51 protein-coding genes, 1 tRNA gene, 1 pseudogene, 1 riboswitch and 3 other annotated features (2 of these 57 cut by a window edge) are annotated in these 57,671 nt (G+C 36.7%); of the genes and pseudogenes, 16 read left to right on the top strand and 37 right to left on the bottom strand.

All coding sequences use genetic code 11. From position 1 onward, the window contains the following. Positions 1 to 732, bottom strand: partial view of a 16S rRNA pseudouridine(516) synthase gene (locus IGK70_RS02785; RefSeq protein WP_002358774.1) — the 5' portion only. The gene continues 51 nt to the left of window position 1, outside the view; the window shows 732 of its 783 coding nt (coding positions 1–732); the start codon lies at positions 730 to 732; the stop codon falls past the left edge of the window. Positions 733 to 1,062: 330 nt separating this feature from the next. On the opposite strand from IGK70_RS02785, the gene IGK70_RS02780 reads away from it, so the two are divergent. Together IGK70_RS02780 and IGK70_RS02775 are read left to right on the top strand one after the other, a co-directional pair. Further along, positions 1,063 to 1,671, top strand: coding sequence for a 50S ribosomal protein L25/general stress protein Ctc (locus IGK70_RS02780; protein WP_104855579.1), 609 nt, complete (start codon positions 1,063 to 1,065; stop codon positions 1,669 to 1,671). 251 nt (positions 1,672 to 1,922) lie between these two features. Further along, the gene (locus tag IGK70_RS02775; RefSeq protein ID WP_002355697.1) at positions 1,923 to 2,246 is read left to right on the top strand and encodes a DUF960 domain-containing protein; all 324 of its coding nucleotides are present in this window, start codon (positions 1,923 to 1,925) and stop codon (positions 2,244 to 2,246) included. A 69-nt stretch (positions 2,247 to 2,315) separates the two neighbouring features. On the opposite strand, the pseudogene IGK70_RS02770 reads toward IGK70_RS02775, so the two are convergent. The 4 genes and pseudogenes from IGK70_RS02770 to IGK70_RS02755 all read right to left on the bottom strand — a co-directional run. Beyond that, a pseudogene (locus IGK70_RS02770) lies at positions 2,316 to 3,920 on the bottom strand (polysaccharide lyase 8 family protein); the annotation flags it as partial. Between the two features lie 156 nt (positions 3,921 to 4,076). Next, positions 4,077 to 5,816: a DUF2264 domain-containing protein gene (locus IGK70_RS02765; protein ID WP_438775161.1), complete on the bottom strand. Its 1,740-nt coding sequence runs from the start codon at positions 5,814 to 5,816 to the stop codon at positions 4,077 to 4,079. Between the two features lie 377 nt (positions 5,817 to 6,193). Next, positions 6,194 to 6,442, bottom strand: a complete 249-nt coding sequence (locus tag IGK70_RS02760; protein WP_002355684.1) for a GlsB/YeaQ/YmgE family stress response membrane protein — start codon at positions 6,440 to 6,442, stop codon at positions 6,194 to 6,196. A 106-nt stretch (positions 6,443 to 6,548) separates the two neighbouring features. Next, positions 6,549 to 8,180, bottom strand: a complete 1,632-nt coding sequence (locus tag IGK70_RS02755; RefSeq protein WP_002383058.1) for a peptide ABC transporter substrate-binding protein — start codon at positions 8,178 to 8,180, stop codon at positions 6,549 to 6,551. Positions 8,181 to 8,327: 147 nt separating this feature from the next. Beyond that, positions 8,328 to 8,560: a binding site (T-box leader), on the top strand. A 155-nt stretch (positions 8,561 to 8,715) separates the two neighbouring features. Further along, positions 8,716 to 8,958, top strand: a binding site (T-box leader). Between the two features lie 53 nt (positions 8,959 to 9,011). Here IGK70_RS02755 and IGK70_RS02750 point away from each other — a divergent pair. Genes IGK70_RS02750 through IGK70_RS02740 form a run of 3 tightly spaced genes read left to right on the top strand, consistent with a single transcriptional unit; the run spans position 9,012 to position 11,136 of the window. Further along, a complete protein-coding gene (locus IGK70_RS02750; RefSeq protein ID WP_002383057.1) occupies positions 9,012 to 9,656 on the top strand; it encodes an amino acid ABC transporter permease in 645 nt (214 codons plus the stop codon). A gap of 12 nt (positions 9,657 to 9,668) precedes the next feature. Further along, positions 9,669 to 10,304, top strand: coding sequence for an amino acid ABC transporter ATP-binding protein (locus IGK70_RS02745; RefSeq protein WP_002358764.1), 636 nt, complete (start codon positions 9,669 to 9,671; stop codon positions 10,302 to 10,304). A gap of 10 nt (positions 10,305 to 10,314) precedes the next feature. After that, positions 10,315 to 11,136, top strand: coding sequence for an amino acid ABC transporter substrate-binding protein (locus tag IGK70_RS02740; RefSeq protein ID WP_002368082.1), 822 nt, complete (start codon positions 10,315 to 10,317; stop codon positions 11,134 to 11,136). 55 nt (positions 11,137 to 11,191) lie between these two features. On the opposite strand, the gene IGK70_RS02735 is transcribed toward IGK70_RS02740, so the two are convergent. Beyond that, the gene (locus tag IGK70_RS02735) at positions 11,192 to 12,412 is read right to left on the bottom strand and encodes a Fic family protein (RefSeq protein ID WP_146101194.1); all 1,221 of its coding nucleotides are present in this window, start codon (positions 12,410 to 12,412) and stop codon (positions 11,192 to 11,194) included. A 248-nt stretch (positions 12,413 to 12,660) separates the two neighbouring features. Between IGK70_RS02735 and IGK70_RS02730 the strand changes: the two genes are divergently transcribed. Together IGK70_RS02730 and IGK70_RS02725 are read left to right on the top strand one after the other, a co-directional pair. Then, entirely contained in the window at positions 12,661 to 13,104 is a 444-nt protein-coding gene (locus tag IGK70_RS02730; RefSeq protein WP_002355676.1) for a hypothetical protein, read from the top strand. A gap of 96 nt (positions 13,105 to 13,200) precedes the next feature. Beyond that, entirely contained in the window at positions 13,201 to 13,425 is a 225-nt protein-coding gene (locus IGK70_RS02725; protein ID WP_002383054.1) for a DUF3955 domain-containing protein, read from the top strand. Positions 13,426 to 13,480: 55 nt separating this feature from the next. Here the strand turns inward: IGK70_RS02725 and leuS are convergent, their stop codons facing one another. Together leuS and IGK70_RS02715 are read right to left on the bottom strand one after the other, a co-directional pair. After that, entirely contained in the window at positions 13,481 to 15,895 is a 2,415-nt protein-coding gene (gene leuS, locus IGK70_RS02720) for a leucine--tRNA ligase (RefSeq protein ID WP_010713856.1), read from the bottom strand. A 120-nt stretch (positions 15,896 to 16,015) separates the two neighbouring features. After that, positions 16,016 to 16,248, bottom strand: a binding site (T-box leader). Positions 16,249 to 16,298: 50 nt separating this feature from the next. Then, the gene (locus IGK70_RS02715) at positions 16,299 to 18,512 is read right to left on the bottom strand and encodes an autolysin (RefSeq protein ID WP_010717777.1); all 2,214 of its coding nucleotides are present in this window, start codon (positions 18,510 to 18,512) and stop codon (positions 16,299 to 16,301) included. Between the two features lie 316 nt (positions 18,513 to 18,828). On the opposite strand from IGK70_RS02715, the gene IGK70_RS02710 reads away from it, so the two are divergent. The 5 genes from IGK70_RS02710 (at position 18,829) to IGK70_RS02690 (ending at position 22,881) form a co-directional block, all read left to right on the top strand. Then, positions 18,829 to 19,488: a DUF1700 domain-containing protein gene (locus IGK70_RS02710; RefSeq protein WP_010710778.1), complete on the top strand. Its 660-nt coding sequence runs from the start codon at positions 18,829 to 18,831 to the stop codon at positions 19,486 to 19,488. Further along, the gene (locus IGK70_RS02705) at positions 19,488 to 20,513 is read left to right on the top strand and encodes a DUF4097 family beta strand repeat-containing protein (protein ID WP_438775160.1); all 1,026 of its coding nucleotides are present in this window, start codon (positions 19,488 to 19,490) and stop codon (positions 20,511 to 20,513) included. The genes IGK70_RS02710 and IGK70_RS02705 overlap by 1 nt, the downstream gene beginning before the upstream one ends. A 170-nt stretch (positions 20,514 to 20,683) precedes the next feature. Beyond that, positions 20,684 to 21,334: a phosphatase PAP2 family protein gene (locus IGK70_RS02700; protein WP_002394236.1), complete on the top strand. Its 651-nt coding sequence runs from the start codon at positions 20,684 to 20,686 to the stop codon at positions 21,332 to 21,334. A 15-nt stretch (positions 21,335 to 21,349) separates the two neighbouring features. Continuing rightward, positions 21,350 to 22,318 carry a TIGR01212 family radical SAM protein gene (locus tag IGK70_RS02695; RefSeq protein WP_002355668.1) on the top strand — a complete coding sequence of 323 codons (969 nt, stop codon included), beginning with the start codon at positions 21,350 to 21,352 and terminating at the stop codon, positions 22,316 to 22,318. Next, positions 22,318 to 22,881, top strand: a complete 564-nt coding sequence (locus IGK70_RS02690) for a class I SAM-dependent methyltransferase (RefSeq protein ID WP_002368069.1) — start codon at positions 22,318 to 22,320, stop codon at positions 22,879 to 22,881. Before IGK70_RS02695 ends, IGK70_RS02690 begins: the two co-directional genes overlap by 1 nt. A 56-nt stretch (positions 22,882 to 22,937) precedes the next feature. On the opposite strand, the gene IGK70_RS02685 is transcribed toward IGK70_RS02690, so the two are convergent. The 6 genes from IGK70_RS02685 to erfC form a co-directional block, all read right to left on the bottom strand. Next, positions 22,938 to 23,606 carry an ABC transporter ATP-binding protein gene (locus IGK70_RS02685; RefSeq protein WP_104855995.1) on the bottom strand — a complete coding sequence of 223 codons (669 nt, stop codon included), beginning with the start codon at positions 23,604 to 23,606 and terminating at the stop codon, positions 22,938 to 22,940. 4 nt (positions 23,607 to 23,610) lie between these two features. Beyond that, positions 23,611 to 24,690 (bottom strand): ABC transporter permease, encoded by a 1,080-nt coding sequence (locus IGK70_RS02680; protein ID WP_002355665.1) that lies wholly within the window; start codon positions 24,688 to 24,690, stop codon positions 23,611 to 23,613. A 138-nt stretch (positions 24,691 to 24,828) separates the two neighbouring features. Then, entirely contained in the window at positions 24,829 to 25,434 is a 606-nt protein-coding gene (locus tag IGK70_RS02675) for a TetR/AcrR family transcriptional regulator (RefSeq protein WP_002355664.1), read from the bottom strand. Between the two features lie 62 nt (positions 25,435 to 25,496). After that, positions 25,497 to 25,676: a hypothetical protein gene (locus IGK70_RS02670; protein ID WP_224798916.1), complete on the bottom strand. Its 180-nt coding sequence runs from the start codon at positions 25,674 to 25,676 to the stop codon at positions 25,497 to 25,499. A gap of 165 nt (positions 25,677 to 25,841) precedes the next feature. After that, positions 25,842 to 27,611, bottom strand: coding sequence for a multidrug ABC transporter ATP-binding protein/permease ErfD (gene erfD, locus IGK70_RS02665; protein ID WP_002358756.1), 1,770 nt, complete (start codon positions 27,609 to 27,611; stop codon positions 25,842 to 25,844). After that, positions 27,611 to 29,326, bottom strand: a complete 1,716-nt coding sequence (gene erfC, locus IGK70_RS02660; protein ID WP_002355662.1) for a multidrug ABC transporter ATP-binding protein/permease ErfC — start codon at positions 29,324 to 29,326, stop codon at positions 27,611 to 27,613. Before erfC ends, erfD begins: the two co-directional genes overlap by 1 nt. A gap of 253 nt (positions 29,327 to 29,579) precedes the next feature. Here erfC and IGK70_RS02655 point away from each other — a divergent pair, with 253 nt between their 5' ends. Beyond that, a complete protein-coding gene (locus IGK70_RS02655; RefSeq protein ID WP_010712038.1) occupies positions 29,580 to 30,242 on the top strand; it encodes a TetR/AcrR family transcriptional regulator in 663 nt (220 codons plus the stop codon). A gap of 80 nt (positions 30,243 to 30,322) precedes the next feature. On the opposite strand, the gene IGK70_RS02650 is transcribed toward IGK70_RS02655, so the two are convergent. The 8 genes from IGK70_RS02650 to rpoN form a co-directional block, all read right to left on the bottom strand. Further along, on the bottom strand, positions 30,323 to 31,114 hold the full coding sequence (locus IGK70_RS02650; RefSeq protein WP_104855824.1) for an alpha/beta hydrolase: 792 nt from the start codon (positions 31,112 to 31,114) through the stop codon (positions 30,323 to 30,325). 38 nt (positions 31,115 to 31,152) lie between these two features. Next, entirely contained in the window at positions 31,153 to 32,619 is a 1,467-nt protein-coding gene (locus IGK70_RS02645) for an MDR family MFS transporter (RefSeq protein WP_002407996.1), read from the bottom strand. Between the two features lie 170 nt (positions 32,620 to 32,789). Next, positions 32,790 to 33,974 (bottom strand): methionine adenosyltransferase, encoded by a 1,185-nt coding sequence (metK, locus tag IGK70_RS02640; RefSeq protein ID WP_002376004.1) that lies wholly within the window; start codon positions 33,972 to 33,974, stop codon positions 32,790 to 32,792. Further along, positions 33,972 to 34,067, bottom strand: a riboswitch (SMK box riboswitch). (Overlaps the previous gene by 3 nt.) A gap of 75 nt (positions 34,068 to 34,142) precedes the next feature. Then, positions 34,143 to 34,835 (bottom strand): hypothetical protein, encoded by a 693-nt coding sequence (locus tag IGK70_RS02635; protein ID WP_104855825.1) that lies wholly within the window; start codon positions 34,833 to 34,835, stop codon positions 34,143 to 34,145. Further along, positions 34,828 to 35,100, bottom strand: a complete 273-nt coding sequence (locus tag IGK70_RS02630; RefSeq protein ID WP_010827191.1) for a hypothetical protein — start codon at positions 35,098 to 35,100, stop codon at positions 34,828 to 34,830. The genes IGK70_RS02635 and IGK70_RS02630 overlap by 8 nt, the downstream gene beginning before the upstream one ends. Beyond that, on the bottom strand, positions 35,078 to 35,347 hold the full coding sequence (locus IGK70_RS02625; RefSeq protein WP_259276317.1) for an ATP-binding cassette domain-containing protein: 270 nt from the start codon (positions 35,345 to 35,347) through the stop codon (positions 35,078 to 35,080). The genes IGK70_RS02630 and IGK70_RS02625 overlap by 23 nt, the downstream gene beginning before the upstream one ends. Before the next feature lie 302 nt (positions 35,348 to 35,649). Continuing rightward, positions 35,650 to 37,527, bottom strand: coding sequence for an acyltransferase family protein (locus IGK70_RS02620; RefSeq protein ID WP_104855826.1), 1,878 nt, complete (start codon positions 37,525 to 37,527; stop codon positions 35,650 to 35,652). A gap of 200 nt (positions 37,528 to 37,727) precedes the next feature. Continuing rightward, positions 37,728 to 39,059, bottom strand: a complete 1,332-nt coding sequence (gene rpoN, locus IGK70_RS02615) for an RNA polymerase factor sigma-54 (protein ID WP_002363213.1) — start codon at positions 39,057 to 39,059, stop codon at positions 37,728 to 37,730. 58 nt (positions 39,060 to 39,117) lie between these two features. On the opposite strand from rpoN, the gene IGK70_RS02610 reads away from it, so the two are divergent. Then, positions 39,118 to 39,189, top strand: a tRNA-Arg gene (locus IGK70_RS02610). Between the two features lie 321 nt (positions 39,190 to 39,510). Here IGK70_RS02610 and IGK70_RS02605 read toward each other — a convergent pair. The 7 genes from IGK70_RS02605 to IGK70_RS02575 form a co-directional block, all read right to left on the bottom strand. Continuing rightward, positions 39,511 to 40,560: a hypothetical protein gene (locus IGK70_RS02605; RefSeq protein ID WP_104855827.1), complete on the bottom strand. Its 1,050-nt coding sequence runs from the start codon at positions 40,558 to 40,560 to the stop codon at positions 39,511 to 39,513. Between the two features lie 450 nt (positions 40,561 to 41,010). Beyond that, positions 41,011 to 41,211, bottom strand: coding sequence for a cold-shock protein (locus IGK70_RS02600; RefSeq protein ID WP_002355647.1), 201 nt, complete (start codon positions 41,209 to 41,211; stop codon positions 41,011 to 41,013). 233 nt (positions 41,212 to 41,444) lie between these two features. Beyond that, complete coding sequence (locus IGK70_RS02595) at positions 41,445 to 41,852, bottom strand: NUDIX hydrolase (RefSeq protein ID WP_104855828.1); 408 nt, start codon at positions 41,850 to 41,852, stop codon at positions 41,445 to 41,447. Between the two features lie 25 nt (positions 41,853 to 41,877). After that, positions 41,878 to 43,665 (bottom strand): glycerophosphoryl diester phosphodiesterase membrane domain-containing protein, encoded by a 1,788-nt coding sequence (locus IGK70_RS02590; protein WP_104855829.1) that lies wholly within the window; start codon positions 43,663 to 43,665, stop codon positions 41,878 to 41,880. Positions 43,666 to 43,694: 29 nt separating this feature from the next. Further along, positions 43,695 to 44,204 (bottom strand): SA1002 family membrane protein, encoded by a 510-nt coding sequence (locus tag IGK70_RS02585; protein WP_104855830.1) that lies wholly within the window; start codon positions 44,202 to 44,204, stop codon positions 43,695 to 43,697. A gap of 173 nt (positions 44,205 to 44,377) precedes the next feature. Beyond that, complete coding sequence (locus tag IGK70_RS02580; protein WP_002358745.1) at positions 44,378 to 44,761, bottom strand: bacteriocin; 384 nt, start codon at positions 44,759 to 44,761, stop codon at positions 44,378 to 44,380. A 24-nt stretch (positions 44,762 to 44,785) separates the two neighbouring features. Beyond that, a complete protein-coding gene (locus IGK70_RS02575) occupies positions 44,786 to 48,139 on the bottom strand; it encodes an isopeptide-forming domain-containing fimbrial protein (RefSeq protein WP_438775158.1) in 3,354 nt (1,117 codons plus the stop codon). A gap of 464 nt (positions 48,140 to 48,603) precedes the next feature. Between IGK70_RS02575 and IGK70_RS02570 the strand changes: the two genes are divergently transcribed. Further along, positions 48,604 to 49,008 (top strand): DUF1622 domain-containing protein, encoded by a 405-nt coding sequence (locus tag IGK70_RS02570; protein ID WP_002383026.1) that lies wholly within the window; start codon positions 48,604 to 48,606, stop codon positions 49,006 to 49,008. A gap of 19 nt (positions 49,009 to 49,027) precedes the next feature. Here the strand turns inward: IGK70_RS02570 and IGK70_RS02565 are convergent, their stop codons facing one another. Further along, complete coding sequence (locus tag IGK70_RS02565; RefSeq protein ID WP_002355635.1) at positions 49,028 to 49,546, bottom strand: hypothetical protein; 519 nt, start codon at positions 49,544 to 49,546, stop codon at positions 49,028 to 49,030. Positions 49,547 to 49,741: 195 nt separating this feature from the next. Between IGK70_RS02565 and clpP the strand changes: the two genes are divergently transcribed. Then, a complete protein-coding gene (clpP, locus tag IGK70_RS02560) occupies positions 49,742 to 50,335 on the top strand; it encodes an ATP-dependent Clp endopeptidase proteolytic subunit ClpP (protein WP_002355633.1) in 594 nt (197 codons plus the stop codon). A gap of 44 nt (positions 50,336 to 50,379) precedes the next feature. Here the strand turns inward: clpP and IGK70_RS02555 are convergent, their stop codons facing one another. The 7 genes from IGK70_RS02555 to uvrA all read right to left on the bottom strand — a co-directional run. Continuing rightward, positions 50,380 to 50,898 carry a DsbA family protein gene (locus IGK70_RS02555; protein WP_002413649.1) on the bottom strand — a complete coding sequence of 173 codons (519 nt, stop codon included), beginning with the start codon at positions 50,896 to 50,898 and terminating at the stop codon, positions 50,380 to 50,382. Positions 50,899 to 51,011: 113 nt separating this feature from the next. After that, positions 51,012 to 51,935 carry a DUF7916 family protein gene (locus IGK70_RS02550; RefSeq protein WP_002358737.1) on the bottom strand — a complete coding sequence of 308 codons (924 nt, stop codon included), beginning with the start codon at positions 51,933 to 51,935 and terminating at the stop codon, positions 51,012 to 51,014. Positions 51,936 to 52,168: 233 nt separating this feature from the next. Further along, on the bottom strand, positions 52,169 to 53,104 hold the full coding sequence (gene whiA / locus IGK70_RS02545; protein ID WP_002358736.1) for a DNA-binding protein WhiA: 936 nt from the start codon (positions 53,102 to 53,104) through the stop codon (positions 52,169 to 52,171). Positions 53,105 to 53,137: 33 nt separating this feature from the next. After that, entirely contained in the window at positions 53,138 to 54,133 is a 996-nt protein-coding gene (locus IGK70_RS02540) for a gluconeogenesis factor YvcK family protein (RefSeq protein WP_002355627.1), read from the bottom strand. Then, complete coding sequence (gene rapZ, locus IGK70_RS02535; protein WP_002355625.1) at positions 54,133 to 55,020, bottom strand: RNase adapter RapZ; 888 nt, start codon at positions 55,018 to 55,020, stop codon at positions 54,133 to 54,135. Before rapZ ends, IGK70_RS02540 begins: the two co-directional genes overlap by 1 nt. 165 nt (positions 55,021 to 55,185) lie before the next feature. Then, on the bottom strand, positions 55,186 to 55,980 hold the full coding sequence (locus IGK70_RS02530; RefSeq protein ID WP_002355621.1) for a YusW family protein: 795 nt from the start codon (positions 55,978 to 55,980) through the stop codon (positions 55,186 to 55,188). Between the two features lie 171 nt (positions 55,981 to 56,151). Beyond that, positions 56,152 to 57,671, bottom strand: partial view of an excinuclease ABC subunit UvrA gene (gene uvrA / locus IGK70_RS02525; RefSeq protein WP_220421686.1) — the 3' portion only. The gene runs 1,300 nt beyond the window's last position; the window shows 1,520 of its 2,820 coding nt (coding positions 1,301–2,820); the start codon falls outside the window, past its right edge — the gene reads right to left on this strand; the stop codon is at positions 56,152 to 56,154.

Raw genomic sequence — 57,671 nt, 5'->3', positions numbered from 1 at the left:
TTGTTGTTTTTCAATAAAAAAATAAGGCAATAGCAATTGTAACTCTTCTCTGGTTAATGAACGATAAGCACCTAAAGGTAATTGCGGATCTAGCCGCAACGGCCCCATAGTTTGGCGTTTTAAAGCAGTCACTTTTTTCCCCACAGATAAAAACATTTTTTTCACTTGGTGAAATTTTCCTTCTTGAATAGTCAGGAAAACATGACTCTCCGTTTCAGTCGCTGCAAGAACAGTTATTTTTGCTGGCTTACATTGAATGCCTCCTTGCAAAACAATCCCATCTTTAAATTTAGCACAATCTTCTGCAGAGACCAAACCATTGACTTTCACTTCATAACATTTCGCTACTTCTTTATTTGGCCGAATTAATTGATACCCTAATTGTCCATTATCTGTTAATAGAAGTAACCCTTCCGTATCGCCATCGAGTCTTCCCACTGGATAAAGACCAGGGCGTCTGTCTTGTGGCGCAATCAAATCAATGACTGTTTTTTTAGATGCATCTGAGACAGCGCTAACCACACCTTTTGGCTTATTCAACATGTAGTACACATGGGTCTTATGCGAAATTAATTGTCCTTTTACTTTAATCATTTGTAATTGCGCATCGACGTTTTGGCTTTCATTTAATGTCACGATGCCATCCACAGTGACCTGCTTGCCTCTGATTATTCGTTTCACCGTTTTGCGTGATCCAAACTGAAGTTCTTCTAGTAATTTATCTAATCGCATTGTTCCGCTCCATTCTGGTATTAGTATAGTGGAATCCGTTAAAGATGAAAAGTAGAAAAAGGTAATTCCTTGACGTATAAAAATATAAGTGTTACGGTTAATAAGTAAAGTAAATAAAGGTTTCTCAAAAACAGCGTAATGACCTGGGAGAGAACAACGATAACAATGAACCATTCCCATGAGTGTTGCCTGGCAATATTTGTGGGGATTTTTTGATTATTGTTAGCATTTTTCTAGACAAGAACAACTGAAAAAAGAGTTTCTTTTTTCCATTATGTTTTGTTTCTGAGTTTAACCAAATCACTCATTATTTCAAGGAGGAATTAGGTTATGTCAGTACAATTAGAAGTTAAAGAAAGAGCTATCCGTCCACGTTCACTAAGAAATCAGCTACGTCACGAAGGGAAAGTACCTGCCATTGTTTACGGTTACCAAATTGAAAGTACACCAATCTATTTTGAAGAAAAAGACTTATCAAAAATTTTACGCGAACATGGTGCTAACACCGTTATTAAAATGACAGTTGATGGCAAAAACATCAACACATTAATGACGAAAGCACAATTAGATACCTTTACTGGTCAAATGCTTCATGTTGAATTCTTATCTGTAAATATGAAAGAAACAACAGAAGTCGAAGCAGAAGTTCAATTAATTGGTGAATCTGCAGGTGTGAAAGCTGGGGGTACCTTAGCTCAAAACTTGTACACTGTTTTAGTGGCAGCCACACCAGATAAATTGCCAGAATCAATTGAAGTAGATATTACAAACTTAGAAATTGGTGATGCTCTTACAATCGCTGATTTACCTGAACACAAAGACTATGAAATTTTAACTGATCCAGAAGAACAACTAGTTGCTATTGTTGAAGCACAAACTGCTCCTGAAGAAGAAGAAGGAACAGCTGCTGAAACGACTGAACCAGAATTAGCCGAATAAAGAGTACACTTTTGTTCAGCTGATTCTCTTAAGTTTTAGAAATGGGATGTACGTTGAAACAACGTACGTCCCATTTTCTTTTTACTGCATGTCTTGATTTCTTCACATAAATGATGACACCTGCAAAGCTAGGAAGCTACAGAGGAATATTAAATTTTTGCTAATCTACGCAATATTTTCAAACGAAACAATTTCTTTTTTTAAAATTTGCAGTATACTAAAAGTAAGTAAACAAAAAGGAGGTCATCCATATGTTTGAACGTTTTGATAGTGACCGTAGCCGCTATGCTTCATTAGGTGTTGTTTCTAGCTTACCTAGTGGCTTAATTGATAGTATTTGGTTGATTATTGACTTAAATCTAAAAGGGGTTATCCCTTTAAACGACTTACTTCACTTTGATTTGTTGAACAATAATGGCAAAGTGACTGTCCATTTTTCTCAAGAAAATAGTTCAGTAGAAATGGCAATCGACTTACCATTTAGTTATTCTACGGCATATCCGTCGCGAATTTTTGCTTTTGATGATGGCCATCGTGAAACGATTTTATTACCTGCAGAAATGTTAGAATCTTAAATAATTTCAACAAAGTAGCCTCAAATTCCAGTTTAAACTGGAATTTGAGGCTACTTTAATTTCTTTTAGTTATTCTACAATAATTTGTTTACTACTTCCTGCAGCATTTTCAAAATTAATAGTAAAGGTTTCTGTTGCATCATCATAAGTGATTCCGTCACTTTGACTAATTACTGTGCTGTAATCTTTTGGTATTTTTAAAGTCAGTGTCTTAGTTGTTTGTGTAGGATCAGAGAAAGTATACGTTTTTTGGTGTTGTTGTGTCTTTCTCATTAAAGAAATAGCTTTATTTGAGGTAATCCCTGCTATTGTACCGCCAGTTTCTGACCAAATGTTAACCCCAAGATAGCCTTCTTCTTCTTGCTTAACTGCTTGAATTTCTTCTGTATTTGAGAGAACTTCTACTGTTTTTTTGGCAGCATATGTTTTTAAATCAGTTTCATCGATTCCTGGTAAAACTACATAAGCATAATGCTCGTTCGTTGGGTGTTGACCATGTTGAATCGTAAATGTTCGATAATCACCTACATATTCTTTATCACTTGGAAATGCTTCATTAATTGCTTTATAGGTTCCTTTTCTAGTTTCACTTTTAACATTTACCGTTGTTTCTTCTGGAAAATAATAACCCATATTAGCATTGGAATGATCCGACTTTAGTAATAACCATTGTTTTTTACTCGTTTCATTTTTCTCATGAATCTCCCCAATATTTGATAGCACTTGATACTGATACGCATCATTTAACAAACGATTATCAACAACTGTCTCAATCGAAGCTTCTGTATCCCCTTTAATTCCTGCGCCTAATGCGATAATTTGCCCATTTAATAAAAACCAAGATTTTTTAGCTTGTAGGTTCATAGTTAAAAGTTTCCCATTATTTTTGGTCCCGTCTTTATTAAGAGCCATCCCTACTACTGCCTGATTGTCTGACGTTACTCCACCAACCCATTGCTCTTTCGATGTGATTGTTGTAAATGCTGAAACTTCATCTGCCAAAGAAATGGTATCTACCGTTGTTCCTGGTAGTCGATAGGGATCTACAGTTGGCCAATAGCTGGAATTAAATTGAACCTCGTCATCATTATATACGTACATCATTCCGTCACCAGTGTGCCAGCCACGTTTATTTTCTTTATTCCCTGCTTCAAAAGATGCAGTGCGCTTTGAATACAAGCCTAGCCCAAACATATAACTAGATGTGCGTTGGACAAATCGATCCATCGAAGCATAAAGTTTCGTGCCTGTAAAAGGAAGTTGCCCTCCCGTAATTTCTGGATTAGTTAAAAGTTGCATAGTCATCTGTAAATCATTAAAATCACGAGCATTTGTCAAATAATAATCTGGGTTCTCCTTCATCCAATATTTAACGGCTTCTTGAAATTTCTTTTGATAATTATTAGGAGCAAATTTAGCCACAATTAATAAATTATACATGGTAGTTGAGCCGTAGCCTGTTTTTCCAACTGCTGGGGCTCTTGAGATGGAACGGCCATTCACAGTTGGTAGCATTTCACCTTTATAAATCAAAGGAAGAAAGGCACGATCAACATTTTCAACAAATTCTGTCACAAGAGTTGCATCCATTTGAAAAGATGAATCTGCTGTAATGGCCAAAATTTGTCCAACCCCTTTCACCAAAACATTGCCATACGAACCTGTATAAGTCACTACAATTTTATCGCCAACTTGATAAAGGTACTGTTTAATTGCTAATACCGCTAACGTGTCTCCCTCCGCCATGAATGGCGCTTCTGGCTTTTCGTGATCGATTCGGCCAGTAATAATCTGATTGTCTTTATTTTTCAATTCGATTTTTATCATTTTTTATTCCTCCCTTGTCACACCACCTACCAAACAAATCAGGCGATGCGTTCCTATTGGTAGCTCTTTTTGCAAATAAGGTAAACTTGTTCTTGGGAAAAACAACGATGTATTGGGTTCAGGGTGAAGAATACCTGCGTGGTCATACCCTTCAATTGCAACTATTTGCGAACCCAATTCTCCTGAATCGACTCTAGCCCACTCTTTACCAAGTTCTTTTTCTGAAAATTTTCCAAGTAACGGTAGACTAAATCCTCCTTCGCGCACTTTTAATGGAACCGATGTCACTATTTCATGTACTCTAACATGCCATTCTCCAAAAGGATAAATGGTTGTTTCAATTTCTACTTCTTGAAAAGGTAGCCATTTATAATAAACTTGCTCCTCTGTTAAATAAAAATCATGAACTTTCCCTTTAACACGAAAATATTCACCATCACGAGAAACAGCCAATACGTTATCAAAAGCCCCCTCCTCATAACGCGCACCAGCTTTGGGAACGCTAAAACCAAAGCGGCTAGAATAGACAAATTTACTATATTTAGCCGCAGCATGTGCTTGATTTTCAAGCCATAGTCCTGCAGGATAGCCGAGGACATGCGTTTTCATTTTAGGATGGATTAATAACATGTTTCCCTTTTCTATCAAACGCTTTTCTTCTCGTTTTATCGCCAGCGGTTCAGCACGCCAAAACGGATGGTCTTGATCCACTGCGAGCAACAAAAATGTTTTAAAAGCCCAATACGGAGAGCCTGGTGCGTTATAACCTTCTGCCATTACTAAATTTTCGTAATGATAGCCAATGGACAACCGACCATCATAAGTGAAAATAGTCTGTTGCATCCAACAGTGTAAATGTTTTGCTAACAGCGTTTTTATTTGTCCCCAAGGTAACGCCTCTACTTCTGCAAATATCAAAGCTGCGAAAAACGCTCCTTGAGCAAACCGATACGTTTGACTACGTCCGTAAGGTAACGCTTCGCCCTCCTCATCAAAATAGTACAGATAGTCCTGCGCGAACATAACGGCTCGTTCTGTAAAACGTTTCGCACGAACAGGATCTCTTTCTCGCATAAATTTGACATAAATCAAACTATAATAATGAAAAGCAAACGAAATATAATAATCTCTTTGCGTAGTTTTACCATCCATATACCAACCATCACCTAAATACATGCGTTCAATCAACGCCAATTCTTCCTCTAGTTCCGCTTGGTTAATCACTTGTTTACATCCCTCGAGTGCCAAACGAATGAGCACTTTGAAAAACGTCCAATTATTTTTAGGAATTTTACAACCAAGTGCCTTATTTAACCAAACCATGATATTTTCTTGCTGTTTCTCAGAAAAACAGGACCAAAAATATGTCTTATGAAGCAATAAAGTTAAAGATAATGCTGCTGCTTCCACAATATATTGATCATAATCAACAATATCGCCCCAATAATCTGGGGATGACGGATCAGTTCCTGCGATTAATTTTTCCACATAAGCATCTCTTAAAACATCATCTTTACAAGCAACCCAATACGGTCCAATTCCCCATAATGGTCGAATGAGCGCTTCCATTTCAGCATGTTGCTGATCATAGACAGCACCACTGGACCCAAAATTCACGCCAGGTTTTTCTGATGTTAAAATAGCCGTTTTTAAAGGTGTCATGATTGTTTCAAAAGCTTCCAAATATGCTTCTCTGGTCAAAAAAAGATTACTTTTTAACGATTCCATGCTTTTCGCCCCCATTAGTTTAATTCAAAGAATAACAAGGGCACTTATTTTTTTCAACTATCGTTTAATGAATAAAACGGCATATTATGAGAGCAGCATTTCCCCTTTCCTAAACTTAACATATTAATTTTTTCTTTATTTTTGTTGAGCCTTGAGCTATTCACTTTATCCAACAAAACTTCCTTTATCAAAAATGAATAATAAATGAAAAATAAGCAGTCTAACGCAGGAAATTCTCATAATAAATATTTAAAAAAAAAGAGTCTATGACAAAAATCCAAAGAGATTTTTGTCATAGACTTAAAATATGAGAGAAAAGACATCAAAAGTAATGGTTTGATCAACCTTCACAAGTTTTATGATGCTTTTCAAGATATCATTTTGATACAATTTTACGCCTTGCGGTTTACAATAAAAGAGTAAATAGCGATACAGATAATCGCTCCTAGCAACGCTGAGATAATTGGAAACCCGCCGATGACTGGTCCTAAAGAAGGCAACAAGAGTGATGCTACCCAACTTCCTAAAAAGCCCACGATAATATTTCCAATAATGCCACCTGGCACGTCTTTTCCTAAAATTGCGCCAGCAATTGCGCCAATAATTCCTCCGACAATTAATGCCCATAGAAAGCTAAACATTTGAAAAACCTACCTTTCATAGTTGATTTTTTTAGTTAATTTTCCTACTTTAAGGATAAAACAGAAAGCAGACTTTTTCAAAAGATAGGACTTTTCAGAAGTCAATTTATTCTTCTACATAAGCTAAACGATAGGATACTGTGCGACCAAAAGAAAATACTTGCAAACCTTGTAAGCGATCTGATTTCAAGTAACCAATGGCTCCTTGGAATAGTGGTAAAACACCGGCATCTTTTTCAATTAATGTTTTTTCTAAACTTAGTAATTCATTCCAGCGTTTTTCAGGTTCATTGGCGTAATCTTTTCTAACTTTTTGGAGACCCGCATCATACGCTGAATCGTTATAACCAGAAGTATTTAAGCCACTTTTCGAGTCATAAAATTCTAAAAAATTAATGGGATCAGCATAGTCAGGTGTCCATGTTCCAAAGGCTAAATCGTAATTACCTGCTGTTTGTAAATCCAAACGATTTTGCAAAGGCAATGATTTTAATTTGATTGTTAAACCTGGTAAATTTTGTTGCAATTGCCCTTGAACAAATTCAATGGTTTTCTTGGCAATCGCTGAGTCCGCTGAGATTAGTTCCAATTCAATTTTATCTTTGCCCAACTCTTCTTTCGCTTTGGTCCAGTTAGCTTGGGCTTCTTTAATATTATATGGCAATAAATCACCATTTTCTTTACGGAAATCTTCACCTGTATCTGGATTTTTTGCAAAATTAGCTGGTACAAAACCATTTAAAGCTGTCGAGCCATCTCCTAAAATTTCTTTTGCAAAAGTTTCTTTATCAATCGCTTGTAAAAAAGCTTTTCGAACATGTTCGTTGCCGGTGATTTCACGGCGATGATTAGGGCTTAAATAACCTACCATAGCTTTAGGTACAAAATGCGCTTGTTTTGACTCTTTATACTGAAGTGCATAAGTATCTGCTAAAACAGTGTAATCTAAGTCGCCATTATCAAAAAGATTGGCTCCTGTGCCAATTTCTTTCACTACTTGAACATCAATTTCATTCAATTTTACGTGTTCTTTATCCCAATAATGATCATTCTTCTTCAATTTCCAAGTTTCGGAATTGCCATCCCAACCTGAAATTACAAATGGTCCATTGCCGACAAAATTATCTGCAGAAGTCCCATAGGCAGTACCTTTTTCTTTGGCAAAGGCTTCATTTTTAGGCATAAAAGGTGTTCCAACTAAGACTTGGGCTAAATAAGGAATTGGATTTTCCAATGTTAGTTCTAGTGTCTGGTCATCGATTGCTTTGACACCAAATTCTTCCATCGTAGCTTGTCCTTCCCGCACCGCACGCCCATTTTTAAAAATATCCATTTGATTACTGCTACTTGAACCATACGCTGGATCGACCACGTTTCTAAACGCAACTACAAAATCCCCTGCTTTAACTGGATCCCCGTTTGTCCATTTTGCTTCTCGTAACTTGAATGTATAGACTAACCCGTCTTCACTAACTTGTGGCTCTGCTTTCGCCATAGCTAGCTCAGGATCTCCGTTTTTATCTTGTCGATACAAGCCTTCAACTACTTGACCAATCATATCGGAACTATAGACATCTGTATAATGAGCGCTGTCTAATGTCGAGAGTTCACCACCAGATGCGACGTTAATTTTCTGTGTAGCTGGTTCGTTTGAGGTCGTTTTCGAACCGCCACTTCCACATGCTGCTAAAACCAAGCCCAGTGCAACAAGTCCGATTAACCACTTTTTCTGTTTCATACCAAAACTCCTCCTTCTGTTCAAACAACTTACCTACATTTTACATGATTTTCCATACATTTGTCCTTTTTCAGCACTTACTTTTTGAAAGAAAAATATTTTTTTAAGAATAAGAGTTGACAGATATTTTTTCTGGTGGTACAGTATTGAAAAACAGAGAACAGAAGAGTAACTGTTTCCTTTAGTGAAGAGAGTCTTTGGTTGGTGGAAAAAGACGTAAAGAAACAGCGAACCACATCTGGGAGTTGACTTTTTGAACCCTTAGTAGGAAAGTCCGGGACCACTCGTTAACAGGCGAAGTTATGAACTTCATAAGGTTCGTGTTGCGAAACACGAATAAACTAAGGTGGAACCACGATAATTGATTATTCGTCCTTTGGCTATTCAGCCAAAGGACTTTTTTGTTTTTTTAGATGCGCTTTTCAACCTGAGAGAGTGCCTCAACTGCTCAAGTCTGTTGTCCTCTTTTCCATATGCTTAATGGGATACGCTAGAAAAGCAACAGGTTTTCTGTTCCGTTCGAACAATTTCATACTTGCAATCAAGGCTTAGGACATAGTAATTTAGCTCTTCCTTTACAGAGACTTTTTCATTGGCTGAAAGAAAAAGATGGATTCTTCTTTACTCACACCTAAAAGATGTTTTTCTGAATCCTTTAGTAAGAAAAACCGGTGACTCTATCGTTAACAGAGAGTAGTTGTCAACGCAACTACATAAGGCTTATCTTGTGAAAGATAAGTAAATTGAGGTGGCACCACGAACGCGATTCGTCCTCTTGGCTCACAGCCAAGAGGCTTTTTTGTTTTTTAATAAAAATTGTTGGAGGAAAAAATGATGGATTATATTTTAGAAATTTTACCTGCTTTAGTTAGCGGAGCTGGCATGACACTGAAAGTCTTTTTCTTTACGCTCCTTGGCTCGATTCCACTGGGGATCATCATTGCCTTTATTTTACAAAGTTCGTTTAAACCTTTACGTTACTTAATTAACCTCTACATTTGGTTAATGCGCGGCACTCCGCTATTGTTACAATTAATTTTTGTTTTTTACGGCTTACCATTAATTGGTATTGTCTTTGAACGTTATGATGCGGCCTTATTCGCATTTATTTTAAATTATGCTGCGTACTTTGCTGAAATTTTCCGCGGGGGGATTCAAGCAATTCCCCAAGGTCAATATGAAGCTGCTAAGGTTTTACGTTTAACACGTTTTCAAACAGTCACGCGGATTATTTTGCCACAAGTTGTTAAAATCGTGCTGCCTTCCGTAGGAAATGAAATTATCAATTTGGTCAAGGATACTTCTCTTATTTATGTACTTGGCTTAGGCGATCTTTTACGTGCTGGTAAAATTGCGATGAGCCGCGATGTTACATTAGTACCATTAGCTTTAGTGGGAGTGATTTATTTACTCTTTACGGCAATTTTGACTGTTGCTTCTAAGAAAATTGAAAAATTCTATCAATATTATAAATAGGAGGACTCTACCATGTTAACTATTAAAAATTTAACCAAACATTTTGATAACCGGACCATTATTGATCACTTAAATTTAGAAATTCCAGATGGTAAAATTTTAACGATTGTTGGTCCTTCAGGCGGCGGAAAAACCACTTTACTTCGTTGTTTGGCTGGTTTAGAAACCATTGATTCTGGCGAGCTTTTGTTGGATGGTGTTCCTTTCAATCCTGCTGAAATGGACAATGCCGATCAAGTGGTTGGGGTCGTTTTCCAGGACTTCCAACTTTTCCCTCACTTATCAGTTTTAGAAAATATTACCTTAGCACCTACATTAGTACTAAAAGAAGAAAAAGCAAAAAGTCAGCAAGAAGCTTTAGAATTACTGGAAAAATTGGGCTTGGCTGGTAAAGAAAAACTCTATCCATATCAACTTTCTGGTGGACAAAAACAACGAGTTGCACTTGCTCGTGCCTTAGCAATGAAGCCAAAAGTTCTTGGGTACGATGAACCAACGAGCGCGCTAGATCCAGCTTTACGCCAACAAGTGGAAGAAGTTATTTTAGATTTACGGAAACAAGGCATGACACAGATTGTCGTGACCCACGATATGGCTTTCGCTGAAAAAATTGCAGACAACCTTTTGACGGTTGCCCCCGTCCAATAGAAAGGAGTTTATGATGAAAAAGAAATATTCTTTAGCCTTGCTGGTTATCTGTTGTAGTTTACTCCTATTTGCAGGTTGTGGTAAAAGAAAAAGCAACGAAGATCAATGGACACGGATTAACGAAGAAAAACGGATTATTATTGGCTTAGATGACTCCTTTGTGCCCATGGGTTTTCAAGATAAATCAGGCAAAATTGTCGGCTTTGATGTCGACTTAGCCAAAGCGGTTTTTAAACTTTATGGCATTTCCGTTGACTTCCAACCGATTGATTGGTCTATGAAAGAAACAGAATTACAAAATCAAACCATTGATCTTATTTGGAACGGCTACACTAAAACGAGCGAGCGGGCCGAAAAAGTTCAATTCACACAACCTTACATGACGAACGACCAAGTACTTGTTTCTTTAAAAGAAAAAAACATTGCAACAGCGAGCGACATGCAAGGCAAAATTTTAGGGGTTCAAAACGGCTCTTCTGGCTATGATGGCTTCGAAAGTCAGCCTGACGTTTTGAAAAAATTTGTTAAAGACCAAACGCCTATTTTATATGACGGCTTTAATGAAGCTTTCTTAGATTTAAAATCTGGCCGAATTGATGGGCTCCTAATTGATCGCGTCTACGCCAACTACTATCTTTCCCACGAAGATAATTTAAAAAACTATACTATTTCTCATGTCGGCTATGACAATGAAGATTTTGCTGTGGGCGTCCGCAAATCAGACAATCAATTAGTCCAAAAAATCAATACTGCCTTTGAAACGTTACGAAAAGATGGCACCCTTAGTAAAATTTCTCAAAAATGGTTTGGAGAGGACGTTACAAATCATTAAAAGTTGACCAATAAAAAATCCTGAAGCTCTCAAAATCGAGAGTTTCAGGATTTTTTTATCCAATTGTTTCTTCAAATTGTTGAGTGATTCGATACGTTTTCGGTTTCTTTCCTTGAACTTGAATATACGCTTGTTTTTCTAATGTTTCCGTTATTCGCTTAACTTTTCCGTAGGACCAGTTTTGATTTTCTTGAATCTCTTTAATCGACACACTTTCGGTGCCATTTCTAAACATATGTGCTTGAATTAATAAAAATAGAACACTACATTCATCTTCAGGTAACTCTGAATGTTGTAACCATTGCGTGGCTCTTTTCAACTGATTAGTCCATGTTCTCAGCTCTTCTAAAATTTCCGTTTGTCCTAATAAGATAAATTCATACATCGTCTGAACAAAAAGAGTTACTTCTCCTCTATTTCTTGGATTTGTGACTTCGGAAAAAGCTTTTTCATATTTTCTCTTATTATGGATTACGGCATTGGAAACAGTCAATCCTGTCAGTGGATCCAATTTTCTAGAGAGATAGTTAGACATCAAAAAACGGCCCATTCGTCCATTCCCATCATAGAAGGGATGAATATACTCAAAATAGTAATGACTGATACAACATTTAAGTAAGCTTGGTAGTGCTGATTGATTCATAAAAAGGATAAGTTTTTCTAGATCAGCTATAATACTTTCTTCGTTGGAACTACCTTGATGAACAACTTTGTCTTTATCACTGATATACACAACAGATTTCCTAAATAATAAACCATCTGGATAGTCTTCTTCTTGGATATCAGCTTTAAAGAGTTCATCATAGATTTCTCTAAATTGACCTAATGTTTCTATTTTTAGCATTTTATCAGTCACAATACCTTTATACATGTTTACAATGCCCTGAAATCTTTCAGTTGAATTAGCATTTAATTTGTGTAAAACTTTGCTAATATCTTTTCTTGAACTTTTAACCCCTTCAATTTCATTCGTACTTTGTATCTCTTCAATCAATTGATAAAAAAAGATATTTTTTTGTACAATTTTTGGTAATTTATGTATATATCTCATTATTTCTTGAGAATTTTTCATAATTTTTTCTTGTAATACGCTGTGTTGAAGTAAAGGAACGTAGAATAACTCATAGGTTTCTTTTGTTTTCCGTTCTTCTTTGTCAAATGGGTGGATAAATAACTTAGTTTGTAAAGTAGAATCAAAATTTAAACGTTCTTGATATTTCTTTTCAAAAGAATCTCTATTTTTATAAAAATCTACTTTTAGTAATTTATATGTCATTATACCCCTCTTTTCTTATTCTAAATTACAAAAAAACGTTTTTTTGTAATTTAGAATACCTTTCACTTAAATTTAACATTCAAAATTACAAAATTCAACTATTTTATAATTTTAAATTTACATAGAAAATTTAGCAAATTCTAACTTATGAAGAACTTTTATTTTTGCTACACTAGTAAAAGTCGAGAGAATTTGTCCTTTTTCTGCCTAGAACAATCATTACTCTCAATAAATGAAAGGAGAAAAAAATGCCTACTAATAAAAAAGAAGGAATGCTTTTTACTACGTTAATGTGCTTTCTGATGGTTTTCGGAATGAGCACCTATAATTTATTATTGCATGGAGAATTTTCATTGTACGCCTTATCAAAAGGTTTGCTTCCTGGATTTATCGTTGCTTTTATTTTAGACGTTTTCATCGTTGGTGTCTTAGCTAAGAAAATCGCTTTTTCTTTACCCTTTAATAAAGAAAAACGGCTATTACTTATTCTGACCATTTCGAGTCTCATGATTATCGGCATGGTGACTTGTATGTCTTTATTTGGCTTATTAATGGAAGGCCAGACGTTGTCACTAAGTGCGTATTTCCAAGCTTGGGGCCTGAACTTTATTGTTGCCCTTCCTTATCAATTGCTGATTGTCGGTCCCTTTTCACGTATGATCTTAACCAATTACCAACAACGACAAACTTAGAAAATAGATTTCTTATCTAAGTTTTAACAGTTGCCTAAAAAAAAGTTAACCTTTTTGATTTATCTTAGTGATAGTTCATTAAAGGAGGAACTGAAGTTGAAAAAATATCGTATTAGCTTATTTCTTGGCTTGATTAGTCTTTTATTATTTATGATCTCTATTTTAGTTGGATCAACATTATCTAGCGATGGACTTTTAAAAGAACCCGCCTTTTTCTGTACGCCGCTCGGTTACTTTTTTCTCTTCATCGCCTTGCTTTCAGTTATAACAATCACATGTAAAGAACATATGAATCAAAAAGGTAAAACAAAACAACCTTAAAAAGAGCCAGACGTTTTGATACGTCCGGCTCTTTTTTTAATAAAAACATGTAAACTTAATTTGCAACAATATTTACTAATTTATCTGGAACAGCAATCACTTTGCGCACTGTTTTTCCTTCAATAAATTCTTTAACAGCTTCATGGTTCATTGCAATTTGTTCTAATTCTTCTTTACTTAACCCACGAGCGACATTTTGTTTGCCACGTAATTTTCCGTTCACTTGGAAAACTACTTCCACTTCATCTTCTACTAAGGCCGCTTCATCATAGGTTGGCCAAGGGACATAAGTTAAACTTTCCTCGTTACCTAAAATTTGCCATAGTTCTTCACCAATATGTGGCGCGATTGGTGCAAGTAATTGGACAAATCCTTCCACATATTCATAAGGTAAGGCATCCACTTTATTGGCTTCATTCACAAAAACCATTAATTGAGAAATCGCTGTATTAAAGTGCAAGTTTGCCATATCTTCTGTCACTTTTTTAACCGTTTGATGATAAATTTTCGTTAAACGGCCATCATTAATTGTGGTAATTCGGTCACGCATTTTGCCTTCTTCATCAACAATCAGACGCCAAACGCGATCTAAGAATTTACGACTTCCTTCTAAGCCATTTTCATTCCAAGCAATGGAAGCATCTAATGGGCCCATGAACATTTCATAAAGACGTAATGTATCCGCACCATATTTAGCCACCACATCATCGGGATTTACAACATTGCCACGTGATTTAGACATTTTTTCATTGTTTTCTCCTAAAATCATACCTTGGTTGTATAATTTTTGGAAAGGTTCTTTGGTAGGAACCACGCCAATATCATATAAGAATTTATGCCAAAAACGAGCATAAAGTAAATGCAGCACCGCATGTTCGGCACCACCAATATAGATATCAACTGGTAACCAACGTTTTAATTTTTCAAAATCAGCAATTTCATTTTTATTATGAGGATCAATGAATCGTAAGTAATACCAAGAGCTTCCAGCCCATTGTGGCATAGTATTCGTTTCACGTTTTCCCTTCATGCCAGTTTCAGGGTCGACGACATTGACCCATTCATCAATGTTTGCTAATGGCGATTCCCCAGTTCCACTTGGGCGAATATCCGATGTTACTGGTAAACGTAGAGGTAACTCAGATTCAGGAACCGTTGTGGTTGTTCCATCTTCCCAATGGATCACAGGAATTGGTTCACCCCAGTAGCGTTGACGAGAGAATAACCAGTCACGTAAACGATAAGATACTTCTTTTTTCCCTACGTGATTTTCTTCTAGCCACTCATTCATTTTAGCGATGGCTTCTGCTTTGTTTAATCCATTTAAGAAATCAGAATTGATATGCGGTCCATCCCCTGTATAGGCTTCTGTTGTAATGTCGCCACCTGCGATTACTGGTAGGATATCAATGCCAAATGTTTTCGCAAATTCGTAATCCCGTTCATCATGCGCTGGGACCGCCATGATTGCGCCTGTGCCATAGCTTGCTAAAACATAATCGCCAATCCAAATTGGAATTTCTTGGCCATTGACTGGATTTATAGCATACGCACCTGTGAAAACACCTGTTTTTTCTTTTGCTAAATCCGTTCTATTTAAATCAGATTTTTTTGAGGTTTCTTCAATATATGCTTCTACAGCTGCTGTTTGTTCAGGTGTCGTAATTTTTTTCACTAGTTCTAGTTCAGGAGCTAGAACAGTATAGGTTGCACCAAACAAGGTATCAGGACGGGTTGTAAACACCGTGAAACTTTCTTCTGTGCCAGCGACTTTAAAGGTCACATTGGCTCCTTCAGAACGTCCAATCCAATTTCGTTGCATATCTTTAATACTTTCTGGCCAATCAACAAGCTCTAAATCTTCTAATAAGCGATCTGCATAAGCAGTAATTTTCAGCATCCATTGACGCATTGGTCGGCGAACCACATCATAACCGCCACGTTCACTTTTTCCATCAATGACTTCTTCATTTGAAATAACAGTTCCTAGTTCAGGTACCCAGTTAACCGCAACTTCTGCTTCATAAGCTAACCCTTTTTCATATAATTTTGTAAATATCCATTGTGTCCATTTATAATATTCGGGATCAGTGGTATTAATTTCGCGATTCCAATCATAGCTGAATCCTAATGAATTAATTTGGCGACGGAATGTTTCGATATTTTTCTTAGTAAATTCAGCTGGGTCATTTCCTGTATCTAACGCATATTGCTCTGCTGGCAAACCAAACGCATCCCAGCCCATTGGATGCAACACATTATAGCCTTGCGCACGTTTCATACGTGAAAGAATATCGGTTGCTGTATAGCCTTCCGGGTGACCTACGTGTAAGCCTTGTCCAGATGGATAGGGAAACATATCTAGTGCATAAAATTTTTCTTTATTTGGGTCGTCCAATGTATTGAAACAATTGTTCTTAGCCCAATATTTTTGCCATTTTTTCTCAATCTCTTTGTGATTGTAGCTCATGTTATTCCTCCTAGTAATATAAAATTTTTCATTCTTAAAATTTGCCACCTGCAGCCATTGTCACTATTCTGACTTAAACTAGCCACTTAGTGATAAAAAAAAGTCCTATAGGAAAAATTCCTATAGGACGTGAACATACAAATGCAACGTGGTACCACCTAAATTCGTCAAAGAAACGGTTATTCACCGTCACCTTAACCTCAAACGTCTTAACGATCGTCACCGACTTTTCCTACTTGGTTTGTTCAAAAAAGTAACTTAAAGGCGAGTTCAAAAGCTTCTGTACGTATTTCCACCAGCCATACGCTCTCTATCACATGGTTCTTTCTACTATTCCTTCTCATTGTTTTTTTCTATTATAAGACTCATGTTACCAAAGATAGCTATTTTTTTCAATCTTAAATTAACCAACTTTTAAAGTTTGACCAATATAAATTGTATCCCCGCTTAAGCCATTTAATTGTTTGATTTTTTGGATGCTGATTCCGTATTGCATTGATAAGCCCCAAAGTGAATCACCGCTTTTAACTGTATGGCGTTTGCCTGATGCACTATTTGTTGAAGAAGCATTGCCACCTGCAGAAGCGCCTTTTTTCACGATGATTGTTTGACCAGCAAAAATTAAATCGCCTTTGATCCCGTTCCATGAACGTAGATTAGCAACACTCACGCCAAACTGTGCAGAAATTTTATTCAGCGTATCACCTGATTTAATCGTGTAGGATGTTGTCGCACCGCCACCATTATTCGTAGGCTTGTTCGTATTCGTTGAACCTGAGTTGGCACCTTTTTTCACGATAATCTTTTGACCAGCAAAAATCAAACTACCGCTGATGTTATTCCAGGCTTGTAAGTTAGCCACACTAACACCGAATTGTGCAGAAATTTTGTTCAAGGTATCGCCTGATTTAATTGTGTAGTACGTATTCGTTCCTGATTGATTATTGTTAGAACCACCATTGCTTGAGCCACCGGTGTTACCTGAAGTACCTTTTTTCACAATAATTTTTTGACCAGCGAAGATTAAATCGCCAGAAATGCCATTCCATGAGCGTAAATTAGCAACACTCACGCCATATTGGGCGGCAATTTTGTTCAAGGTATCGCCTGATTTAATTGTGTAGTACGTATTCGTTCCTGATTGATTATTGTTAGAGCCACCGTTGTTTGAGCCACCAGTGTTACCTGAAGCACCTTTTTTCACGATGAGTTTTTGACCAACGAAAATTAAATCGCCAGAGATGCCGTTCCATGAGCGTAAATTAGCAACGCTCACACCATATTGCGCGGCAATTTTATTCAAGGTATCCCCTGATTTTACAGTATAGTACGTATTCGTTCCTGATTGATTATTGTTAGAACCACCGTTGCCTGAGCCACCAGTGTTACCTGAAGCACCTTTTTTCACGATGAGCTTTTGACCAACGAAAATTAAATCGCCAGAGATGCCGTTCCATGAGCGTAAATTAGCAACGCTCACACCATATTGCGCGGCAATTTTATTCAAGGTATCTCCTGATTTTACAGTATAGTACGTGTTCGTTCCTGATTGATTGTTTGAGCCGCCTGTTCCTGGATTAACTGTTCCGCCCCCAGTATTTCCACCAGAAGATGGTGTATCATATTGAGTTAAGTTATATGCGGTAATGACATTATTTAATTTAGCATTGTAGCTAGGATCTGTCGCATAACGACCTGTTAACCAAGCAGTTGCATCGCGGTACGAACTTGTATTGCTTTTCCAAGCCCCAGCATAATAGTAAACGCCCGCTTGGAAAGAAGTTGTTTTTAGCACGTGCGCATTATCTTGGAATGATTCCATGTAAGAAGGATATTTACGGAAAGGTTCTTTTTTCACTAACCATTTGCCGTTTAAATATTCCCATGTATCCATATAGACAGATTGTCCATTGTAGCTGCCTTTAATCCCAAATAAGTTATAGTTTGGTGCCTTAGATAGCGTACTTGCTCCCCAACCACTTTCAACGATTGCTTGAGCCATCATCACTGATGCATATAAATCATTGGCTTGCGCAATAGGTTGTGCACAACGAGCTAACTCGGCAATAAATTCTGAAGGACTTTGCGTCGGTGATAACGCTGAAAAAGTTTGCGCAGAAGCTACTCTAGCTTCTGGTACTTTTACTTCATCATCGGGTGTAACCGCAGGCGCTGCTTCAGACTCGGTTGCTGAAGGAGCTACTGGCGTAATTTCTGCTACTGAAGAATCAGTCGTTCCTGATTCCACAGGTGTAGTTGAATCAGCTGTTGGTTGCTCGGTACTTGGTGTTGTTGGTGTTTCTTTTGATGATTCAGTTGTCGATTCAGTCGTTGTTGACGAATCCGTTGTCGGTTGTTCCGTAGTTCCTGGCGTAGTTTCTGTTGTTGGTGTCTCTACTAAGCCAGTTTCCGTAGTAGGTGCTTGGGCAACTTCCGCATTTGTTGGCTGCTCTTCTGTTGCCTCAGCAGTCACTGGTAGTAACGCAACGGGCGTTCCTACAGATGAAACAATTAACGCCGAGCTGAATAAAGTAGTGCTCTTCTTCCATTGTACTGGCGTTTTCTTTCTTTGTTGTGCTTTCCTTCTTTCGATACGTGACATTGATTCTTTCTTCATTGATACGTCCCCAACTTTCCTTTTTTAACTTATATGTAAATGTAATTTTTTAGTTTTGTTATTATAACAAGTATACCTTTTTTTCTGGCGAATTAAAAACACTTCAACAAAATTTCATATTACTGTAACTAGATTGTAAAGAAGTAATGTTTTTTAACATGGATTTCCTCTCTTGTTACTACTCGGAAAAAAACTGCGACTTTAGTTGTAGATGCTTCTTTACCTTAGTCTGATTTTTTTAATTCCTCTTGTTATTCGCCCAAAAAGAAATTATAGTTTAAGATGAGAAATGAATCGTGTAGAAAGAGGGAGCGGAATGAATAAAGAACATTTTATTATTGAGCTGAAAATTTATTTAAAAGCGTTAAATCCAAAAGATCAAGCTATTATTCTTGCGAAATACAAGGCGTTATTTGATGCTCGTGTTGCGGAAGGCGAAACAGAAGAACAAGTGGCAAAATCATTGGGGAAACCACGGGTTATCGCAGAAGAAATTTTAAAAGAACAAGGCATTGAATTGACGGAACGAAAAATTGAAAATAATGGCTGGCAAGAAATTCCAGCGGCTACACCTGCTTATGATCATCCCTATGAAGAAGAATCTGAATTTTACTATGATAATGATTCTCCATACTATCAACGACCACAGCATCGGCCACTAACCCGATTTTTCCAAGTGCTTGGTATTTTCTGTTTAAATTTTTTCTTCATGTTTTGGGTTATTTTAGGGATTGCCTTAATGTACGTCGGTTGTGGCATTGCCGGAGCTGCAACTTTATTTTCACCAATTTATGGTATTTATATTGTTATTACCCAGGCAAATGCCGCTTCCTTTTTCCAATTATCTATGAGTCTCTTTTTATTTGGTGCATCAATCATTGGTTGGTTACTGTTTCTACCAATTTTAAAATTTTCAGCACATGTCTTTAAGCGTTATTTCCAATGGAACATTGCTGTTTTACGAGGTGATATCTAATGAAAAAAACAACAGGGATTCTCTTATCCATTGCTGTCTTAGCGATGCTAATTGGTGGATCTGGCGCCGTCTATTATTACAAGCAAGCGGAAAAATCAGTCACACCGCTAAAAGAAAGTTATACACTAAAAAATAAACAAGCAGGCGAAGAACTTCACTTATCCTTAAAAGGCAAAGGCCCTTATACCATTTATAAAACTGATAGTAACAAAATGGGATTACGATCACCGAATAATGCCTTTTATTCAAAAGCTGAAGGCACCTTAAATGTCAAAGAAGAAAAAAATAAAATAACAGCAACCATCAATACCACTCGCACACAAAACCAACCCGAATTGTCATTCTTTAATATTGGTATTTTTAGTGACTTCACACCGAACGTGAGTGTCCAGATTCCTAATAATGTGAAAAAGTTAGTAATTGATGGCTCAACCCATTCACCAGTTTCATTGAATGCTTTTAACGTAGACGAATTAACAACTAATCTACCAAATTCTTATGTTAGTCTATCGGGTGTTAAAGCCAAAAAAATGACGCTTAACTCTTCAGATGGTATCTACCTTTCAGCGGATACTTCCGCTAAAACAGCAACAGTTGAAACCACTGACGGCGATATAACGTTGGATTCAGCCTATTTCGATGAAATCAAAAATACGACTATTTCTGGTGATATTCGAGTGCAAAATGCTCGCGGAAACATCCAAGTAACAACGACAGATGGCGATATTAGCGTCTGTGATTTCAAAGGAGAAGCTAACTTTTCAAGTGAAAATGGTGATTTTTCTTTAGACATGCCTGCTGTGCCTAAAAAATTAACTGTCGCTCTTGTCCATGGAGACATTTATGTAAATTCTGGAGAAATTTTGCGTAACATTTCAATCAAAGGTGAATCAAAATTAGGCGATGTTCAACTTTTAAACAAAGAGCGAACATCTTATAAGAATGGTCGTGCGGATACAGAGTTTAACCTTTCTAGCGAATTCGGCGATATTACCGTTGATACTCCTGATGATGATAATCAATAAACATGTGCCATTTAAAACATCTGTTCTGGCACCACAATGAGAGATTGTGGTGCCAGAACTTTTTTAATATCTGTATCCCCTCCAATCAGGCAATGAAATTATCTTTTAATTTTTTACCCTTTTGATGGTATAATACGGATTGTTGCGATTAAATTTTGAAAGGATTTTTTATGAAAAACAAACTTTATTATCAATTTGCAGGTAGTTGTTTTCTTTTAGTATTTATGTTTTTAGGCTATGTTGTTCGTTTTTATCCAACCTGGCTCAGAGGCTTTGATCAAACGATTACTTCTTTTGTTCGTCGTCCTTTTCCACAGCTAAATAACTTTTTTATTTGGTACACCAAATTTGCCAATTCATTGACGATTATCATCTTAGCGATCGTTGTCATTGCTCTATTTATTGTTTGGAAATATTATGCTGAAGCATTATGGCTCTTTATTAATACTGCCTTAATTGCTGGCGTAGGTAATTCTTTATTAAAATTATTCTTTATGCGCCAACGTCCTACTTTGGAGCATTTAGTAACTGAACATACGTATAGTTTTCCTAGCGGACATGCTGTAGGAAGTACCTTGTTCTACGGCACTATTTTATTGATTCTGCCAATTTTCATTAAAAATAAAACGGTCCGCCTTTGTGTGCAAATTTTACTAGGTATTGGGATTTTCATGATTGGGGTTAGTCGAATCTATTTAGGTGTCCATTTCCCTAGCGATATCTTAGGTGGTTTTTGTCTTGGTTTAGCTTGGTTGTTATTAAGTTACCCTATTTATTTAGAAAAACGCTTTGTTTGGCGATTTCAAAGCAAACAACGCTAGAAAGAAGTCTTGATTATGCAAATTTTTCCTTATTCAGATGATCCAAATAAACGCTATCACACTTGGAACTATGCACTTCGTCAACAGTTTGGTGAAAAGATTTTTAAAGTGCCAATTGATGGTGGCTTTGATTGCCCCAATCGTGATGGGACAGTTGCCAAAGGTGGTTGTACGTTCTGTAGTGTTTCTGGCTCAGGCGACATGATTGTTGCACCTAGCGATCCCCTGCCGCTTCAATTTCAAAAAGAAATCCAATTGATGCATCAAAAATGGCCAACTGTCGATCAATACATTGTTTACTTCCAAAATTTCACCAATACACATGCGCCCGTTGACGTTATTCGTCATCGGTTTGAACAAGTAGTCAATGAAAAAGGTGTCGTTGGTTTATCCATTGGTACCCGTCCTGATTGTTTGCCTGATGAGGTAGTGAACTATTTAGCCGAATTAAATGAACGCTTTTATTTATGGGTAGAGTTGGGTTTGCAAACCACGTTTGAGGAAACTAGCGCTGCCATTAATCGTGCTCATGATTATCAAACATATCTAGATGGTGTGGCTAAATTACGGAAACACGGGATTCGGGTCTGTACACATTTAATTAACGGGCTACCTGGGGAAACACCTGCCATGATGCGCGAAAATGTGCGGCGAACTATTCAGGATTCAGATATCCAAGGGATTAAACTGCACTTACTTCATTTAATGACAAATACCAAAATGATGCGAGATTATAATGAAGGACGCTTACAATTGATGAGCAAAGAAGCCTATGTTTCAGTGATTTGTGATCAGTTAGAAATGATTCCACCCGAAATTGTTATTCATCGCTTGACAGGCGATGCTCCCTTTGAAACAATTATCGGACCGATGTGGAGCTTGAAAAAATGGGAAGTTCTCAATGCGATTGATGCGGAAATGAAACGCCGCAACAGTTATCAAGGAAAATATACTGTCATTTCAGGAAAGGAAGTTTTCAATTAATGCTACAAACAGCCCTACATTTTAGTCACCAACTTTTAAAAGAAGTGGTGGAACCTGGCGACTTCGTCATTGATGCAACAATGGGAAATGGTCATGATACAGCATTCTTAGCAGAGCTGGTTGGCCCTTCTGGTGAAGTTTTCGCCTTTGATATCCAAAAAGAAGCGTTGATCAATACAGAACAAAAGTTAACAGAACTTAATTTACTCCCACAAACTACGTTATTTCCATTAGGACATGAACATCTTCATGCTGTCCTAGATGAAGAAACAGAAATCACTGCCGCTATTTTTAACTTAGGCTATTTACCTAAAAGTAATAAGGAAATTATTACAAAACCCACTACGACTAAACAGGCGTTAGATGGGTTACTGCCTCATTTGGTAAAAGGAAGTCGCATTATTTTAGTCGTTTATTATGGCCACGAAGGTGGTTCAGAGGAACTTGATTTGGTCACGAATTACACGCAAGCCTTACCACAAGATGTTTACAGTGTCTTACGTTATGAGTTTATTAATCAAAAAAATCAGCCACCTGTTCTTTTCTGTATTGAAAAGAAATAAGAGAACATGATCGGATTGCTCCAGCAATCCGATCATGTTCTCTTTTATTTGTTTTGTTACTCTGTCAATTCACCATCACGAATACGAACCACTCGATCACAGTATTTCAACAAACGCTCATCATGTGTCACCATGATAATCCCTTTATCTTTCTCTTTGGCCTCTTTCGCTAGTAATTGGACAACATCAAACGCCTTTTCTGTATCTAAACTAGCCGTTGGTTCATCTGCCAAAATTACGTCTGGCTCATGATACAATGCACACGCAATGGCTACCCGTTGTCTTTCCCCACCAGAGAGATCACGAGGATAACTATTTCGTAATTCTTTTAAACCCAACGTCTCTAACAATTGCTCTTTTAATTCACTATTTTTACGTGACTTATCAACTTTTTCAATTAAGTGAAATTGATCTTCCACTGTTAAAAATGGCACCAAATTAGAGCTTTGTAAAATAAAGCCGATTTTTTGAAAACGTTGCGCCAAACGTTGCTTTTTCGTTAACTTATTTAGTAATCGCCCGCCAACAATGACTTCACCACTTGTCGGTGCCTGTAAACCAGCTGCAATCGTTAAAAAGGTACTTTTACCAGAACCAGAAGGACCAATTACTGCGACAAATTCACCTGGCTGAACCGCAAAAGATAATTCTTTTAACGCGATCACTTCTGTATGTTTTTCACCATATTTTTTATAAATATTTTTCATTTCTAAAACATTTGCCATGTCTCTAACCTCCAATCGCGATTAACGGATCAATTTTAGCAATCGTTCGAATTGAAAATGCCCCGCCAATTAATGCAGATAAAATCAATAGTACACTAAACAAAATCATGCGTGGTCCATTAGTTGCATAAGGCATCGCTTCTGGTAAAAAGAGCACGGTAATTCCCGTTAAAGCAAGACCAATCGCCACTCCTAGAACAGCCAATAAAGCGGTTTGTAGCATGACTGCCTTTGCTAAGAAACTAGTCGGCACCCCTTGAACTTTTAAGACACCGAACATTGCTGTTTTCTGTAAAGTCATCACAAAGATAAAAATACCGATAATGAACGCTGCAATCACAATCAAGAAATAAATCATGCCATCCAAGGTCAAGTTTTGAGCGCTGTATCCTGGCAGTTTTTCAATAAAATCTGAAATTGAAAGAACTTGGCTGTCTTTATTAGTCGTTTTAACTTCCGCGTTGTCCTTGCTGCGAACAATGAAACCATTAACCATTTTGGCCATTGCTGGATTGTCACCATATTTAATTGACCGCCAAGTATCCAGAGAAGTGTAAATAACTGGCACAATGTTATAGCTACTTTTAGAAATAAAGCCGACAATTTCTAATTGCTCATCATATTTCCCTGCAGTTAATTTGTCGCCAATTTTAAATCCTTGATTTTTCAATGTTTCTGAAGCAATCACTTGATTTTTATCAGTAAATGCGTTTCCTTCAATCACTTTTGGCATTAAAAAACTTTCTTTTTCAATCCCAAATAAGCTAACATTCGTTAATTCAGCCTTTTTATCATCTGCTGGGCGGATGGCTAAAGATTGTTGACCAATCGGTGCAATTTTGCCTCCTGAAATCGTTTCTTTCACGTTTTCATCTAACACTGATACATTTAAATTACTATTGGCCTCTTTTGATAAAACCACTTGATTCGCTTGCCATTGATCTACGGCTAAACGATTTCCTTGAGCTAAACCGTTCGCTAAACCTGACAAAATAAAAATTAACCAAGCAATCAAGACCATTACTAAGACTACAAGTACGTACCGTCCTTTTGAATACTTCATTTCATTAAATCCTAAAAACATGAATGGTTCACCTCTTTCTTCTTTTCGAAATAAACTATATCACTTATCAATCGATAAATCAATAATTATTTATCGATTGATAAGTGAATTTTACAAAAAAATAGAGAAGTCTGTTTTTCAACAGGGCTTCTCTATTTTTTATTTGTGACTTTTCAAAACGCCATGTAGCATAAATTGAATAAATTTTTTGACATCGTCATCCACTGTTTTTCGCTGGTACGTTTTTTCAATACTTAATAATGCACTAACGTTATATAAAATAAACCGAGTTGCATCATCTACACTGATGCCCTCTTGTAAGCAATTGGTTTCAGGTTCACTTTCAAAAATAGCCGCAATATTATTGATATAGGTTTTTTTGAAAATTTGATACAGCGTACGATTGTAATCAGGGCCCATTTCTTGAAACATATCGTTCAACATTAAGAAAAGATTGGTCGGATGTTCATCTAACAAAACTTTGATTAATTGATAAAGTTTTTCTTCTACTGATGCATTTCCAGAAACAATTGGGACTAATTCTTCCTGAACACGGGACGTTAATTCTTCAATCACAGCTAAATACAGTTCTTTTTTATTTTTAAAATGGTGATAGAGATTCGGTTGGGTAATGTTCGCTTTTAAAGCAATTTCACGAGTGGAGGTATTTTTGAACCCCTTTGTCATGAATAATTCAGAAGCGACAGACAAAATAATTTGCCGTGTACGTTCTAAATCAGCTTTGCGTTTATTTGGCTTTTCCATGGTTTTCTCGCCCCCTGCTGCTTTTTATTTTAGCATATTCTCCGACAAGAAACGAGAGACCTTTATACAAAAAACGAAAAATATACAATCAATGTGCCTGCTATTTGGAGAAGAACCGCGCAATAATACCACCGCTGCAAATGTATCAGCCAGCCTTTTTCGCCCCCAAGATAAATCAACCACTGCAGTCCAGATAAAAAACTATTAGCCAACAACCAAAAAGCAGCGCCGATTTTATCCATCGATTCTCTCTGAATACACTCAGTACAAATAAAGTATTTAGCACCAAAAACGTGCGCCGTAATTGCCGCACATTCCTCATTTTTCCATTGATATTTCTCCTTTTTCTATTTAGCATAGCAAAAAAAGAAGCAAATGAGAATGACTCATTTTGCTTCTTTTTCGACTTATTCAAAAACAAATTGATTTTTATAAAGTTCCGCATAGAATCCATCTTGTTCAACTAGTTCATGGTGGTTGCCTTCTTCAATGACTTCACCGTCTCGTAAAACAATAATCCGATCCGCATTTAGAATCGTTTTCAAACGATGGGCAATCACAAAACTGGTGCGCCCTTTAATTGCTTCGTCCATCGCTTTTTGGATTTTGGCTTCTGTTACTGTATCAACATTACTTGTTGCTTCATCCAAAATTAATAATTCTGGATTGGTAATAATCGTTCGTGCAATACTTACTAATTGCTTTTGCCCCGTACTGAAAAGGTTATTCTCTTCCGTAATCTCAGTATCGTAGCCTTGCTCAAGATTTACAATAAATTCATGGATATTCGCTTGTTTCGCTGCTTGAACAATTTCTTCATCCGTGGCCTCTGGCTTACCAAACGCAATATTCTCACGAATTGTTCCTGAAAATAGAACGGACTCTTGCAAAACAATGCCTACATGTGAACGCAAGCTATCTAAATCCATTTCACGAATGTCCACACCATCAAACGTCACGGCGCCTTCATTCACATCATAAAAGCGATTCATTAAATTCATAATCGTTGTTTTTCCTGAGCCTGTCGGTCCGACTAAAGCGACCATTTCACCTTTATCCACATGAATAGAAACATCTTTCAACACAGGCGTTTCTGGATTATAGCCAAAAACAACATGATTTAAAGCCACAGCTTTGTTAATCTCTTCTAATTTTTCGCCATTTTCGGGACGAATTTCATCTGGTTCATCAAACATCTCATTTAAACGACGAGCGCCTGTAACAGCTAATTGAATCATGCTATAACCTGAAGAAATTTGCATTAATGGTTGATAATATTGTTGAGAATATTGGACAAACATAACGACTAAACCTAACGCAGCGGCACGATCAACAGAGCCATTGATTGCTAACCAACCACCAAAGAAAATAACAATTGCCGTATTGACTAATGACATTCCTTGCATCATTGGGAAAAGTAATCCTGAATACACTTGACCTTTATACGTAGCTGCACGAACTTTTTCATTTTGCTCTAAAAAGCCGTCAATGGTTTCTTCTTGTAAACCATTGGTGATAATCACACGTTGCCCACTAATTTTTTCATCCATATAGCCATTTAATTTACCCACTTCATCTTGCTGTAAATCGACATATTTGCGCGCCTTGCTAATCACAAAGACCGCAATTAAAATCGCAATTGGCGTAGAAGCAATTGTAGCCCATGCCAGTTCCACATTTTGACGGAACATCATGATTAAGACACCAACCAATAAGGCAATATTGGTTAATACTTGTAGCAACGCTTGGTTTAAGCTGTTTTGGATGTTGTCTAAATCACTAGTAAAACGACTTAAAATTTCACCATCTTGATGAGAATCAAAGAAACGAATCGTCAATTTTTCTAGTTTGTTAAACAAACCAATCCGCATGCGGTTTGTCGATTTCCCCACGACTTGTGTAAAGAGAATGCTATAAATGAAACTAGCGGCACTAGTTAAGACATAAAAAATGAGTAGTTTCCAAATGACAGAAACGAACGCACTTTTATCGTCTTTTCCTTGCATCACATTAACCGCATATTTCGCTAATTCCTGAATAGCTTCCCCAACGAATTGCGGCGCTTTGACTTGTAAATAAGTCGCTGCGAAAATTGCTAAGAAAATAAAGAGGAAAGAAACTTTGTAACGTTTTAAATAATGATAGAAAAATTTACTAGCTTTTATTAAATCAGTCATTAAGCTTCCTCCTTTCCTTTTTGAGTTTCGTAAATTTCTTGATACACTGGGTTCGTAGCTGCTAATTCTTCATGCGTGCCTTCCCCGACTAAACGTCCATTATCCAATACTAAAATACGATCTGCATGGACAACAGAAGAAATTTTTTGGGCAATAACGATCGTGGTAGTCTCTTTTAACTCTTTATCCAACGCTTCTCGGACTAACCGCTCCGAACGAGCATCCAACGCGCTGGTGCTATCATCTAAAATCAAAATTTTAGGCTCACCAATCACACCTCTTGTAATTGATAACCGTTGTTTTTGTCCACCAGAAAAGTTATTACTCCGTTCTTCGACGGGTGCATCATAACCTTCTGCTAATTTTTCAATAAATTCCTTGGCTTGGGCGATGCCTGAAGCCCGTTCCATGTCCGCTTCAGAAGCGTCACGTTTACCATGGCGTAGATTTTGCGCAATCGTTCCAGAGAACAGGATTGCTTTTTGCAACACAAAGGAAACTGTTTTTCGTAAACTGTGTTCGTTCACTTCTCGTAAATCGACACCACCAACTTCAATCTTTCCTTCTGTCGGATCAAATAAACGTGGAATTAATTGTGCCAATGTAGATTTACCAGCGCCAGTTGCGCCCACAATCCCAATCATTTCACCTGGCTGAATAGAGAAAGAGATGTCTTTCAAGGTATCTTCTTCATCCCCAGGATAACGGAAAGATACGTGATCAAACTCAACACTACCAATTAACTCTTGTTCTGGGACTTTTTTGTAGGTAACATCTGGTTCTGTTTCCATCACTTCTTTAATCCGCTTAATGGAAACAGCGGCACGAGAAGTCATCATCATCATCATTCCGCCGATAATAATCGCCATCATGATTTGCATTAAATAGTTCATAAAGGAAGCGACACCACCGATTAAAGTTGGATCATCCTTGACTAAGTTACTCACAAAGAAAATCGAGCCTACAACAGCTAAGTTCGCCACCAACATAAACGCTGGAATCATCACAGCAAATAAGCTACCTACGATTAAGTTATGGGTGGTTAATTCTTCACTCACTTTTGTAAAACGTGACAATTGATTTTTTTCTTGAACAAATGATTTGACGACACGAATGCCTAACAAATTTTCTTTTGCGATACCATTAATCTTATCAATCAAGTTTTGAATAATCATGAAATGCTTGCCCATTTGCGAAAAGGACAGCATAGAAATCAAAATAACTGCGATGACAAGTGCAACAATCACCCACCATAGTTGTGGCAAGGTTAGCATCGCTAAAATAAAACTCCCGATAAATAAAAAAGGAATTCTAAAAAGTGTCTGCAACGCAATCATAATGACATTTTGAATTTGAGTAACGTCATTTGTTAAACGAACAACTAAGTTACCTGCTGAAAATTTTTCGATATTGCCAAATGAAAAGGTTTGGATTTTGCGGAAAGTTGCTTCACGAATGTCAGCACTGACACCTTGGGCAACTTTGGCAGAAAAAATTGTATTAATAACCCCTGCAACGAGCCCTAATCCTGCAATGGCAATTAATTGAATCCCTAAGTTTTTCATTTTGTCGCTATCGTCATTCATAATTGCTTCCAACACTTGTTGTAACAATTTTGGTTGCCAAAGTGCTGAGACAACCATTACGATCACCGCCAACAAGGCAATAACTACCGAGCCTTTGTATTTTTTGGCGTGTTGAATAATAAGGTCCATCTTATCCCTACTTTCTTAAAATAGTTCCCTGCTTCTTCAGTGTTGGTCTGCGAATTCTTCCCCATTACAAAAAAATCAATTTGCTCATTGACTTCACCAATTTAACACTGTAAAATAAGGCCGATTCATAATTTACCATTTTTAGTGGTAAAATACAAGCGAACAAGTTAATTTTTCACAAGTTTTTCCTATCATAAAGTGTACCTTCTTTTTGATAAACTTACGAAGATAACGTTTAATAGGAGCTAAAATCATGGAACCGAAATTATCAAAAGACACGATTATTGCAGCCGCATTTTCTTTGTTAAAAAAAAGTCCCACTTTAGAACAACTTTCTATGCGTAAAGTCGCCAAACAGCTTGGTGTACAGGCGCCCGCAATTTATTGGTATTTTAAAAATAAGCAAGCCTTACTTCAAAGTATGGCTGAAGCGATTGAAGAGCACTTTCAAGAACCTGCATTATGTGGTGAATGGTATTCTGACTTACTGGCCTTCATGGAAAACTATTATGATCTCTATCAACAATTTCCCTGTGCCGTAGCTATCGAAATCCAAACCGTCCCTGCCTATCCCCAACGATTACGTCATTTGAATCAAATGATGGGCATTTTAAGAGAAGCAGGTTTTTCACCAGAAATGACTCATTTAGCAGTAACGTCTTTACAACATCTTTTATTTGGGATGATTATGGACGCAACGGAGGAAAAACAGCTCGTTTCGCAAGTATTGAACGGAGATGACTATTTAAAAGAACAAGTGCTGCACATGAAACAATATGTCTCCGACAATGAGTTAACGTACATGGAGGAAAGCATTCAATTTCGACACTCCATCCACCAAAAATCCGCCTTTATTCAAGCCGTTAAAACCTACTTAGATGGGTTGCAAGCAGACAATACATCTTCATCTAAATAAAAAAAGCCCTTGGTCCGTCAGTCATTTCGACTGACGGACCAAGGGTTAATTTTTAAAATAAATCTTGAAAATTACTTTCTCTATTTTGGTATTGGTAGCCAAGCCAAGGCTTTTTGAATCCATTCATCCCAGAACACCCAGTCATGTTCTCCTGGTCCAGTTTCAAAAGTGTAACTTGCCTGTGCCTGTTCCAATGCTTGAGCCATCTGTTGATTAGCAGAAAGTAACATATCTTGCTCCCCACAACAAAGGTAAAATTGAGGCATTTCTGTTTGGCTTTCTACTAATTGTTGTAATAAATACAGCGGATCGTGAATGGAACCTTCAATTTGATCTAACGGGCCAAAAATACCTTCCCAATAGCTTCGATTACGGACTTTTAATAATTCCCCAAAACTAGTGGATGATAAACTGACTGCCCCAGACAAAGAAGCAACGGCTGCAAAAGATTCTGGTTTCGCTAATCCTAATTTCAAGGCGCCATAACCACCCATTGACAAACCAGCGGCAAAGGTTTTTTCTCGTTTTGTACTTAACTGTGGAAAGAGTTGATGACAAATTTTCGGTAATTCTTCTGAGATAAACGTCCAATAGTTCATATCGTATTGCGTGTCCGTATACCAAGCTAAATCCGTGGACGGCATAATGACAGCAATCCCCAAATTAGCGACATACCGCTCAATAGAGGTTCTGCGAGCCCAGACGCTGTGATTTCCTCCCATCCCATGTAATAAATACAACACGGGAATATCTGTCAATGCTGCTTGGGTACTTGTGCCCACTTTTTTTACCGTTTCTTGTGGTAAAATTACGTTCACATTCACTTCCATTTCCAATACATTTGAATAAATATTTGCTTGTAAAAAGGCCATCTACTTTTCCCTCCAATACTCTTTCTATTAGTGTACCACTAAACCTTCGCTCGTTGCGCTTTTGCAAAAATATTTAACAAAAGAGCGACAACAACTAAGCCCGCACCGACTAAGTAAACATTATGCAGACCTGCATAGAGGATACCGCGTAATGGTTTTAACAACGCAGCTGGAATTAAATTTGCAGTATGTGGATTCACTAATTGATTCATGACATCTGCATCGACGTTTAACGCGCTCGCTTCCAATTTCGCAAACATTCCTGCATTTAAAATCACACCAAAAATTGACACCATCACAGTCTGCCCAATTGTACGCACCAACGTATTAAACGATGTTGCAACCCCCATTTTTTCAGGATCCACTGTACTTTGTGCGGTCACCGTAGTCGTTGTGATAGTAATCCCAAAACCAACTCCTAAGACAGAAGACACTACAAAGAAAAGCCAAAACGGAACGGCCATTGGCATTACCACTAAAAAGATGGCCCCGACTAATAGAATCGATAACCCAATCGTTAAGACTTTTTTCATAGCATATTTTTCCATAAAGCTACTTGCTATAAATGATCCAGCCATCCAAAGTAACGACATAGGCGCTAAAACTAAGCCACCAATTCCTGCACTTTTTCCTAAGACACCTTGCATCCACATCGGAATGTAGACATCAATCCCCATTAAGAAACCGCTAATAAGCGCCGCAATAAGATTCACTAAAACAAACGTTGGTTGATTAAATAAATGCAAATCAATCACTGGGTCTTGCGCGCGTTTTTCTATCATCACAAACGCTACAAAAAAGAGCACACTCAAACTCAAACAACCAAATGTTACTAGTGTAAAACCATTATCGCTAATCATTTGAAAACCTAGCAATAACGTTAGCAGAACGGCCATCAAAGTAACGCTGCCCAAAATATCCATTGGCATCTTGGTCCGTTCCCGCTTTGGTTCAACTAAGAAAATACTAATCAAGCCCAATAAAACAAGTCCAATAGGAACATTAATGAAGAAAATCCAATGCCAACCGACTGTATCTACAATAAAACCACCTGCTAACGGACCAAAAATACTAGCAATTCCCCAGGCGGCACTGTTTAAACCTAAAATTTTCGCTCGCTTGTCCAATGAATACATATCGGCAATAATCGTTAATGCAACTGGTAAAATTGCACCTGCCCCCACACCTTGAATTGCGCGGGCAATAATTAAAGTCAACATATCTTGGGCAAAGCCACACAACGAGGAGCCCAAAATAAAAATGATAATGCCAATCATGAAGACAGGTTTACGACCAATTTTATCCGCAAGTTTCCCATAAATCGGTGTTAACATCGCATTCGTTAATAAATAAATTGAAAATACCCAGTTCATAATTTCCATGCCATGTAACGAGCCGACAATCGTTGGCATCGCAGTAGACACAATGGTCCCTTCAATGGCTGTCATAAATGTTGCCACAAAAACACTCACCGTGACTAACTTCACATTTGTTTCTTTTGCCATTTGTTCACATCCTTTTCTATTCAATTGTCAATTTTCTAAATTGCTCCATAGCTATTCTATACAAAAAAGAACAAAATGTCTTAAAAAAATACTTTTTCATAAAAAAATTATTGCAAAAAAAAACAAGAAGGCAGTCAGTACTTGGCTGCCTTCTTGTTTTTTTTATTTAATTATTCAGCTAAACTAGCTTTTAACGCTTCAACTTTATCTGTTTGTTCCCAAGGTAAATCAATGTCTGTTCGACCAAAATGACCATAAGCCGCAGTTTGTTTATAAATTGGGCGACGTAAATCTAGCATTTCAATAATACCTGCTGGACGTAAATCAAAGTTTTTACGAACTGCTTCGATTAATTTACTTTCTGGAAGAGCACTCGTACCAAACGTATTAATAGAAATAGACACTGGTTGCGCCACACCAATTGCATAAGCTAATTGGACTTCTACTTTTTTCGCCAAACCAGCAGCAACAATGTTTTTCGCGATATAACGCGCAGCATAACTAGCAGAGCGGTCAACTTTGGTTGCATCTTTTCCAGAAAAAGCACCGCCGCCATGACGAGCATAACCGCCATAAGTATCAACGATAATTTTACGACCAGTTAAGCCAGCATCTCCTTGAGGGCCACCGATTACAAAGCGACCAGTTGGGTTGATAAAGTATTTTGTTTCATCATCTAAAAGTTCATGAGGAATCACCTCATTGATTACTTGTTCTTTAATATCTTTTTCGATTTGTTCTAAGGTTGTTTCATCATCATGTTGTGTACTGATGACGATCGTATCCACACGTTGTGGTTGACCTTGATCATCATATTCCACTGTTACTTGAGATTTTGCATCAGGACGTAAGTAAGGTAAGACTTTTTCCTTCCGCAATTCTGCTAAACGGCGAACCAAACGATGACTTAACGCGATCGGTAATGGCATTAATTCTGGTGTTTCGTCAACGGCAAAACCAAACATTAAGCCTTGGTCACCAGCGCCAATATCGTCTTTTTCATCTTGATCACGCACTTCTAAGGCTGCGTCAACCCCTTGAGCGATATCAGGTGATTGCTCATCGATTGCTACAAGAACTGCGACAGTCTCTCCATCAAATCCATATTTTGCTCGTGTATAACCAATATCTTTCACAGTTTGACGAACAATTTTTTGGATATCTACATAAGCTGTTGTAGAAATTTCTCCAAATACTAGGACTAAACCAGTTGTTACGGATGTTTCACATGCCACGCGGGCCATCGGATCTTTCTCCAAAATCGCATCTAAAATTGCATCACTGACTTGGTCAGCTACCTTATCTGGATGTCCTTCTGAAACGGATTCTGATGTAAATAAATGTCTTTCTGTCATAATGTTATTCCCCCTAAATAGTTTCGGTTACAAGGCATCTTTAGTAAGTAACGACAATTACTTGCTAAATCCTTTCGGGAACTTGTAACAAAAACAGTATACCAGATATCTAAAAAAAAAGCTTAGGTTTTCAAGAAAATCATTAACCTATTATAAATTTCTATCACACTATTCAATAAAGAATAGCAAATTTTTAACTATCTTACTTGTTGCTATAGTCAGCAAAATACTACAACTTATTAAAAAAAGAAAATAAAGTAAAATCTTTACTAAAGAAAACTGTACATTGAATAAAATATAAGCACTTGCGAGAATGCCACCTAAAGTCAGCGAACAAAAAACAGAAAGATACTCTGCCACCTTTTTATCTTTGATAATTACCGAAAGCAATAGAACTAAACTTCCTAACAGGTAAGTAATAAAAGGTAAAGTAACTACGTTCTGTGGTGCCAATAGATAAAAATATGGACTCTTTTGGTTATTTAAAATAACAAGACTAATAAGTAGTTGAAACACTTGAAAAGGTACACTAATCATTACAGCAACCACTATTTTCCCAACAACTACCCTAGTTATACTGACAGAAGACAGAAGTAATAGAGGTAAGGTCATTTGCTTTTTTTCTTGAAGCATTGTACTCATGATAAACATAGCAGCAAAACTACCGGCCAAAGTAAAGCTGGAAAATAAGTTAGCTTCATTTGGCAAAACCATTCCTTCTGAACCGCCGCTTTTACTAATGAAAACTGTAAAAAAAATCAAATAAAGCATTAAACCGAAATATTTCCAAAGATGACTTTTTAATTCCAGAAACTCACGTTTAATCACTACTTGGATTTCATAAAAAAATTCTTTATTCATGGTGTTCACCTACTTTTTCCAAATAGATTTCTTCTAAATTGACTCCTATATTTGGCTCATTGAAGCAGACTTTTCCATTATTTAATATTAAAAAATTAGTACATATTTCTTCAACGAAAGCTAAATCATGACTATTAATTAAAATGATTTTTCCTGCTTCTTTTAAATGAATAATTAATTGTCGTAACTTCTTTTTCATTTCTGGATCTAAAGCATTCGTAGGTTCGTCAAAATAATAAGCTTCACTCTCTCTTAAAAAAAGCATTGCTAAAGCAACTCTTTTTTTTTAATCCCTGTGACAATTTATCTACACGTTTAAACTGATAGTCTATTAATCCAAATTCTTTTAACACTTGTTTCAATTTTTTTGACTTTTGTTTTTCCCCAGACAGCTCCAATTTAAAAAGTATATTTTCTCTGACTGTCAGTCGTTCATAGAAACCACCCATTTCCGGAAGATATTCTACTTTTTTTATATAATTATGTACTACCCCTTTGCGTGGTTTCAGCAAACCTAAAACTAAATAACTTAGTGTCGTTTTCCCCGCACCGTTGTGACCAAGAATCCCTCAACATTGTCCGTTTTCGATTTTCCAATTAATATCTTCCAAAACAAAATAATTTTTTTTGTAGAAAAAACTAATATCTTCAGCATAAATTCCACTGTTCTCACTCCGAATTTCTCTCATTACCTACCTCCTATAAAAACGATGATTATTTATTTATCGTAACGTAAACACTATATTTTGTAAACGATTTCTTTATCTATAACAAAAAACTTCCAGCCCCTTTCATCTGAGCTGGAAGTTTCTTGCTACTGTAAAATTTTCTCCGCGATAAAGTGTGTATATTGCTCGCCGCCTGCCACATTTGGATGAACTCGGTCATCATAAAACCAATCATCATGGGCGTTACTATAATTAAACCAGTCAATGACCGTTAAGTTATCGTATTTTTTGTCCATTTGACTAAGTAAACTATTCACTTGATTTTGCCATCTTCTAGTTGGAACGCGAACATTAATCCAATAAACTTTTCGATTACCTAACGCTTTCATAAATTCATCAAATTGTGCCTCTGTAAAAGGACCATTTGTACCTAAACTCACTAAAACAGTATCTTTGAGCATTTTCTTTTTGTCTAGTTCACCAATTAGTGAAATGCTACTATACAATTGACGGCCCACTTCCCCATCGATAATCATTTTAGGGAAAATATCTTGTAACCCGCTAGCACCATCTAGAATAACAGAATCACCAATAGTTGTGATTTCTAAATTCTGCGCTTTTTTTACTTGCTCTGGTGTGAGTTGTGTGGGTAGAACGTCTTGGCTTTCACTCGGTTTTGTACTACTTTCTGTGGACGTGCTACTATTTTTCGTGCCACTTTCTTGGACTTCTTTTTTACGTTCTTCAATTTTTTGCTGATTTTTCGCAATATTTTTTTCTAGTTGCTCTTGTTGCGCACTTTTAGCGTTTGCTGGAGCCACAATTAAACCGAATACTGCAATAACGCTAATCACTGTCATAAAGGCCATTGTCCCTTTTTCACGAAGGTCCCACGGTTTCCGTAAGAACTCAGTGAATTGAGTCCAGACATCCTTATAAGACAATCGTGTCAGTGGATGTTCGATAAAACGATAAGACAATTCGCTCACGACTAAAATTAATGCTATTTCAACCAATGAATGTAGAAGAACATGGTCCGATAAGGTCTTAATTTTGGCCTCATAAAAAATCATGATTGGGAATTGATACAAGTAAATGCCATAACTCCGTTTACCTATCCACGTAAAGACTGGATTCGTTAACCAACGATTCATATCTGCCCCTGGATGTGCAGTGACGGCCACTAAAACAGTGGCTGCCAAACTAATTAAAAACATGCCGCCATAATAAACAAAATTTGTATGATCTGATAATGTTAAAAAGGCTAATACTAAAAGAATTAAGGCACTTAAACCAGCGCCATTTAAGATTTTTTTAGAGGCTTCTGGAATTTCTTCTTTCAAACGTGTGCTTGGCCAAACATACGCCAATGCACTACCTAGTAAAATAGAAAAAACACGTGTGTCTGTTCCATAATAGACACGTGTAGGATCTGCGCCAGGAACATATAAAACGGCCATCAACGTCACTGAAATTAAAGCGCCGATTAAAACTAAACTGAAAATTCGACCGCGCTTACGAACAAAGCGTTCCAGAAGAATAAAAAGTAATGGCCAAATTAAATAATTTTGCGCTTCAACTGCCAATGACCAAATATGTACAAATGGCGATTGTGTCGCAAATCCATCAAAATAAGAAAACCCTTTAAAAATTTGCCACCAGTTGTTGTAATAAAAAACACTACTAGCGACAACGCTGCGAATATTGTTTAATAAATCCTGCTGAAAGAGTGTAATATAACTAACTGCACTTAAAAGCATCACAATTAATGCTGGATACAGCCGTTTCATCCTTCGCACATAAAATCCTTTTAAATCAATGGTCTGATTTTCTGCCCATTCTTGCCGCAACAAGTCGTTAATAAGATAACCTGAAACAACAAAGAAAATCGGAACACCTAAGTAGCCACCTCGCATGACTTGGGGAAAAAGGTGATACAAAATCACGCCAATTACAGCGATCGTCCGAATGCCATCAAAACCTGTAATATAGCGTTTTTTCTTGCTATTTGCTGTCTGATTCATTTGTGCTTTCCAACTTTTCTATAAAATTATTCTTTTCCTTTATTTAAAGAAGCAAGTAACTTTAATATACGTTTTTTCCTAGGAAATGGCAAGCAAACTTTGTCTCCTTTAGGCTTTTTTTACAATTCAAAAAACCAACATTTTTTAAATTGTAAAAAAACAACCAAAGCTTATGAAAATCACTCATAAGCTTTGGTTGTTTACTCATATCGTTTTCGTTTAGATGAAGATGGAATCCCTAGGGCTTCACGATATTTTGCCACCGTTCGCCGGGATATTTCCATGCCTGAATCTTTTAATCGCTCGACTAATTTTTGATCAGATAACGGTTTACTTTTTACTTCTTCATCAATTAATTTTTGTAGTTGCTTTTTAACCATCGTTGTTGAGACATCCTCGCCATCTTCTTCTGATGAAAGAATACTTGTTGAGAAGAATGAGCGCAATTCAAAGACGCCAAACGTGGTTTCTAGATATTTTCCATTGACCGCACGACTAACTGTCGATTCATGAATAGACAAAGCATCCGCAATTTCTTTTAAAGTCATTGGTTTTAATGGCCGATCTGCTTCTAAAAAGAAGGCTTCTTGACGGCGCACAATTTCTTGCCCTACACGTAAAATTGTATCCCCCCGCTGATTCACTGCGCGCTCTAACCATTCAAATTCGTTTTTCTTATCCTTAATATATTCTTGGACTTCTTTGTCGTCAGTCTCTTGCATTCGTTTGAAATAATTTTCTTGAAAATTTAATGTCGGTCGACCAGCTTTGTTGGAAATCACCACTATTCGATCTTCCTTGATTCGGACAGTTAAATCTGGTCGAATATACAATTCCTCGGTCGCATCAAAAATATTCCCTGGCGCTGGCGATAACGTTTGTATATAATCAAAAATCAATTGAATTTCTGCTAATTCAATCCCAAATTTTTTAGCTAACGGGCCCCATTTACGACTCACTAAGGCATCAAACTCTTCCTCCAATAAAATATACGCTAAATTAGGCGCGGTATCGTCTCGTTCTGTTTGTAGCATCAAACATTCTTGTAAATTGCGTGCCCCCACACCTGCTGGATCTAGCTGTTGTAACAAAGTTAATGCATCTAGCATTTGAATGGCGCTTGCTTCGGTTTTCTCTGCCGCTTCTTCTAACGAAATCGTTAAATAACCATTCACATCTATATATTCTACTAAAAACAAAACCAATGTTCGCAAGTATGTATCGCGGTAATTCAAATGAATTTGATCAATTAAAGACTCAAATAATGATAAATGATAGTCTGGAATTTGATTCATATAATTATTTTCTTCGTCTTGATTGGTGTAAGAACGACTAGTTGTCGGAAAATCTGTGGTGTACTGCGTGTCTACTTGTAAATCAATCAATGGATTCTCTAATGCTTTCGCTTCAACAAAGGCAGCGAGTTCTTCCGTATTAAATTGTAAAATTTGAATGGATTGTTGAAGCTGTTGAGTCATGGCCAACTTCTGGACTTGTTTTTGTTGTTGGGACATTCGTTGCTCAAATTTCATTATTTTCGTCCTCCCTCTTGTAATTTTTGTCAATATCAGCTAAACTAGTATTCGTGCCGCGCCCTTAGTGTAGTGGATATCACGTAAGATTCCGGTTCTTGAGACGGGGGTTCGATTCCCTCAGGGCGCGTTATTCAATTACAGCGAATACTGATTTTAAGAGACATTTTCCTTTTGAAAATGTCTCTTTGCTTTTTCACCTTCTTCATTGTAGCCTATAATGGTACTTTTTTCTATCTACCATATAAAATTTCTAATTATTATAATTTTAAAAAATAATTGAAAAGACCAATAGAATCCTACTGAGTGCTAAAAAGAATTTTTACAATATAAATGGTATAAAAGTCAGTTAACCAGGTACATATTTTTGCTCCATAAACAAAAATGAGGACGAATTACCCTCAAGATAATTCGTCCTCATTCTTTTTATATACTTAAAATTGCCTACCTATTACATTTTATGCTCTCTTTCAGGATTTTTTACTAGGTTAGCTCCTAATAATCCAGTTAGAGAAGTAATAATTAAGCCAACGACCATTGCAACAAATCCCCAAATAGATGCTTTAGCTGTCGTATTTGACGCATCTTCTGCCGCTTGTCTTGCTTCATCGATTGATTCTTTCAAATCATCTTTAGCTTTATCTAAATTAGTACGCGCAGTGTCAATTTGTTTTTGGGCCTCATCACTGGCTGTTTTTAATTCATTGTAAATGTTATCTGTTGCTTGTTGTGCTTCTTCTTGAGATAAGTCGCTATTTTTAGCTACCGCATTCGCAATTGCGTTTTTATCTACGGAATCGCCAATTTTTTTCGCTTGGTCTTGTAAAGAATCCGCTGTAGAATCAAAAACTTTATCTGCATTTTTAGGATTTTTCACAATTTCTTTACCAGCATCTTTAATTTTATCCGTCGCTTCACTCATTTGATCTTTTAAATAATCTGGTTGAAGTTCTGGAACATCCGTATCTTTTAAATACTTATTTACATTGTTTTGTAGTTCTTGTGTATTGACCGTGCCAATTTCATCAGTTACTTTATCAAATCCTTTTGAAATCGCATCGCCAGTAGTAGAAGCAACTGATCCAACACTATCCCCTACACCAGAAGCTACATTTCCTAAAAGAGAACCGATTGCTGAAAATGCACTAACTGCTGTATAACTCACTAGAAGCATTACTACAATCATACTTGTTGCCCATGTTAAGAAGCCGTGCAATAAACCAATCCTTTTAGCCGCTACACCAGATACAAATCCTGCAGCCATCAGAGATAACACAATAGTAATAATCGTCCAAATAATAAGACCAGTCCCAACGCCATCTAAAGGATTACTTGATGTCGGTTTTAAAGTACCGAATCCAATCGCTGATCCAATAAGTCCAAGAGTCATAAAAATAGATAAAAATGTGATTACTCCAGCAAAAACTGCCCCCCAAGAGATATTGGTTCCTGCTTCATCATCTGTAAAATAAGATCTAAATCGTGTGTTTCTTTTTTCCATTTTATACACCCTCCTAATTTTAGTTACATTAAAAGTATATAATCTGTTATTTATTAACACAAATATTTTGATTTAATATAACACTACACTCTAATTAAAGTAATATTTTTTGAATTTTTATATAATCAAAACACAAAAAAACTGATAAATCCAACGTTTATTTTACCCGTATTTAATAATCACTCTCTTTTGAACGTCCAATAAATACTTCCACTAAAAAAAAACAGCAAAAGACATTTTCTATTTTTTTATTATTTATAAGATACACGTAGTTTACTACACACAATCATACTTTTTCATTTTTTATATGTCCTTTATTTACCACTGCCTACTACTATCGCTAAATTACTCCACAAATTTTAGATGTTTCACCTTTCATGGAAGAATTTTTTAGCTGCAGCCATTAGCTAAAAAAAAACGGACCAACACGTGGTCCGTTTTCATTCATTATTAAGCTTTTACGATGTTCGTTGCTTGTAAGCCGCGTGGACCTTCTTCAGTATCGAAAGTTACTGCTTGGCCTTCGTCTAAAGTTTTAAATCCATCTGATTGAATAGCTGAAAAATGTGCAAATACATCATTGCCATCTTCACCTGTAATAAATCCAAAACCTTTGTCTGCGTTAAACCATTTTACTGTACCGTTGTTCATATATATTTCCTCCTAGTGCATAAAAATATGCAAGTTATTGCAAAAAATGTTGAGTGGCAAAAGGAGAAGTATAGTTTTTAAATATATAACTCAAATTACTTATCAAAATTGATTACTTAATTACTATAACATATTTATTAGGAATAAACAATGCCCACGACTCTTCCTTGGACTTTCTAAAATAATCAAAGATGCGCTTGACAAAGCCCTAGCAAAAGACACTCCTATTCTCTCTATTTCCAGTTAGTTTTGTTTAACTTTAAATAATCGCTACGCGCCAAATAATCAAATAGCGGAGCTAATCCTGGTGAAAAATTTACTTCCTCAAACCGCTTAATAAATTGTACGCCTTTAATTTTATTTGGTTCGTTCAGCGTAACTTTTCCTTGGGCTTGTTTGGCAAAATAAAAATGTCCTTGCCAAACGATTGAATCAAAAACGAGTGGTCCAGTAAAAATTTCTTCAAGTTCAGTAATTTCCACTGCTAATTCTTCTTTAATTTCACGAATCGCACATTCCAGCGCTGATTCACCAAGTTCTTGTTTTCCGCCAGGGAAATTCCAAGTGTCTGGCCGATTTTTTAAAATAAGAATTTCATCTGATTGATTTTTAAGAAGTACTCGCGAAAATTCTTTTTTCATTTCGTTTAACCCTCTTCTTCATTTTTTATTGAGAAGCCACACTTGGCAGCATAAAAATATAATGCAAAATACGATCCGCATACGACGGATTTTTTTCAAAGTCATTGACTTCTTCATTGACTAACTCCAAATCATCGGTAATCACTCCAGCAACGTCCATAAAGAGCATTTTACTTAGTACCTCTGAGTCATTAACTGTCCAAGCATAAACTGCTTTTTTCTGTTGGTCAGCTTTTAAAATGAAGGTATCATTCAACGTAGTAGCTTCCATTGTATACAAATCAGCTTGTGTTTCTGGAAAAGTGAAATTATAGGGCAAAATAAAACTAACTTTTACTTTTGATTTGGCTTTTTTAAACGCTTTGATCACATTGTAGTCGAGAGATTGAACCTGATGGTTATTCTTTATCAAAGGACGTTCATATTTTTCAATAAAGTTGGAAAGCGCACCTTGACTATCTTGTTTAGACGTTTTAATTTCTACTAGTAATTTTTGTTTGGCTTGGTTTGCTTTCGCTAAATAATCATCAAAACTGGCAATTGGTGCTTCTTGGCCATTTTCTTTAACGGTCATTTTTGTTAATTCAGCCAACGTAAATTCTTGTGGCGTGCCATCAACGCTGGCGAGTTCTTTAAGGTTTGCATCATGCATCACAACAAATTGATGGTCTTTGGTTTCTTGAACATCAATTTCAATATAATCTGGTTTAAATTTAATGGTTCTTTCCATAGCAGGAATGGTATTTTGTACGCCATTACTATTGGTGACCCCTCGATGCGAAATAATCAAAGGTTTTGATTCTAATAGCCCTGTTAAGTAAACAGCGTTGAAAATTATATAGCCGCCAAAAATGGTGAATAGTCCTAGGCCCATTCCGATAGTCACTAATTTATTACGTTTCGTTTCTTTGTCAAAGGCAACTTTTGTCGTCGTTTCTACTTGAACATTTAATTGTGTATATAAGAAATTAATCAGTAATACTGAAAGCCAAGCATTAGAGACAAACTGTAAAAATTGGACAACCGTTAAATTTAAAATACCACCTAGCAAGCTAATGGTATCGCTCAAGGTATCTAACTTCAACTGTAGAAGATAAAGTAACACATAAATAACATACGTTGAAACAAATACCGCGATCGTCACAAATGCAATATTACGAATAATGAACCATAATCGTTTGTTTGTCATTGACCAACTAGCCTTAACTGCCTCGCCTGCTTTTTTTCTCTCCAAAATCATTAATGGAAGCGTGTAAATGAAACGAATAGCTAAATACCAGACTAATAACCCAAAAGCCAGTAGCCCCACCAAGTAAGGAATTCGTTGGGACAAAAATTCAACAATAAAATCTGGAATCACAAATTTCGTCAATAGATTACTTTGGAAAATTAGGTTTCCAAAAGGGACAATGACAACAAAATAACCGAAAAAGAACAACCACGAACGGGCACCTTGCTTTTTAAGAACTTTAAAAGATGCCTTGGTAACTCCTTTAAAATGAAAGCGATGGTCTTGCCGTATTTGAAAAATCCCTAATAATAAAAAGGTAAACTGATAAAAAACTGCACCTAAAAAAAGTAACAACAAGAGAATTAATAACACCAGAGCAAGCGGCTTTTCTAACAGTAAATTCAGGTTATTAAACGAAAGATAAGGAATACCTTGAGTTTTTAGTGCGTTGGAAGTAGCCCAACTAAAAGCCCCACCCACCAATAATAATAAAACATTTAAAGTAAAAAATAACCATAAGTACTGCAAGATGTCTTTAAAAAATTGCCTTGTTCCATTTTTAAATGTTTGCCAAGCAGACATACAAACTCCTCCATTCTAAAAGTATCTGATTAAAGTTCTTCCATACGAATCCTAAATAAAACAACGGCAATCCAAATTGAAATAAATGATGGCAAAATAACAATAATGATTGCGACTGGCTCATTAATAGTTCCTTGTAACGTATTTTTTACTTCTGAAGAAACAATAAACTGATCAAAAATCACTTGATAAATAGTAACATAAATCAATACCCATTGAATATAATATTCAATTATTTTCATTAAAGCGATGGGTAAAACAATTTTTTTCGTCGTTAAATTCAATAAAAAATATAATAAAAGACTCGTACTGATGATAACGACTATCCCTAAAAGAAATAACGACTCTAACTGCTCCCCTATTACGTTTGCAACGCCTATTGTTAATAATAAATACATAGCTACCGAAATTAAGATGCTCACACTTAGCATAACAGAAAACAAAAGTAATGCCTTAAGAAAAAGCCACTTATCAACTCTTTTATTTCCAATCAATAAACCTAAAAGAATCACCGACAAAAGTAAAATCAATTCAATCATTCGTTCCTCCTTTCAAAACAAATGAAAATAAATTCATATGTTTGCGTTTATTTTATCAAACCAAAATGGATTTGTAAAACATTTCACATGTTATTTAATAAACGACTATTACTAGAAAAAAGACAAGGCAAGCTTCCTTTATTTAGGAAACTTGTCTTGTCTTTTTATTCTTTTTATTTCGTTATTTTTTGATAGTTTGCGAATAATTGATTCGCATCTCCTTCTCCATCAATTTTCTTGAGATGGCCGTTATCTATTTTAAACATAGATGGCACATGTAAAACTTTATTTTCTCGGATAAATGTTGACCATTCCTTCATGGTCTCTTTGTTGGTTAATTCTACATAGTAAACCTGTTTAGGTGCTTGTAATAGTTTCTCGAAATCCTGACAATCTGAACAGTTTTTCTTTTTTAAAACAACATAAAATGTTTCGCCAGAGTGTTTTTTTTCTTGATACTCATTGAAACTTAATTCCTTTTTATGCGGAATAAATGTAAAACCTACCAACAAACTAAGTAACAAAATTAACAGACTGAACGAAATTTTTTTATTCATGTTTTTTCTTCCTTTTTAGTTTGTCTAATTTTTTCTTTTTTTATTTTTTGTTATGCCAAAGCTAATAGCCACTATAAGGACAATTAAACCTGCGATCATGTAAAGTGGATTTACTGTTGTATTAGTCATTGGTAAATGAATTCCTTTACTTGCTGATTTTCCAAAATTGACTGGGTTCGTTGGCGCTTGATGATTTGTAGGCGTCAATGGTTTCTTCGGTTTTAGCGGTTGTTTAGGTTCAGGTTTTTTTGGATCTTCTGGTGTTGGCGCAGGCGGCGTTACGGTTGGTTTGTTGGAATGTAACACGTCCCCTTCGTTGCCAAAGTTTAAGTCCGCTTGGTTGGGAATCCCACCTTGTTCAATATAAGGCGCTAATTCTTCGTCCGTTGCGTCAGTTTTAATTTTAGTGGTGATAGTCATTGTGTATGTGTGACCAGCTAAGTAGGTATAACTGTCGTCTTTTTTATTCATTTCAAAAGTTACTTTGTTATTTTCTTGTATTACTTTGCCATTGGCTGTAACATCTTTACCATTTTCATCAGTAACTTCCATGTCTGTAATGTCCAATAATTGGTTAATATCATCCACCATGCTGGCTTGGGTCCAAGTGCTTGTTTCATTACCGAAAGCTGCTTTGACGTTCCATTTAAATTCTTGGTCGCGGTTGGTTAGATCTAAATGTTCTTGGCCTTCGACGTCTTTAGTAATATTTGGATCTACTGTCGGCGGTGTTACGGTTGGTTTGTTGGAGTGTAACACGTCCCCTTCGTTGCCAAAGTTTAAGTCGGCTTGGTTGGGAATCCCACCTTGTTGGATATAAGGGGCTAATTCTTCGTCCGTTGCGTCAGCTTTAATTTTGGTTGTAATGGTCATGGTATAGGTATGTCCAGCTAAGTATGAGTAGCTGTCATCTTTTTTGTTCATTTCAAAAGTTACTCTGTTATTTTCTTGTGTTACTGTGCCATTGGCTGTAACATCTTTGCCATTTTCATCAGTGACTTTCACATCAATGATGTCTAACACTTTATTAATGTCATCTACCATGCTGGCTTGGGTCCAAGTGCTTGTTTCGTTGCCGAAAGCTGCTTTGACGTTCCATTTAAATTCTTGGTCGCGGTTGGTTAGATCTAAATGTTCTTGACCTTCTACATCTTTTGTAATCGTTGGATCAACTGGCGGTGGTGTTACGGTTGGTTTGTTGGAGTGTAACACGTCTCCTTCATTGCCAAAGTTCAAGTCGGCTTGGTTGGGAATCCCACCTTGTTCAATATAAGGAGCTAATTCTTCGTCCGTTGCGTCAGCTTTAATTTTGGTTGTAATGGTCATTGTGTACGTATGACCACTCAAATAGGCATAACTGTCTGCTTGTTTGTTCATTTCAAAAGTTACTTTGTTATTTTCTTGCGCTACTTTGCCGTTAGTTGTAACATCTTTGCCAGTTTCGTCAGTGACCTTCACGTCTGTAATGTCCAATAATTGGTTAATATCATCCACCATGCTGGCTTGGGTCCAAGTGCTTGTTTCATTACCAAAAGCTGCTTTGACGTTCCATTTGAATGCTTGGTCACGATTAGTTAAGTCTAAATGTTCTTGGCCTTCGATATCTTTTGTAATCGTTGGATCAACTGGCGGCGGTGTTACGGTTGGTTTGTTGGAGTGTAACACGTCTCCTTCATTGCCAAAGTTCAAGTCGGCTTGGTTGGGAATCCCACCTTGTTCAATATAAGGGGCTAATTCTTCGTCCGTTGCGTCAGCTTTAATTTTGGTTGTAATGGTCATTGTGTATGTGTGACCAGCTAGGTAGGCATAACTATCGTCTTGCTTATTTATTTTAAAAACAATGTTATTGTTATCAGTATTTAATGTTCCTTCAGCTGTTACATCTGTTCCATTTTCATCGGTGACAACGACTTTTTGAATATCTAACAATGAATTAATGTCATCTGTAATACTTGCTTGGGTCCAATCGTTTGTTTGATTACCAAAATCAGCTTTTACATGCCAATCAAAGGAATCATCCCGATTCGTTAAATCTAAATGTTCTTGATTTTCAATATCCTTAGTAATTTCTGGATCTTCTGGCGTCACATCACAGTCATGGGCATGGTCATTTTTAGGAATGGTTGCTTCAGGAAAGTCTTTAGCTACCTCACCTTGAGTCATTGATCCTGAGCTAACTACTGTATCGGCATCAATTGCTGTATTTTCTTTAACAGTATAATGAATGGTAATATTCCCCACATAGCCTGCTACACTGACAGCTGAAATGGTTTGTCCGTTAATTTGAACAGGCACATCATTTCCGGCATCATCCGTAGCCGTTGCTGATTGGATGTCAAATTGATCAGCAACTGTTAGCGAGGCATTAGCTGGCGCTGGTTGTCCCACACGATCTTGGACAATTTGTTTTAATTGTGCTGTAAAATCATCAATAGATTGGCTAGTAATAAAATCTTCTGGTGTGCTGGCACCTTTTTGTAGCTCTTGTTTTACAAAAGGACCAACTTCTGATTGGTATTTATCAAAATAAGAATTAACTGAACTTAAAGAATCGACACTTTCCCAAAAGGCATTAATCATTTCATACCCTTCATTTGTAACTTCTTGATTCAACGCCAAAACTTCTTCTGCAGCACCTTGATAATCATTACTATATTCTACAGATATATATTTATTAGCTCCCCAAGTACCTGGTTGATGTTTTGAATCTGGATATTCATTAATTTTATCATTTGTATTTGTTTTGTGTAAGTAACCATCTAATCGAGTATTAGCAACTCCATCCGTTACTAATAAAAAATAAGTTTTTCGATTTGTTAAATCACCATGTGTCGCATTATATTCATCTAAGGCTAATTTCATACCTTGCGCAGTCGGTGTTCCACCATAAGTCCGAACATCTCCAAAATTTGACACAAATTGACTTTTATCAAATGTTAATGGTGTATTTACGCGAACATTTAACTCTTTGTCTCCGTCATTGATTTTTGTCGTTCCATCAGGAAACATAAATTGGCGCCCACCACGATAAGAAGCAAGCATGACACGATCTTTGTCTGTTAAACCTTGAACCACTTCATCAATCGCTTGTCTTACATGTGGAAAATTATCTGAAAAACTACCACTGGCATCTTCAACAACCACTAAATCAACCGGTTCCGTTTCACCCGCTTGAACTGGGAAAGCAGCTTGTCCTTCCAATATCCGTTTACAGTCAGCCAAACTGTCGTCTTTCACTTTCACCGTATTGGTCATTCCTTCTGTATCTCCTGCTTTAACCACTCCTTCGGCTAAAGCCAACGTGGGACTGAAATTTCCCACAACTGTTCCAGCGACAATCACCATTGTCGATAATAATTTCGTTGCTTTCTTAAACATTTTAATCCTCCCTATTTTCTTTCGCTAGTGTTTGGGACACTTGCTTCTCTTTACTTCAACTACAGCTCCTTAAATCTTTCATCAAGTCGATGTGTCTCCTTGCTTTTGTGACACATCTCTTACTCAATTTCTGATTCTATCACCTTTAAAGGCTAAAACTTGGCAGTATTCGGCTCTTGAAAACGTAAAATTTGTCTTTTAAAAATTAATGAAAAGACTATCCACTGACAAAGTTGGTTTTCACTTACTTTTTGCTACTTGATTCCTTTTAAGACTCTTTTTTTACACAAAAAAAGTAAAAGAACCTTTACAGTCCTTTTACTTAATTGTTAGATGCTATTCATAATTTTCTTAGTTTTGTTCTATAAGCTGAATAGTTTAGCCCGTTTATTTCAACAATATTTGACGTTAGTCAGCCGTTTCGTTATAGTTAAAGAAAAGGCTTTTTGGCAGGAGTGAATACGATGAATGAGTGGCCCCATCAGTTAATGACGCTTTTAACCCCACTTTTTGAGCTATGTATTTTAGGACTGAATGTTTTTTCGATTATTGTTTTAGTTTGGGGTGTTTGTTTAGCAGGAAAAGATTTCATTAAAAGTGAACGACAAAATCAAAGCCGCTTTACCTTAACCAAAATGAATACGTTCATCAAAAACTTCCTTGGTAGCTACATTCTGTTAAGTTTAGAAATTTTAATTGCAGCTGATATTATTGAATCCATTGTCAAACCAACTTTTCAAGATATTTTGAAATTGGCAACCTTGGTAATCATTCGTACAGTTATTTCTTATTTCTTACATAAAGAAATTGAAGACACTATGACCGATATGGAACAACAAGAAAAAGAACCAGATACCCCAAAAAATTAGCGGGTACGCTGGTTCTTTTTTATTTAATCGCTTTAAAATAATGAAGTGGTTCGTTAGACAAACGCTGCATTTTACGTTTTTTATCTTCAATAATTGCTAAAATCTCGTCTGAAAAATTTTCTAAAATAACACGGCCGCCTTTATAGGTGTGACCACCCATTTCAGCAACTTCGCTGGCCGTCAAAATGACTTTACGATGCGCAATTTTTTTGAAAAATTCTTCAATTAAGTACGTCGGTAAGTAAAAATTATTTTGAGCAGAAAATGATTCCAAATAAATAAAATCATCGATGCTGATGAAACAATCATCCATCGATAAGTATTCAATTGATCTGTCTATATATAATTCACGCTTTTGTAAAATTTCTTTGACTTTTTTATTTAATAAATTCAATGATTCAATTTCTTTAACCAAATGTTCTAGTTCACGATAACGTACTTCTTTTCGCTCTTTGTAAGATGAATGTAAGGCGGCACTTGCTGTGACTATTAGCGCACCGACGATTACACCGACCATTCCGGCGATAAAAACAAACATATTTTTCCCCTCGCTCTTTTCTAATTTTCCATTTTAGTATAACATAATCCAAAAGTTTCGGATAAAAAATGACACAAAATTTTTCAAGCGACTTCGTTGACCTTTATTGACCAAAGAGGTATACTTTTCATAGGCATTCAAAGTGCTTTGTGATAGAATGACTTTAAAAGTTTCTTTATATAGGAGGATTTACTTATGAATTTAATTCCAACAGTTATTGAACAATCATCTCGCGGTGAACGTGCTTATGACATTTATTCTCGTTTATTAAAAGACCGCATCATTATGCTAAGCGGCCCTATCGATGATAACGTGGCAAACTCAGTGATTGCACAGTTATTATTCTTAGATGCCCAAGATTCAGAAAAAGACATTTACTTGTACATTAACTCTCCTGGTGGTAGCGTTTCTGCAGGTTTAGCGATTTTCGATACCATGAATTTCGTTAAAGCGGATGTCCAAACGATCGTATTAGGAATGGCAGCTTCAATGGGTAGCTTCTTATTAACAGCTGGTCAAAAAGGCAAACGTTTCGCTTTACCAAATGCGGAAATCATGATTCACCAACCACTTGGTGGCGCTCAAGGGCAAGCAACAGAAATTGAAATTGCTGCTCGTCACATTTTAGACACTCGTCAACGTTTAAATTCAATTTTAGCTGAACGAACTGGCCAACCAATTGAAGTGATTGAACGTGATACCGATCGTGATAACTATATGACTGCCGAACAAGCAAAAGAATATGGTTTAATCGATGAAGTAATGGAAAATAGTAGCGCCTTAAATTAAAAATAAAAAAATGGAAACAGCGACAGTCGCTGTTTCCATTTTTTTTATTTTTCAATGTATCCGCGTAATTCTTCTTCAGTGACACTTTCGTCAAAGATATGCTCACCAATGATGATCGTTGGTACAAATTGAATGTGCGCCGCATTGGCTTCAGCAATCACTGCGGAAACAAGCGTTGCATCTTTTTGTTCTTTTAAGCCCAGATTTTTTTCAGCATACGTCGCTACTTCTTCTAAGGTTAAGTTTCCCCATTCATCTTGCGTAGCAAACATTTTATGCAATGCTGACAGCGCTTGTTCAGGCGCTGAATAGTCAATGTAGTGATGCATCACATTGCCGCGTTGTAAACTTTCTTTTTCTTTATCAAACAACTTAATGATACGTTCAACTTTACCACTTTTGACAGATTGTGCTAACAGTTCCTCAGACTCTTCAAACCATTTTCTGCAATAAGGACAGCGAACATTGATAAATTCTATCATTTTGACAGGGGCATTGCGCTCACCAATGTGAAGCCCTGTTTCTGTGTTAACTTTTGTTGCATCAATTACTGAAATATCCATAAAAAAACCTCATCCTTTCAAACCTTTATTTCTCTTTTAGTATACCGTTTTTCAATAAAAAAATCATAAGACACGAATTCAAATTTTCTGAATTCGTGCCTCTGTTCACTTTTTTAACGATTAATCGAACGAGCCATTCTAGCAACAGTATGTCTTTTCCCACGTATCGCATCAGAAAGCTCTTTAATATTTTCAATACCAACTAAGCCCATATTGGCATCGCCAATATGTTGAATATCTACGCCTAAAATTTTATTTCTAATGCCGATTGCTTGGATAACTTCAGGTTGAGCACTTTCTTGTGAAGTTCCAATGGCACTCATAACTAATTTTCCTTTTGAATGTGCAAAATCCACAACTTCTTTGACTTGTTGATCATCAATGCCCCAAACCGTGCCGACTGCTGGGACTAAGACAATATCAGCGCCCGCTTCAATAAATTGTTCAGCTGATTTTAAACTGACCACTGGTTCATCTACGCCTGAACTGTGCATTTTTCCGGCAATAATGATACCGTCAAAATGTTTTTTGGCTAAGGCCACGTTCTTAGCAATCAAGTCGTTGGTCACGCCAGTTCCTGGATTACCTGTCAATAAGATAAAATCCAAACCCAGTTCATTGGCTTTTTTGAAAGTAGCTGCTGATGCTTTTCTACCTGGTTCGATCGAAACTCTCGTTGAAGCTAAGTCTAAATTTTCATCAACAGGTTCGACATTCATGCCAATCGGTAAACCGACTAGTTCTTTCAAACGATGAACAACCTCATCATTAGGGACACATGTTTCCGCAGTATATTGCCCTTCATAAGCGGCTACTACAATCGGTTGATTAACATCGAAAACATTCAATAAAATCATGTCTGCGCCATATGCTTTTGACATTTCCGCACAAGTGATATCACCTGCTACGGATGGATGAACTACCACATTTTCCGATAAAATTACGCGCCCTTCGCTCGCTTTAATACTCTGAAACAGCTCTTCTTTTGACATCCGTTTGATTTCTGATGCATTTGCACTAATTAATCGTTGAACCATTTTGACCCCTCCAATAGTTTTTAATGTTTTAGTTAAAAACAGCAATAAGTAATCGCTTGCATTTTATTACATGCAACATTCGTGCCAACGTCCTTTCTTTAAACCACAGGTCAACACTACATTTCAGTGCTACACACTTTTTGCACACTTTAATTTTTTTTACACGCTTAAAGAAAAAGTGAAGGATAGCACTTCAAACGGAAATGTTATTCTTCACTTCTGGAGCAGAAAAGTTACGCACTTTTTTCTCGTAATTTTTCTGCAAATTCATTAATTTTGCGAATACGATGATTAATACCTGACTTAGAAATAGCTCCTGAAGGAATCATTTCCCCTAGTTCTTTGAGACTAACTTCCGGATACTCTAACCGTAATTCTGCGATTTCCTGAAGTTTCTCCGGTAATGACGTCAGCCCTACTGTACTTTCAATAAATTGAATATTTTCAATTTGTTTTGAAGCCGCATCAATGGTTTTATTTAAATTCGCTGTTTCGCAATTCACTAAACGATTTACTGAATTCCGCATATCACGGACAATCCGGACATCTTCAAATTTCAACATAGAGTTCGTGGCACCAATTAATGTTAAAAAGTCGGCAATTTTTTCAGCACCTTTTAAATAACAAATATACCCATTTCGGCGTCCCAATGTTCGAGCGTTTAAGTCATAGTAATTCAACATCTTACAAATATCATTATTGTGTTCTTCATAAATTGAAAAAATTTCTAAATGATAGCGACTTGTTTCCGGATTATTAACTGAGCCAGAAGCCATAAAGGCCCCGCGTAAATAGGAACGCATTTTTTGCGCGTTACCCATGATTTCATTTGACACATTGCCATTAAAAACGACCCCATCCATAATATCCAAATCAGCTAGAATTTTTTGTGTATCTTGTTTTAGACGCACAATGTAAACATTATTTTTCTTTAGTTTCATTTTTTTACGAACTAATAATTCTGCTTGTGCATGGTAATGATCTTTCAGCAATGAATACATTCGACGAGCAATTGCAGCATTTTCCGTTTGTACATTCAAGACAAACTGTTGATTAACTAAGCTAAGTGAGCCGTTCATCCGAATTAATGCTGCTAATTCTGCTTTCGCGTGTTCTCGATGGACTTCTAAACCAGTTAACTCTTTTTTGACATCCGAGGCAAAAGACATCTAAGCTCCTCCTCTCTTGATTCTTTTGATTAATTAATATTTCGTTCCAAATACGATACGGAAAAGTTCTTCAACAACTTTTTCCCCATCATGAAAAACTCCGCCATCTCTTAATTCTAAAAAGTCTGTCGAAATGACTCGGCATCCTTCTTCACGTAATCCTTGAAAATCATGCTTTACTTGAACCAAATATTCATCATAAATTTCAGGATCCATGTAATTTTCTGGTACTTTTTCTGTATTAACCAGCACTGTATCAACAAACTGCGCTTGTAGATGTTCGTTTAAGACACGAACATGATCTGCATCCGTAAAATGTTCCGTTTCCCCTTTTTGGGTCATGATGTTACAAATATAGACTACTTCCGCTGCCGTTTGTTTGATGGCTTCACCAATTTCTGTAATAACTAAATTAGGTAAAATACTTGTAAAAAGACTCCCTGGTCCTAACACGACCATGTCTGCTTCTTCAATTGCTTTGACGACTTTGCGCGCAGCTCTTGGCTGTTCTTCTCCGTGTGTATTTGTTACAAACACATGGTCAATCGTCTTGCGATCCAGTGCAATTTTTGATTCTCCCACCGCCACTGAGCCATCTTTAAATACGGCATGTAACGTTAATGGCCGTTCTGATGATGGATAAATCCGTCCATCAACATGCATCATTTTTGAAAGCAATTGAATCGCTTCATACGTACTTCCCCTCATTTCTGAGACAGCAGCAATGATTAAATTACCGATTGCATGATTGGCAAAATGACTATCTGATTTATCAAAACGATATTGAAAAATATCTTCATATAATTGTGGCATATCTGACAATGCCACTAAAACATTTCTTAAATCTCCCGGAGGTGTCATGTTATTAATAGAGGAACGAAGCTCGCCACTACTACCGCCGTCATCAGCGACCGTTACGACGGCAGTAATATCAACACTTTGATTTCTTAAACTTTTTAAAATTACTGGCAAGCCTGTTCCACCACCAACAACCACAATCTTCGGTTTACGAATTCGATAGGTTTTCATTAAGAGCGATTAACCGTTTCTTTTCTTTTTAAGCGGTCGCGGTGGGTAATATTTACATGGTAATCTTCCTCTTTTAATTCAGCGCCAACACGTTCTGTCAATGCGACAGAGCGATGTTGTCCGCCAGTACAGCCAATTGCAATGGTGACGCTACTTTTACCTTCTTTTTTATATCCAGGTAAGACTGTTCGCAGTAAATCGATAAATTTGGTATAAAATTCATCTGTTTCTGGGAAGCCCATCACATAATCATAAACAGGTTGATCCATTCCAGTTAACGGTCGTAGTTCATCAATATAATGGGGATTAGGTAAAAAGCGAACATCCATAACGATATCTGCATCAATCGGCAACCCATATTTAAAGCCGAAGGACACCATTTCCACTCGAAATTCGTGTGTCTCTCTCGTTGCTAGTTCTTTATTCAAACGTTCCCGCAATTGACGAGGGGACAAGTCCGTGGTATCAATAACCAACTGAGCATCCGCCTTGATTTCTTCCAGCATTGCACGTTCTTTACGAATACCTTCTGTCACTAAACCATCCATCGCCATTGGATGCGCACGCCGTGTCTCTTTATAACGAGAAACTAACTCTTCATCGGTGGCATCTAAAAATAAAATCGTTGTATCAATAAAATTAGTATTTTCAAGTTCGACTAACATATCCTGAATTTCTCTAAAGAAGGTCCGTGAACGTAAATCGATCACTAACGCAATCTTGGTAACTTTTCCAGATTCTTTAATTAATTCCCAAAATTTTGGGATTAAGCTTGGTGGTAAATTGTCGATACAGAAATAGCCCATGTCTTCAAAGCTTTGAACAGCGACTGTTTTTCCAGCGCCACTCATTCCTGTAATAATAACCAGTTGTAAATTTTCTGGCATATTCAACACTCCCTTCACTTGCATCACTATATTATAACACCCCGGGCGTATCAAAGAAAGCTTTTCAATCATTCTTATAAAGATTTCTATTCTTTCATAGAAAAACAGCATTGACATTTTTGTCAACGCTGTTTTAATTGCTGAATTATACTATATAACTGTGTGTTATTTTAATACAAACTCAATTTCTGTTTTATCAGTAAAATTAGCTTCAAACTCAAATTGTTTTACTTGTTCATTCACGGCTAACTTTTTCGTAATGTGTTCTTTAATTTGTTCATTTGTAGCTGTTTTGATTGACAATCCATCTAAAAGAGTCATGATTTTGTCTTGTGCTGCCTTACCTTCTAATTCTAAATCAGCAGATTCATCTTCATACGTTGCTTCAATTGTTCCGTTCGATTTTATTTCATAGGTGAACTCAATTTCATTTTTGTCGTATTCGATTTCTACATCAATCTCTTGAAGACTGGCAACAGTCGGTGTCGGTGTGGTTAGTTCATTGTCTGCTGTTTCATGGTCCCCACCAACTTCAGGAGTTACAGTTTCCCACTTAAAGGTACCAATTTTAGCTGTTGCTAGATAGGGATTATTAATGGTAATGACTTTCAATTGAAGGTCTGAATGGTTGGCGATATCTGTTAAAATCCCCAGAGCCTGATATGTATTTTGTGTAAAACGTGTCGCAATATTTTGCGCATCAATTGTGGAATAGCCTAATGTTTCCCAGGTGATTTGTTGCTTTAATTCCTGATGAACGGCTTGTACTGTCGCCGGCTCCAATTGAATGCCCGTTGCTTCTTTTAAGTCTTTCTTGGTAAAACTCATTACTTTTTCATGGTCTGATTGTGAAATTAAAGTAGCTGCTTCCATTGTGTTACTATGTACAAAAGGTGTGATTCCGATAGCTAAGACCATTCCTGCTGTTAATAAACTTGTTGTTATTTTTTTGTTTTTCATTTAAGACTTCCCTTCGTGTTCATTGTTATTTTGTTAACAAACATAGTATATCTTTTAATTACACATTAAGTCAACATTTATTTTTAATTTTTATTAAAAAATATTTGTTATTTTATAATAAAAGAACCTTGTTTCCCATAAAAACAAGGTTCTTTATCTAATCATTAATGTTTATTTCAGAACACGTTTTAAATAATATCCTGTGTAACTGTCTTTGATTTTAGCAACTTCTTCTGGTGTTCCTGTCGCCACGATCGTCCCACCACCGTCGCCACCTTCTGGCCCTAGATCAATCACATGATCCGCAGATTTGATGACATCCAAGTTATGTTCAATCACTAAAACGGTATTGCCCGCTTCCACTAAACGCTCTAATACTAGAAGCAACCGCGCAATATCATCGGTATGCAAGCCTGTTGTTGGTTCATCCAGAATATAAAAGTTTTTCCCATTAGAATTTTTATGAAGTTCACTCGCTAGCTTCATCCGCTGTGCTTCCCCACCAGATAAAGTAGTTGCTGGCTGCCCCAATGTCACATAGCCTAAGCCTACATCCACAATTGTTTGCAATTTACGATGAATTTTAGGGATATGTTTGAAAAATTCTACGGCATCTTCCACCGTCATATCTAAAATATCAGAAATGTTTTTGCCTTTATAATGAACTTCTAACGTCTCAGAATTATAACGTTTGCCATGACAAACTTCGCAAGGCACATAGACATCAGGTAAAAAGTGCATTTCAATTTTGATGATACCGTCCCCGCGACAAGCCTCACAACGGCCACCTTTGACGTTAAAACTAAAGCGACCTTTTTTATAGCCACGAACCTTGGCTTCATTTGTTTGGGCAAACAAATCGCGAATGTCATCAAAAACACTAGTATAAGTCGCCGGATTACTTCTTGGTGTTCGACCAATTGGACTTTGGTCAATGTCAACAATCTTTTCAATAGCTTCATAACCAGTGATACTTTTGTGTTTCCCAGGTTTATTGGAATTACGATTTAATTTTTGGGCCAGTGCTTTTTTCAAAATTTGATTGACTAAAGTACTTTTCCCTGAACCTGAAACGCCTGTGACAGCAACAAATTCACCCAGCGGAAATTCAACACTGACATTTTTCAAATTATTTTCACTAGCACCAGTGACTTTGATCGCTTTGCCATTGCCTTTGCGACGTTCTTTTGGCACAGGAATCACTTTTTTCCCAGAAAGATATTGCCCGGTCAATGAATGCGGATTTTTAGCAACCTCTTCCGGCGTACCAGCGGCTACAATTTCACCGCCCAGATGTCCAGCGCCAGGCCCCACATCAATCAAGTAATCCGAAGCCATCATTGTATCTTCATCATGTTCCACCACAATTAATGTATTGCCTAAGTCCCGCATTTTTTTCAATGAGTCAATCAAGCGGTCGTTATCTCGTTGATGCAAACCAATTGATGGTTCATCTAAAATGTAAAGGACGCCTGATAAGTTTGATCCAATTTGTGTTGCTAAGCGAATTCTTTGTGCTTCTCCGCCAGAAAGTGTGCCGGCAGCTCGACTTAAGGTTAAGTAATCTAACCCGACATTTTTTAAGAAGGTTAACCGATCTTCGACTTCTTTTAAAATTGGCCGAGCAATCGTTGTTTCTTGTTCAGATAAAGACACACCTTCAAAAAATTGGACCGCATTTTTTATTGCTA

The organism is Enterococcus sp. DIV0358, from assembly GCF_051713465.1.
Taxonomy (GTDB): domain Bacteria; phylum Bacillota; class Bacilli; order Lactobacillales; family Enterococcaceae; genus Enterococcus; species Enterococcus faecalis.
This window is presented reverse-complemented; position numbering and strand designations above follow the sequence as displayed.

Excerpts from the sequence above, each read along its gene's own strand:
- IGK70_RS02680 (WP_002355665.1), bottom strand. The coding sequence starts at position 24,690 with ATGTTTTTAGGATTTAATGAAATGAAGTATTCAAAAGGACGGTACGTA.
- IGK70_RS02780 (WP_104855579.1), top strand. The coding sequence starts at position 1,063 with ATGTCAGTACAATTAGAAGTTAAAGAAAGAGCTATCCGTCCACGTTCA.
- IGK70_RS02700 (WP_002394236.1), top strand. The coding sequence starts at position 20,684 with ATGAAAAACAAACTTTATTATCAATTTGCAGGTAGTTGTTTTCTTTTA.
- IGK70_RS02755 (WP_002383058.1), bottom strand. The coding sequence starts at position 8,180 with ATGAAACAGAAAAAGTGGTTAATCGGACTTGTTGCACTGGGCTTGGTT.
- IGK70_RS02635 (WP_104855825.1), bottom strand. The coding sequence starts at position 34,835 with ATGAATAAAGAATTTTTTTATGAAATCCAAGTAGTGATTAAACGTGAG.
- IGK70_RS02530 (WP_002355621.1), bottom strand. The coding sequence starts at position 55,980 with ATGAAAAACAAAAAAATAACAACAAGTTTATTAACAGCAGGAATGGTC.
- rpoN (WP_002363213.1), bottom strand. The coding sequence starts at position 39,059 with ATGAAATTTGAGCAACGAATGTCCCAACAACAAAAACAAGTCCAGAAG.
- IGK70_RS02630 (WP_010827191.1), bottom strand. The coding sequence starts at position 35,100 with ATGCTTTTTTTAAGAGAGAGTGAAGCTTATTATTTTGACGAACCTACG.
- IGK70_RS02595 (WP_104855828.1), bottom strand. The coding sequence starts at position 41,852 with ATGAAAAAAGAATTTTCGCGAGTACTTCTTAAAAATCAATCAGATGAA.
- IGK70_RS02750 (WP_002383057.1), top strand. The coding sequence starts at position 9,012 with ATGATGGATTATATTTTAGAAATTTTACCTGCTTTAGTTAGCGGAGCT.
- IGK70_RS02685 (WP_104855995.1), bottom strand. The coding sequence starts at position 23,606 with ATGGCAAATGTTTTAGAAATGAAAAATATTTATAAAAAATATGGTGAA.
- IGK70_RS02555 (WP_002413649.1), bottom strand. The coding sequence starts at position 50,898 with ATGGATATTTCAGTAATTGATGCAACAAAAGTTAACACAGAAACAGGG.
- IGK70_RS02775 (WP_002355697.1), top strand. The coding sequence starts at position 1,923 with ATGTTTGAACGTTTTGATAGTGACCGTAGCCGCTATGCTTCATTAGGT.
- IGK70_RS02550 (WP_002358737.1), bottom strand. The coding sequence starts at position 51,935 with ATGGTTCAACGATTAATTAGTGCAAATGCATCAGAAATCAAACGGATG.
- IGK70_RS02705 (WP_438775160.1), top strand. The coding sequence starts at position 19,488 with ATGAAAAAAACAACAGGGATTCTCTTATCCATTGCTGTCTTAGCGATG.
- IGK70_RS02620 (WP_104855826.1), bottom strand. The coding sequence starts at position 37,527 with ATGAATCAGACAGCAAATAGCAAGAAAAAACGCTATATTACAGGTTTT.
- IGK70_RS02710 (WP_010710778.1), top strand. The coding sequence starts at position 18,829 with ATGAATAAAGAACATTTTATTATTGAGCTGAAAATTTATTTAAAAGCG.
- rapZ (WP_002355625.1), bottom strand. The coding sequence starts at position 55,020 with ATGCCAGAAAATTTACAACTGGTTATTATTACAGGAATGAGTGGCGCT.
- IGK70_RS02740 (WP_002368082.1), top strand. The coding sequence starts at position 10,315 with ATGATGAAAAAGAAATATTCTTTAGCCTTGCTGGTTATCTGTTGTAGT.
- IGK70_RS02675 (WP_002355664.1), bottom strand. The coding sequence starts at position 25,434 with ATGGAAAAGCCAAATAAACGCAAAGCTGATTTAGAACGTACACGGCAA.
- erfC (WP_002355662.1), bottom strand. The coding sequence starts at position 29,326 with ATGGACCTTATTATTCAACACGCCAAAAAATACAAAGGCTCGGTAGTT.
- IGK70_RS02715 (WP_010717777.1), bottom strand. The coding sequence starts at position 18,512 with ATGAAGAAAGAATCAATGTCACGTATCGAAAGAAGGAAAGCACAACAA.
- metK (WP_002376004.1), bottom strand. The coding sequence starts at position 33,974 with ATGACAGAAAGACATTTATTTACATCAGAATCCGTTTCAGAAGGACAT.
- IGK70_RS02575 (WP_438775158.1), bottom strand. The coding sequence starts at position 48,139 with ATGTTTAAGAAAGCAACGAAATTATTATCGACAATGGTGATTGTCGCT.
- IGK70_RS02730 (WP_002355676.1), top strand. The coding sequence starts at position 12,661 with ATGCCTACTAATAAAAAAGAAGGAATGCTTTTTACTACGTTAATGTGC.
- erfD (WP_002358756.1), bottom strand. The coding sequence starts at position 27,611 with ATGACTGATTTAATAAAAGCTAGTAAATTTTTCTATCATTATTTAAAA.
- clpP (WP_002355633.1), top strand. The coding sequence starts at position 49,742 with ATGAATTTAATTCCAACAGTTATTGAACAATCATCTCGCGGTGAACGT.
- IGK70_RS02540 (WP_002355627.1), bottom strand. The coding sequence starts at position 54,133 with ATGAAAACCTATCGAATTCGTAAACCGAAGATTGTGGTTGTTGGTGGT.
- IGK70_RS02695 (WP_002355668.1), top strand. The coding sequence starts at position 21,350 with ATGCAAATTTTTCCTTATTCAGATGATCCAAATAAACGCTATCACACT.
- whiA (WP_002358736.1), bottom strand. The coding sequence starts at position 53,104 with ATGTCTTTTGCCTCGGATGTCAAAAAAGAGTTAACTGGTTTAGAAGTC.
- IGK70_RS02585 (WP_104855830.1), bottom strand. The coding sequence starts at position 44,204 with ATGATTGAATTGATTTTACTTTTGTCGGTGATTCTTTTAGGTTTATTG.
- IGK70_RS02605 (WP_104855827.1), bottom strand. The coding sequence starts at position 40,560 with ATGGAAAAAAGAAACACACGATTTAGATCTTATTTTACAGATGATGAA.
- IGK70_RS02745 (WP_002358764.1), top strand. The coding sequence starts at position 9,669 with ATGTTAACTATTAAAAATTTAACCAAACATTTTGATAACCGGACCATT.
- IGK70_RS02590 (WP_104855829.1), bottom strand. The coding sequence starts at position 43,665 with ATGTCTGCTTGGCAAACATTTAAAAATGGAACAAGGCAATTTTTTAAA.
- IGK70_RS02600 (WP_002355647.1), bottom strand. The coding sequence starts at position 41,211 with ATGAACAACGGTACAGTAAAATGGTTTAACGCAGACAAAGGTTTTGGA.
- IGK70_RS02580 (WP_002358745.1), bottom strand. The coding sequence starts at position 44,761 with ATGAATAAAAAAATTTCGTTCAGTCTGTTAATTTTGTTACTTAGTTTG.
- IGK70_RS02645 (WP_002407996.1), bottom strand. The coding sequence starts at position 32,619 with ATGGCAAAAGAAACAAATGTGAAGTTAGTCACGGTGAGTGTTTTTGTG.
- IGK70_RS02735 (WP_146101194.1), bottom strand. The coding sequence starts at position 12,412 with ATGACATATAAATTACTAAAAGTAGATTTTTATAAAAATAGAGATTCT.
- IGK70_RS02570 (WP_002383026.1), top strand. The coding sequence starts at position 48,604 with ATGAATGAGTGGCCCCATCAGTTAATGACGCTTTTAACCCCACTTTTT.
- IGK70_RS02655 (WP_010712038.1), top strand. The coding sequence starts at position 29,580 with ATGGAACCGAAATTATCAAAAGACACGATTATTGCAGCCGCATTTTCT.
- IGK70_RS02760 (WP_002355684.1), bottom strand. The coding sequence starts at position 6,442 with ATGTTTAGCTTTCTATGGGCATTAATTGTCGGAGGAATTATTGGCGCA.
- IGK70_RS02670 (WP_224798916.1), bottom strand. The coding sequence starts at position 25,676 with ATGGATAAAATCGGCGCTGCTTTTTGGTTGTTGGCTAATAGTTTTTTA.
- IGK70_RS02690 (WP_002368069.1), top strand. The coding sequence starts at position 22,318 with ATGCTACAAACAGCCCTACATTTTAGTCACCAACTTTTAAAAGAAGTG.
- IGK70_RS02650 (WP_104855824.1), bottom strand. The coding sequence starts at position 31,114 with ATGGCCTTTTTACAAGCAAATATTTATTCAAATGTATTGGAAATGGAA.
- IGK70_RS02765 (WP_438775161.1), bottom strand. The coding sequence starts at position 5,816 with ATGGGGGCGAAAAGCATGGAATCGTTAAAAAGTAATCTTTTTTTGACC.
- leuS (WP_010713856.1), bottom strand. The coding sequence starts at position 15,895 with ATGAGCTACAATCACAAAGAGATTGAGAAAAAATGGCAAAAATATTGG.
- IGK70_RS02565 (WP_002355635.1), bottom strand. The coding sequence starts at position 49,546 with ATGTTTGTTTTTATCGCCGGAATGGTCGGTGTAATCGTCGGTGCGCTA.